Consider the following 55,028-nt stretch of genomic DNA (forward strand, 5'->3'; position numbering starts at 1 on the left):
GCGACTGTTTTCTCGGCGTGCGCCGTTTCGACGATTTCGAGGCGCGCCTGGGGATCACCCGCCACATCCTGTCCGACCGGCTGAAGAAGCTCCACGATGCGGGCGTCCTCGAGAAGCGGCCGTACCAGGAGCGGCCGCGGCGCGAGGAATACCGGCTCACCGCCAAGGGACGGGATCTCTACCCGGTCATTCTTTCCCTGGTGCACTGGGGTGACCGGCACATGGTGGATGAGAACGGCCCGCCGGTCCGCCACCGGCACCGCAACTGCGGCTGCTATACCCGCGCGGTTCTCACCTGCAGCGAGTGCGGCCAGGAGCTCCGCCCCCAGGACGTGGAGGTCGAGGAGTCACCGGCCTGGGCCGGCCGGGTCATGCCGCGAAAGCGGACCCGGGCCCCGGAGTGAGCTGTTCGGTACAAATGGCACAGGCTTGGCGTAGGGTGGACCTTCAGGTCCACCACAATCACTGATCAACATAAGCCGGAGAACCCCATGACCCGCATTCTCGTCTTCTCGGGCAGTGCCCGCGCCGACTCCTTCAACAAGCGCCTGGCAAGGATGGCCGCCGCGAGCGTGCAGCAACAGGGAGGCGAGGCCACGTTCGTGGACCTTCGTGACTACCCCATGCCGCTTTACGACGGCGATCTGGAGCAGGCGTCGGGAGTGCCCGAGCACGCCCGGCGCATGAAGGCCCTTCTCGCCGAGCACCAGGGGCTGATCGTGGCTTCGCCCGAGTACAACGGGTTCATCACGCCGCTGCTGAAGAACACCCTCGACTGGCTTTCCCGGCCCGATGGCGAGGAGAGCGGTCTGGCGCTGTTTCAGGGGCGTGTGGCCTGTGTGGTGTCGGCGTCCCCCGGCGGCTTCGGCGGGATGCGCAGCCTTGCCCTGGCGCGGCAGCTGCTGGTGAATCTCGGCGTGACGGTGCTGCCGGACCAGCTCGCCGTGCCGCGGGCCAGCCAGGCGTTCGACGAAACCGGGGGCTTTGTCGAGGACGGCAACCGGCAGCGGCTGGATCAGCTCTGCGCCCGACTGGTCGAGACGGTGGATCGGCTCCACCGGGGATAGCGTCCGTTCCACGACCGTACGGTCGTGGGCAATATTGAGCAAAACGGGGTAATAACGGGTTGATATTACTCGTTTTTACCCCTGCGCACGCACCATCCCATGGCACCCCAGCGCTTGCTGCAAGCCACTCTCCCGGCTCTGGCACCGTTTATGCAAACTCCCTCCGTAAAGCGGATCAAGGGAGCTCCGGGATGGGCGAACCGATCATACAGGCCTCGAACCTGGTCAAGAACTTCAAAGGGTTTCACGCCGTCAACGGGGTGTCCCTGAACGTCGAACCGGGCACCATCCATGCGCTGATCGGTGCGAACGGGGCCGGCAAGACCACCTGTTTCAACCTCCTGTCGAAGTTTCTCGCCCCCACCAGCGGTGCAATCCGCTTCAAGGGGCGCGACATTACCCGCTACAAGCCCGACCGCGTCGCCCGCGAAGGGCTTGTACGCTCCTTTCAGATCTCCGCGGTGTTCGCCTCCCTGACGGCGCTGGAGAACGTGGGCATGGCCCTGCAGCGCCGTCGCGGCGAGTCCTTCGACTTCTGGAACTCGCCAAAGAAGCTCGCCGCCGACCGTACCCGTGCCGAAGAGCTGCTCGATCAGGTCGGGCTGAACGGCGATTACCACACGCCGGCAGCGGAACTGCCCTACGGCCGCAAACGGGCGCTGGAGATCGCCACCACCCTGGGCATGGACCCGGAAGTGATGCTCCTGGACGAGCCCACCGCCGGCATGGCGACGGAGGACGTCAGTCGCATCACCCGGCTCATCCAGACCGTCGCTGCCGGTCGCACGGTGCTGATGGTGGAGCACAACCTGGGCGTGGTCTCGGAGCTGTGCGACCGCGTCACGGTTCTCGCCCGCGGCGAGATTCTCGTGGAAGGCGACTACGACACCGTCGCCCGCGACGAGCGGGTGATCGAGTCCTACATCGGAGGAGGTGGTCATGGCTGATGCCGCACGCGCCCTGGACCCGCAAGCCGCGGAGCCGATGCTGACCATCGCCGACCTGCAGGCGTGGTACGGCGAGAGCCACGTGCTGCACGGGGTCAACGTGGACGTCTACCCGGGTGAGGTGGTGACCCTGCTGGGCCGCAACGGCGCGGGCAAGTCCACGACGCTGAAGTCGGTCATGGGGATTGTCCCGCGCCGGCAGGGGTCGATCCGGATCGAGGGCGAGGAGACCATCCACAAGCGGCCCTACCGCATCGCCCGCTGCGGCGTGGCCTTCTGCCCCGAGGACCGCGGCATCTACGCCACCCTCAGCGTCGCCGAGAATCTGGAGCTGCCGCCGCAGGTGCGCGAGGGCGGTCTGACCACCGACGAGGTCCTGACCCTGTTCCCGAACCTGCGCGGCCGGCTGCGCAGCGCCGGCACGAACCTGTCGGGCGGCGAGCAGCAGATGCTTGCCATCGGCCGGATCCTGCGTACCGGCGCCCGGTTGCTGTTGCTCGACGAGCCCACGGAGGGCCTGGCCCCGAGCATCGTCAGCCAGATCGGCGACACCATCCGCAGCCTCAAGGAGCAGGGCTACACCATCCTGCTGGTGGAACAGAACGTCCGCTTCGCCATGACCGTGGCCGACCGGCACTTCGTGCTGGATCAGGGGCAGGTGGTGGAGACCCACGACAAGACGTCCTTTGCCGACAACTTCGACGCGCTCATGGCGCGCCTGGGTGTCTAGTGGCGGCGTGCCACGCAGGTCGGCGGGAGCAACCCGGGACCGGGAGGCGGTAATACCGATTACATAGCGATAACACAGAAAAGCACGATAAGACGGAGGAGGAGACCCCCATGCAACGCAAGAGTGCTTTGATCACGGCAGCGCTGGCCTCGGCCGGCATCGGCCTCGGTAGTGTGTCCACCGCACTGGCGGATGGCGATTTCTCGGATGACGTGGTGCGCATCGGCGTGCTCACCGACATGTCCGGCATCTATACCGATCTCTCCGGCGAAGCGGCGGTGGAAGCCGTGCGTATGGCGGCGGAGGACTTCGGTGGCGAGGTGAACGGCACGCCCATCGAGGTGATCTACGCCGATCACCGCAACGACCCGTCCGTCGGCGCCAGCCGTGCCCGGGAGTGGTACGACAACGACGGTGTGGACATGATCAACGATCTGTCCAACTCGGGCGTTGCCAACGCGGTGGCCGCCATCGCCAAGGAGCGTCAGCGCCACGCCATCGTCAACTCGTCGTCCACGGTGGATATCACCAACGAGCACTGCTCGCCCTACGCCACCCATTACACCTACGACGCCCACTCCCTCGCTCATGGCACGGGGAAATCCATCGTCGACGAGGGCGGTGAGACCTGGTTTTTCCTGACCGTCGATTTCGCCTTCGGGCACGGGCTGGAAGAGCAGGTGACCGAGGTGGTCCGCGAGGCAGGGGGTGAGGTGGTCGGTGCCGCGCGCCACCCGATGGACACCACCGACTTCTCGTCCTACGCCCTGCAGGCGCAGGCATCCCAGGCCGAGATCATCGGCATCGCATCCACGGGCGCCGACGCCATCAACGCCATCAACTCGCTGTCCGAGTTCGGCGTGACCCCGGATCAACAGCCGGCGGCGCTGCTGCTGTGGTTCGATGATGTCCACACCCTGGGCCTGGATGCGGCGGAGGGGCTGCTGCTCACCAACGCCTTCTACTGGGATCGTACCGAGGAGACCCGGGAGTTCTCCGAGCGCTTCTACGACCGCACCGGGCGCATGCCGAACATGGCCCACGCCGGCAACTACTCCTCCACCATGCACTACCTCAACGCGGTGGAAGCGGCCGGCACCGACGACCCGGATGCGGTCTCGGAGAAGATGCGTGAGCTGGAGATCAACGACTTCTTCGCCCAGGGCGGCTACATCCGCGAGAACGGCCGCATGGTGCACGACCAGTACATGTGGGAGGTGAAGGCTCCGGGGGACTCGGAGTACGACTACGACTACATGGAACTGGTTGCCACCATCTCCGGCGAGGACGCGTTCCAGCCGCTGGAGAACAGCACCTGCGAGCTCCTCGACAACTAAGCCACCGGTGCCGGGGCCGGGCCGGTGACGGTCCGGCCCCGGCAGTGATCACACCCAATTCCGGATCGGCCCTATGGATATCTTCGGTGTTCCCCTGCAGGCGATGTTCGGCCAGCTGATGCTGGGTATCGTCAACGGTTCGTTCTACGCGCTGCTGAGTCTTGGTCTGGCGATCATCTTTGGCGTCCTCAAGATCGTCAACTTCGCGCATGGCGCCTTTTTCATGCTGGGCGCGTTTGTCGCCTTCATGGCCGGCAACTACCTGGACATGGATTACTGGGTGGCGCTGTTTCTCGCGCCGCTGGTGGTCGCCTGCATCGGCATGCTGTTCGAGTACCTGTTCCTGCGCCGGGTCTACGGGCTGGATCCCATCTACGGCCTGCTGCTCACGTTCAGCCTGGTGCTGGTGCTCGAAGGCGGCTTCCGGGTCGCGTTCGGCTCGTCCGGACAGGCCTATCCGACGCCGGAGGCGCTGCGCGGCGTGATCGACCTCGGCTTCATGATGCTGCCGGAGTACCGCGCCTTCGTGGTGGGCGCCTCGCTCACGGTCTGCCTGGTCACCTGGTACGTGATCGAGCGCACCCGGCTCGGCGCCAACCTGCGCGCCGCCACCGAGCGTTCCGAGCTCACCCAGGCGTTCGGCATCAATGTGCCGTTGCTGGTGACACTCACGTACGGGGCCGGTGTGGGGCTTGCCGCGTTCGCCGGCGTGCTGGCCGCGCCGATCTTCCATGTAAATCCGTCCATGGGGTCGACGCTGGTCATCATCATCTTCGCCGTGGTGGTCATCGGCGGGCTGGGATCCATTGTCGGCGCCATCGTTACCGGACTGGCGCTGGGCGTGGTCGAGGGGTTCACCCGGGTGTTCTACTCGGAATTCTCGTCGACCATCGTCTTTCTGGTGATGGTGGCGGTGCTGTTGCTGCGGCCCGCCGGGCTGTTCGGGCGAGCGGAGGGATAACGCCATGCGGACGCTGTTCATGATTCTCGCCGTCGTGGGGCTGGTGGCGCTGCTGGCCGTGCCGTTCGTGCCGCACATCGTCTACCCGGTGTTCGTGATGAAGACCCTGTGCTTCGTCCTGTTCGCCTGCGCCTTCAACCTGCTGCTGGGTCACACCGGCATCCTGTCGTTCGGCCACGCGGCGTTCTTCGGCAGCGGTGCCTACGTCACCGGCTACTGCGCCAAGTTTCTGCTGCTGCCCGCGGAGCTCAGTATCCTCGCCGGCATCGCCGTGGGCGCCGGGCTGGGGGCCGTGTTCGGTGTTCTGGCGATACGCCGCAGCGGCATCTATCTCGCCATGATCACGCTGGCGCTGTCGCAGCTGGTCTATTTCTTCTACCTGCAGGCGCCCTTCACCGGAGCGGAGGACGGGCTCCAGCAGATCCCGCGCGGGACGCTGTTCGGCGTGTTCAACCTGCGCAACGACGTGGTGCTCTACTTCGTGGTGGTGGCGGTGATCGCCGCCGGCCTCTGGGTGGTGTGGCGGACCGTGAACTCGCCCTTCGGCGCCGTGCTGCGGGCGATCCGCGAGCATGAGCCGCGGGCGATCTCGCTGGGCTACCCGGTGGCGCGCTACAAGGTGATGGTGTTCACCATCTCGGCCGCCCTCTCCGGCCTGGCCGGTTCCATGCAGGCGCTGGTACTCCAGCTTGCCGCCCTGAACGACGTGCACTGGCACATGTCCGGCGACGTCATCCTCATGACCCTGCTCGGCGGCATGAACACCGTGTTCGGGCCGGCCGCGGGCGCGGTGTTGATCTCGCTGCTCACGCGCTACCTGGATCCGTTCGGCGCCTGGGTCACCGTGATCGTCGGCGTGGTCTTCATGGCCTGCGTGCTGCTGTTCCGGGAGGGCATCGTGGGCAAGCTGGACCAGGCGCTGCGGCCGCGCACCATCGATGACACCGTCGCCTCCCGTCCGGAGCGGCGGGCGGAGACGGGCTGAGATCCACAACGACATCAACGGGAAGGAGGAGACACCATGGTCAAGGTCTACGTGAGTGCCGTGCTGGATGCGACCATCGATCAGGCCTGGGGCGTGCTGCGCGACTTCAACGGGCTGCCCGATTACCACCCGTTTTTCGCAACCAGCACCATCGAGGGGGGCAAGCCGGCGGACCAGGTCGGCTGTGTGCGCAACTTCAAGGACCACGACGGTGGCGTCATCCGTGAAGAGCTGCTGTCGCTCTCGGACCGCGAGTACCTGTGCTGCTACCGCATTCTCGAGGCGGGCCTGCCGGTCACGGACTACGTCGCCCAGATGCGCCTGTTCCCGGTGACCGAGAGCAACCAGACCTTCGGCGAGTGGTGGGCCGAGTTCGGTGTGGCCCCGGCCGACGAGGAGGAGACGGTGGCCCGCGTGCACGACACGTTCCGACTGGCGTTCGAGAGTGTGTCCCGGCGCTTCGGCGGGTGAGTTTCCCTAATCATCCGGCAGGGCGAAACCGAAGTCTTCCAGAATATTCCGGGCGGGCTCCTCCTGCAGGTAGGCGTAGAACATGCGGGCGGTCTCGCCCGCACCGTCCACCAGCGCCATCCGCTGCCGGAGCGGCGTGTGCGCCTCCTCGGGGATCAGCGCATGGTCGCTGCGTGCCGCAATGCCCGGGGCGCGGGCGAGGGAGTAGGCAACGATGCCGCCCTGGGCCTCGCCCGACAAGGCCAGGCGGGCGGCCTGGGACACGTTCTCGCCCTGGATCAGACGCGGGCGGACCGTCTGCCACAGCCCCTTCGACTGCAGCGCCTCCATGGCGGCGACCCCGTAGGGTGCGTGGTCGGGGTTGGCAATGGCGAATCGCGTGATGTCACCCGCCTCGAGCCGCTCTGCGAGCTTGTCCAGTGACCCGTCGACGATATCGGCCGGGTCGCCGGCGGGGGCGATCACCACGATGCGGCCGATGGCGTAGAGCGTGCCCTCGTCCTCGGTATGCCCGTCACGCTCGAGCGCGAAGACGTACTCTTCGTCGGCCGACAGGTAGAGCTCGAAGGGGGCGCCCTGGGCGATCTGGCGCCGGAAGTTGCCGCTGGAGCCGAAATTGAGGCGCACCGAGCGCCCGGTCTCGTCGTGAAAGCGCTCCGCCACCTCCTCCAGCGCGAACTGGAGGTCGGACGCGGCGGCGATGATGGGCCGATCCGCCTGACTGGCCGCGGGGGCGAAGCCCGCCAGGGCGACGGCGAGGCAGACGAGCAGGGTGACAGCGGGGCGGTGCATGGCCATGGGCTTGTACGTCCGGTGGATGGGGTCGGCTGGTGCAAGACTCAGATGCCGCGGGCCGGGGCGTCAAGGCTCCGGCGGCGTGGCGTCATTCGGGAAGAACAGCTGTTGCCCGCGCACCCTGAAGCTGGCGATCGCCTCCTGTCCCTCGTCGGAGAGCAGCCACTCGTGCCATCGGCGGGCCTTGTCGTGCTTCACGTGGGGGTGGCGGTCGGCATCGAGCAGCAGGCTGCCGTACGGGTTGAACATCACGTCGTCGCCGTCGAAGAGCAGGGTCAGATTCTGGCGATTGCCGAAGGCGGTCCAGGTGGCGCGGTCGGCATAGGTGTAGGCGTCCATTGCCGCGGCGGTATTGAGTGTCCCGCCCATGCCGCTGCCCAGCTCCCGGTACCAGCGGCCGCGCGGCTGGATGCCGGCATCCTGCCAGAGGTTGCGTTCGGCGCGGTGGGTGCCGCTGTCGTCGCCCCGGGACGTGAACGGATGCGCCCCGTCGGCGATGCGGCGGAAGGCGTCCAGGGCGCTGTCGGCGCTGGCGACGTCCGCCGGGTCATCGGCCGGGCCGACGAGCACGAAGTCGTTGGACATGACATGGCGCCGCTCCGCGGCGTAGCCGTCGCCGACGAAGGCCTCCTCGGCGGCCGTGTCGTGGACCAGCAGAACGTCCGCATCGCCGCGGCGACCGATCTCGAATGCCTGGCCGGTGCCCACCGCAACCACCCGGACATGGATTCCCGTCGCCTCACGGAATTTCGGCACGAGGTGGTCGAACAGACCCGAGGCCTCGGTAGAGGTGGTAGAGGCGAGGGTGATGGACCCGCCACCGGCCTGCACCCCGCCGGTGACGGCGAGGGCGATCGCCGCAAAAAGCGCCCGTGGTCCCGGTTTCCTCACTGCCAGCCTCCCGTCACCAGACCAGATCGCCCCGCACGAATGCCGCCGCCTGCGCCGAGCGCGGGGCCTCGAAGAACTGCTGTACCGGCGAGCGCTCCACCAGTGTTCCATTCACCAGAAACACCACGTCATCCGCCAGCCGCCGGGCCTGACCAAGGTCGTGGGTGCTCATGACGATGCAGGTACCGTTGTGGTGGAAGGCGTCCACCGCCTCTTCCACCGCCCGGATCGCCGCCGGATCCAGCGCGGCGGTGGGCTCATCCATGAACAGGATCTCCGGGCGCAGCGCCCAGGCCCGGGCCAGGGCCAGGCGTTGCTGCTCGCCGCCGGAGAGCACACGCGCGGGCCGGTGGGCGATCGCCTGCAGACCGAACTGCTCCATGGCCTCGTCGGCGCGCCGGGCGCGCTCCCGCCGCGGTACGCCCTGGGCGCCCAGGGCGTGGCGCACGTTCGCAAGCGCCGAACGGCGCAGCAGCACCGGCCGCTGGAACACCATGGCCTGCCGGCGGCGGATGGTGTCCGGTGTGGCGCCGCCGCCGCGCCAGCGCACGGTGCCTGCCGTCGGCGACAACAGGCCGTGACAGATGCGCATCAACAGGCTCTTGCCGGCACCGTTCGGACCCATGATCAACGTTTTGCCGTTACGCTCCAGGCGCAGGTCCAGGGGGTGCAGCAGCGTCTGTCCGCGATGGCGGAACGCGACCCCTTCCAGTTCCAGCGGCAGCAGCGACAACGGCTCGGCCCGGCTCATCCCAGCCGCCTCCTGGCCGACTCACCGACCATGTACGCCACCCCATTCACCGTGGCCACCAACAGCAGCAGAATGATGCCAAGCCCGAGGGCCAGTGGCAGGTTGCCACGGTTGGTCTCCAGGGCGATGGAGGTGGTCATGACGCGGGTCACGCCGGCGATGTTGCCGCCGACGATGAGCACGGCGCCCACCTCGGCGCTGGCCCGCCCGAACCCGGCCAGAACGACGGTGGTCAGGCTGAAGCGGGCGTCCCACAGCAGCGTGGGAATGGCGCGCAGCCTGGAGACGCCAAGGGACTGGAGCTGTTCCCGGTACTCGCCCCAGAGCTCCTCGATCACCTGGCGGGACAGGGCGGCAACGATGGGGAGTATGAGCACGACCTGGGCAATCACCATGGCCGTGGGCGTGAACAGCAACCCCAGCTCGCCGAGCGGGCCGGCCCGCGAGAGCAGCAGGTAGACCATCAGCCCCGCAACCACCGGCGGCAGCCCCATGAAGGCATTGAGGATGACGATCAGCAGTCCGCGGCCGGGGAACTGCCACAGGGCGATGGCGGCGCCCAGCGGCAGGGCAATGGCACTGGCAATGAGCGCCGCGGTCAGGGAGACCTGCAGCGACAGCGTGACGATTTCCACCAGCACCGGATCCCGTTCGGCGATCAACCGGAAGGCGGCCTGAAAGGCGTTGTCCATGGTGTTCCGCGCGTCGTTATCTTTCCGGCATTGTCTGCACGGCGTACACTCGATGCACCTGTTTCCGGAAAATATGCAGTCAAATGACAAGAAACGGCGAGCACGCCCCGGAGCGTTATCTCACCACGGCGGAGGTGGCGGCCTACCTGCGGCTCAAGGAGCGCAAGGTCTACGATCTCGTGAAGCAGGGGGTGATCCCCTGTTCGCGCGCCACCGGCAAGCTGCTGTTCCCCCGGGAGAGCGTCGACCTGTGGGTCATGAGTCACCTGGAAGGCGACCAGGCGCCGTCGCGGGACATCCCGGCGGTGCTGGCCGGCAGCCAGGATCCGCTGCTGGAATGGGCCGTGCGCGAGGCCGGGTCGGATCTCGCCCTGCTCTGCCACGGCAGCGGCGACGGTGCCCGGCGCCTGCTGCGTGACGAGGCCCTGGTCGCCGGGCTGCACGTGATCGATCACGGCACGGGGCGGTACAACGATCCGGTGACCCTCGGCCTGGGCGGCATGCGCGATCTGGTGATCATTCACTGGGGGCGGCGTCGGCAGGGGCTGCTGGTTCAGCCGGGCAACCCGCGCGGCATCCGGACGCTCGCCGATCTGGCGGAGCAGTCCGTCCGGGTCGCGCACCGGCAGCGGGAAGCGGGGGCCGATGCCCTGTTTCGCTCGCTGCTGGAGCGGTCGGCCATCGACGCGTCGCAGCTGGACTTCACGCCCCACGCATCCCTGAGCGAGGACGATCTTGCCCTCGCGGTGCGGGAGGGTGAAGCGGAGACCGGCCTGGCGGTGGAGGCAGCGGCGCGGCGTCACGGCCTGGATTTCATCCCCCTGCATGAAGAGGCCTTCGACCTGGCCATGCGCCGTCGCAGCTACTTCCAGCCACCGATACAGCGTCTGATGGCGTTCGCGCGCAGCGAGCGGCTGGGCCGGCGGGCGGCCGCAATGGGTGGTTACGACATCACCGGGCTCGGCGCGGTCCGGTACAACGCCTGAGCACCGCCGACACGCTGTCGGAACCGGAGCGTCCTTGCACGTGTCATCAGGATGTTCCCTGCGGGCGCCGTGGCGTTCCGTCGCCGGCTGCGTCATCATGGCGCCCATCCGACACCCACCGCCGAACGGACGAGGTACGCCGCATGTTCATCGCCATGAACCGCTTCCGCATCCACAAGGGGTATGAAGCCGAGTTCGAACGCATCTGGGCCGAGCGCGATTCCCACCTGAAATCCGTGCCGGGTTTCATCGCCTTCAACCTGTTACGCGGGCCGGCGCACGATGACCACACGCTCTACGCGTCCCACAGTACCTGGGAGTCCCGTGACGCCTTTGACGCGTGGACGCGCTCCGAAGCGTTCAAGGAAGCCCACCGCAACGCCGGCGACCACCGCCACATCTACATGGAAGCCCCGGCCCTGGAGTGCTTCGAGGTGATCCAGGAGGAATAGGCCCTGCACCGGTTTTCCGAACCGCGCCGCCGGGCTTGGACGCCACGATGACGGTTGTTCTCTGGATTGTCGCTGCGGCGCTGATCGCTGTCGGCGTGGCAGGGCTCGTTCTCCCGGTGCTGCCGGGCCCGCTGCTGCTGTTCGCGGGGCTGTGGATGGCGGCGTGGCTGGAAGGGTTCGCCCATGTGGGCGCGGCGCCGCTGGTGTTCATCGGTGTGCTCGCGGCGGTGGCGTCGCTGACCGATTTTCTCGCCGGGGCGCTGTTCGCCCGGCGTAGCGGCGCCTCGCCCAGCTCGGTGGCCGGTGCCACGTTGGGTGCCGTGGTGGGTGTCTTCTTTGGGCCGATCGGCCTGCTGCTGGGCCCGTTCATTGGTGCCGTGCTGGGTGAGCTGTGGGCCCGGCGCGGTCTTCCGGCGGCTGGTCGTGCCGGCTGGAGCGCAACTCTGGGCCTGTTGCTCGGCATGGCGACCAAGGTGGCTCTGGGTGTGGCGATGGTGGCGATCTTTCTGGTGGTGAGGTTCTAGGATGCGTGCGCGGTTGCGTCCGCTCGCGCTGGCCGGTCTCGTGGTGGCGGTGATCGCGGCCCCGTCGGCAGCCGCGGCCGACGGCCTGCAGCGGCTCTGGGCGCGCACCTGCGAGGCGCCCGTCACCGTCCACCTGGACGCCGTGGACGACCGCTTCGAACTGGATCGTGCCGAGGTGCGTGCCGCCCTGCGCGATGCCATGGCCATGTGGCAGGACGCCAGCGAGGATACCCTGTTCCGCAAGCGTGATGGCGAGGGCGTGGCCGTGAGCCTGGTCTATGACGAGCGCCAGGCCGGCGCCCAGGCCCGTCAGCGGCGGCGTGACGATCTGGTTCGGGTGGAGCGGCAGCTGCGGGAGGACCGGCAGCAGCTGGAGCAGCGGCACGAGGCGCTGACCGCGGAGAGCCGCGACTTCGAGTCACGGCAGCGCCGGCTCAATGAGCGGGTGGAGGCCCATGAGCGCGAGGTGACCGCGTGGAACGCCGGTGACATGGAGCGCACCCCCGAGAAGCGCGAGCGGCTGCAGGACGCCTCGCAGGCGCTCTCGGAGGCCCAGGACGCCCTGAATGACGAGCGCCGCGAGCTGGAGCGCCGCGGCGAGGCGCTGAACCGGGAGCAGCAGGTGCTGGTGCGCGAGATGGAGGCGTTCAATCACCAGGTGGACGTGCACAACCGTGAGGCCCACGCGGCCACCGGCTTCGAGATGGGGCAGTACGAGCGGCGTGGCAGCCAGCGCTGGATTCGCGTGTTCAAGGCGGACGACCAGGACGAGCTGCGGCTGGTGCTCGCCCATGAGCTGGGCCACGCCCTGGGCATCGGCCACGTCCCCGATGCCGACGCTGTCATGGCGCCCTATCTCGGCGGTGACAACACGGGACGCACGGCGGTGTCCGCCGCGGACCGCGAGGCGTTGTCCCAGGCCTGCCGGGTCACCCTGACAACCGACGAACAGGGCTTGCCGCCGTCGCATCATGGGCCGATCATTCACCGTTGAATCCATCACCGGGCCGGTGTCGCGGTGGTGGCCGTCCCTGAACCGGCGGGAGACAGCATGCGGCTGTTCGTGAATCCCTTCTTCATCGGCGCCGTCATCGGTTTCTTCTGGGGGCACCAGAGCATCGGCAGCGCCTTCATGGGCGCCTTTCTGTTCGGTATTCCGCTGTGGATGATCGGTGGGCCGGCGCTGGAGTACCTGGTGCGCCGCCGCCGCGAGCGGCAGGAGCGGCAATAGCGCCGCCCCTGCTCAGGCTGTTGCCGGTACTGCGTCGCCGAGGAACGCGAGCAGGTGCGCATTCACGGCGTCCGGCGCCTCCTGCTGCACCCAGTGCCCCGCTCCGGGGACGAGATGGCAGCCGCGCATGTCGGTGCAGCCCCGGGAATGCATGCGCTCGAACCGACCCGGTGCCTGGTAGACGCCCCAGTCACGATCCCCCGCAATGAAGCAGGCCGGCTGCGTCACCGCCCGGCCCGAGAAGGTGTACAGCTCCGCCTGGTACGCGGGCAGTGCGAAGGCCCGGTACCACTGCAGTCCACCCTGGAAACCGGTGTGCTCGAACGCATCGCTGTACACCGCCAGGGCAGCATCCGGCAGCCACTGGCAGCGGGCGATGGCGTCCACTGACGGCATGGCCGGCGCCACGGTCTGCGGCATGGTGTGATCGCGCGCCATGATGTAATAGCCGGGCATGCGGGCGAGCTCTGCCGCGGCCATGGACGCCAGCGGCCGCGGCGCATTGCCGTCCCAGTCGCCGCTTTTCATGTGGAAGTACGCCAGCAGAAAGGCGTGGATCCCCTGGGGGCAGCGGCGCATGTCGGTGTCGGCGGCGCGGCCCCGGAAGTAGTGCTGATAGTGCCGACGCGGTGGGTCCAGGGCGGCCAGCCTGGCGTCCAGGTCCGGCGCCGACGCGTCTGCGGGCCGGGGCGGCGTGTCGGCGGTGTTGAACGGGAAGGCGGGCGCGCCGGCGAACGGCGCGCTCATGAACACGGCGGAGCGGAACACGTCCGGCCGTGCAATGGCGCACCAGCCAGCCACGGTCGAGCCCATGTCGTGGCCCACCACCGCCGCCACGGAGCGGTAGCCCAGTGCCGCGGTCAGGCCCAGCACGTCGCGTACCAGGTTCAGAGGCCGGTAGCTGGCCAGGTCGCCGTCGTAGTCGCCGTCCCAGCCGGTCGTGTGGCCGTAGCCGCGCTGATCCGGCGCCACTGCGTGGTAACCGGCGGCCGCCAGTGACGGCAGCACGTGGCGCCAGGTGTAGGTGAGTTCCGGGAAGCCGTGCAGCAGCACGATCAGGGGCTGCCCGGCGCGGCCCGCCTCCAGCACGTGCATGGTCAGGCCATTGCCATTGGCGATGCGACGGGAGCGGACCCCGTCGGGCAGGGCCGGAACCGGCGGCGGACTGTCGGCGTGCATGGTGGCGGTCTCCGTGGCTGCGGCCCGCAGTGTACCCGCACCGGTGCCGTGGCCGAAGCGGTGGGAGTCGCCCGGGCCGTGGCACCAGTGCGCACTGGGTACGGTTTCCTTTAGACTGCCCCGCGGAGGCGTTGCAACCCGTTGGAGACAGAGGATGATTACATCCCGGCGACAGCGACTGGCCCACTGGGGCGAAACGCGGCAGAAGGGCCGGCGGCGGTTTCTGCTGATCAACGGTGCCCTGGGCTGGGGGGTGTCCACGGCGGTGGTCTGGACGCTGGTCATGTGGCTGATCGCGCCGGAGTTTGAACCACTGCCCAACCTGCTGCTGGCGTTGGCCATGTTCCCCGTGGGCGGGGTGGTCTGGGCGTGGATCATCTGGGAGTCCACGGAGAAGGAGTTCATCCGCCGCACCGGCGGCGGTGCATAACCGGTGATGTCGGGCGTCATTCCCCGGGTACGCGGGCCGTGGCGTCGCGCTGATTCCCCTTTGAGTGAACCTGTCGACATTGTTGGCGTCGGCGTTGCGTCTATGATGGGCACCCATCGCTGGATGATGCCGCCACGCCACCACGGTCAGGGCAGCCGAGCGACTTAGAAAGGACCCGATCACGCATGGCACCCATCACCCCCCAACGCTTTCTCAGGTTTGCGGCGGAGCAGTATCCCCTGCTCAGGGAGCTTCTGGACACCGGGGCCGTGACCGAAGCCGAACTCATGGCCGTGATCGGGCGACACCGGCGCCCGGCCGATCCGGAGCCGTCCACTATCCGCGAGAATCTGCTCGCCATGGGGTTTCTGGAACGGCGGCCGGAAACCGACGCGCTGGAGTTTCCGCAGCCGCTGGAGCGCTTTCTGCGCTACCTGCACCGGGAGCATCACCTCACCTCCGCCTCCCAGCTTGAGAGCTACGTCGCCGACATCACCCGCCTGGAAGCCGAGCTCAATACGGCCGTGGCCGCGCCGCAATCCACCGATCTGCCGTTCGTGCTCGAGGAGCTCACCGCACGCATCGAGGAGATCCGCCACGACATCGCGGGCAACAAGGACGCGATCACCGACGCCGTGATCCGTTTTCAGGCCAACCCCGACGCCCTTTCGTTGCAGGCGCGTTACGCGCGGGTGATCTGGCTCTGGGAACGCTACCTGGTCCCGGTGCAGGAGCTGATCGACACCGAGCAGGTCATGGAGCAGCACCTCAACAGCCTGGATCGCAGCATGCTGGATGCCGAAGGCGTCCTGGCTGCCGGGCGCCCGGATCTGGCCGGCGGTGTGCGCGAGAACCGCCTGCGCCTGTACCGCATGCGCCGGCAGATCGTTGACGACTTCCGCGAGTCCATGCTCGAACTGCAGCCGCTGTACCAGCGGGCCATGCGTGAAAGCGAGACGGCGCGGGATGTCAGCCGCGTGCTGGATCACATTCGCCGGAACGGTGCCGGCAGCCTGGAGCTGGAGGCCCGCGTCGGCGCGCCGGTGAGCCGGCACGAGGGCCTGTTCGGTGACCTGGCGGCCAAGGCCTATCTCTACCGCCTGGCGGATTACCAGCCCCGGGGCCGGGTGGAGCTGGATGCGGCGCTGGAGGATGGCGGCGAGCCCATCAACCGGGTGGATCTCACCAGCCTGTTCGGTGAGCTGGAGACGGCGCAGCCCGATGACGCGCTGGCGTGGCTGGTGGACTCCCTGGCCGACCGCGGCGGCTCCGTGCGCGATCTGCTGACGGTCTTCGGGCGGGCCGTGCGTCGCCTGGAGACGCAGCCCGGCAGCGAGCCCCGCGACTATCAGTTTGGTGACTACACGCTGCGCTCCTACCCGCGCAGCCTGACCAACGAGACCATGGAAACCGATCATGAGCGCGACTGAAGGCGAGGGCCGTTTCGATCTGCCCGGACTTGCCGAGATCTTCGGTGAGCTCTCCCGCGGCCGCCACCTCTGCGCCGAGGATGGCCGGCTGTACCACGAACTGCAGGAACACGAAGCGGCCTTCGAGGAGCTGTTCGACCGGCTCGGCTACCGGCTGCAGGCCGACGAGCGGGGGTTCTATTACTTCCAGGCGCAGGAGACGCAGTCCGTGAGCGGGCAGACCCGGCGCTCCGCCGTGTTCTTTCTCATTCTCGTGGAGGCGCTGTGGGCGGACGAGGGCGGCGCAGAGCCGCTGGAGGATCTGGTCATGGAGCGCAGCTGGAGCATTGCCGACCTGCCGCACCTGGGGCGCGAACGCTACGTGGAGATCATGGAACAGCTCGACCGCACACCCGACGAAGACCTGCTGCGCGACGAAGTGAAACGGCTGGTGCGTTTCGGTTTTGCCGCCTGGAACGACGATGAACGGTTCCGCTTCCGTGCCCCGGCGCTGCGGTTTCTGGATATCGCCCGGGAGGTCGCCGAGGGGCTGCATGCCGAGGCCGCCGACGAGGTTCCGGTCCGGGAGGTGCAGGCATGAAGCGGCTCGGACCGACCCGCCTGGTGCTGATCAACTCCGGGCCCTACGACTACGGCGAAGTGGCGCTGGATCGCAGCGGCCATCTGGTGGGCGAGAACAACGTCGGCAAGACCAGCCTGATCGCGGTGCTGCAGTTTCTCTACGTCTCCGAGCAGAAGGACATGCACTTCGCCGAGGATCAGGAAACCACCCGGCAGTTCTACTTCGGCAGCGACCGCAGTTTCATCGTCTTCGAGGCGAATACGCCGGAGGGCGTGAAGTGCGTGCTCATCCAGGGACTGGGGCCGGCGCAGATGCACGGCTACCAGCGCTGGATCTACGACGGCCCGTTCCGGCGCGAGCACTATGTCGACGGCACCACCGTGCGACCGGCAGCGGAGGTCATCGCTACGCTGGAGTCCGAGGGCGGCGCCCGCCGGGTGCAGCCGGGCGAGCTGCGCCAGGCCCTGACCGGGCAGGGGCGGCGCACGGGCGTGCCGCTTCTGGGTATCGTGCCGGTCCGCCAGCCGGAGAACTACAGCCGTTTCCTGCGCGTGTTCCGCAATCTGATTCACCTGGATCGCGTGCGCCAGCATGACCTGAAGAACCTCTTCATCGAGATCGCCCGGGATCACATTCCCGCCACCGAGATCAACCTGGCGGAGCGCTACGGCTCCATGTTCGACGCCGTTCGTCGCGATACCAACACGCAGAAGGCGTTCGAGCACGTGCGCGTGAGCATCGAGGAAGCCATCGCCGCGGACGGCGAGCGCTCCCGTCAGCGTGGCCAGCTTCTGCCCGCCTGGCAGCGGTACAAGGCGTTGTTCGAAGCGGAGTCCGAGTCACTGGATGACCAGCAGGCGCGTGTTCGCAACCGACAGGCGGCGCTGGAGCAGCGCCAGACGGAGACGGCGGAGCGGATCAGCGCCCTGGGCGAGGAGAAGCAGGCCGTGGACCGGCGGCTCGGCGAGGTGATGTCCCGGTTCAAGACCCTGGAGCAGCGCGCCAGCGAGTTCAGCGGTTTCGATGAAGCCTTCGAGCGCCAGGCCCTGTCCACCCAGCAGGCCAGTCTCGAGGCGTGCCGGCGGCGTCTGTATGCCGCCGAGTCCGCCGATGCCGCGGAGACGGTGCAGCGGCGGCTGGAGCACAATCGTGCCGCCCGCAGGGATCTGGCCCACCGCCTGGAGAATGCCCGCCAGCTGCTTGCCGCCGATCTGCGGCAGGTGTACAGCGACGCGCAGCTGGAGCTGCTGTTCCGGCTGGTCAACCCGGCGCTGCTGGGGCAGGTTCTGGGAGACGGAGGGGTCACGGTTCACGACCGGGAGGCCCTGCATCAGCGCCTGGACGATCTGCTCGCGAAGATCGATGCCCAGGGCGTGTTCCAGGGAGACGCCGTGACCGTTCACCTGTATGCGCTGCCGGAGGCGGATCTGGCCGGTCTCAGCGACCCGGAGGCGATCCAGGCGCGGTTGAGTGACCTCGATGCGGCCATCTCCCGGGACGAGGCCGCGCTGCAGGCCGCGGAGTCCCGCCAGGCGCTCGAAGCCGAGCGGCAGGAGCTGGAGGCGGCCTGCCGGCAGGCGGAAAAGCGTCTGGACGCCCATGCCGAGCTGACCGCCATGCGCGAGCAGGCCGCCGACTGGCGCGTGCAGCAGCGGGAGCTGGAGGCGCAGGCCGAGTCGCTCCGCCAGCAGCAGGAGACCCTGCGCGAGGAGTCGGATCAGCTGCGCCAGGATCTCGAGCAGAGCGTGCAGCAGCTCAAGCAGCTGGGTGCCGAGAAGGGCGAGTTGCGCACGGCCCACGAGGCGCTGTTCGAGCGCATGAACCAGGCCCCGGAGCGCTTTGACTGGAACGCGGACACCCTGGCGTGGGAGCTGGAGTCCGCGCGCGAGGGGCGCGAGGCCGTGGAGCAGATCCTCCAGGACGAGGAGGCGCTCAGCCGCCGCGTCACCGAGGCGCTGCAGCGGATCGCCAGTCAGCCCCACCACGTTCGTTTCATGGGCGATGGCCCGGAGGCGCACCGTCTGCGCGAGCTGCGCGAGCGTCTGGACAATTTCGACCAGGAGCGCGAAGCCCTGCGCCAGCGCTGGCAGGGGCTGCTCAAGGGGCTGGGGCAGGAGGCGGCGCAGCTCCTGCAGGGGCTGGACGTGCTGGAGCGTGAGTGCGACCAGCTCAATGCCCGCATTGGCGAACTGAGCATCTCCAACCTGCAGGGGCTGGAGGTCCGGGTGGAACGCAACCGCGACCTGGTCGCCCAGCTCAGCGCCCTGCGCCGGCAGGGGCAGGATCAGGGCAGTTTCACCTTCGGTGCCGACGACGCGCTGGATCTGGACGATGCCCTGGAGCGCGTCGACCACGCCCTGCGCGAGCGGCCACAGATCCGCCTGGCCGATGCCTACGAGCTGGCCTTCGACGTCACCCTGCCGAACGGGCAGTCGCGCTCCTATGCGCAGCTGAGTCAGATCCAGTCCAATGGCACCACGGTGACCATCAAGGTGGTGATCAACCTGCTGCTGCTGCGGGGGTTGCTGAAAGCGCGCCAGCCCGTGACCGTGCCGTTCTACCTGGACGAGGTCGCGGCGCTGTCGCCGAATAACGTCCGCTCCATTCTCGACCTGGCTGCCTCGCAGGATTTCGTGCCGATCCTGGCCAGCCCCAGCGAGCTGGAGGCGGCCGAGATCATCTATCTGCTGCGGCCCACGGCCAAGGGGCGCCTGGTGCTCACCGACGCCCACCGGGTCGAGGTGAGGCGGCAGCCCGATGCGGCCACTGCATGAGCGGCCGAGTTGCTGAACTGTGAAGTGCGTCGCAGTCCGGTTGCGGTTCCGGCAGCCAAGCTGAGCCGAGACTTGGGGATTTCCGCAACGCATGTGCACCCGATCCGGGTGCCCCCGCTGTGCATTGTGGGAATCGTGTGCCGACATCCTTGATTCGGACCGGGCCATGGACGCCATCAACTACGCGACGCTGCACCTGAGCGACAACGACTGCGCCGTTCTCCGCTCGCTGATCAACCTGCTTCAGGCCGATGGCCGGATGAGCTGGCAGGAAGTGCCTGCCGAGGATGCGCAGCTGGTGTTTCTGGATGTGGACGCCGCGCCGGAAGGGACGTGGGAGTCCGCGCCGGCGGAGACGCTGGTCTGGTGCAGCAGAACGCCGTCCGAGCAGGCCGAATACACGCTCCAGCTACCGGTGAAGCTGAAGACGCTGCGCCCCGTTTTCGCCCGTCTTGATGCCGAGCTGACGGGGCAGGAGACCAGCCGCCAGGCCGGTTCTGCAGGGGACGCTTCCGGGGACGATGGCGAGTCCCGGGACATCTTCAGCAGCGTGCGCGGCCTGTGAACCGCTCAGCCTGACAGCGACGGGTCGAAGGCAGCGCTGTCGCGGCGCAACCGCCGCTTCTCCGCCAGGCTGAGCAACACCAGCGGGCCGACAATCAGCACCGAACCCGCCACGAACCACACATCCGGAACCTCGTGAAACCAGAGCCAGCCGAAGGCGATGGCCCAGATCAGGCCGGTGTACTCGGCGCTGGTGACCTGGTTCGCCGCAACGCTGCGATAGGCGAGGATCACGGAACCGTTGTAGCCGAGGATGAACAGCGCCGAGCCCATGGCCGCCGGCAGCAGTGACCAGTCCCACGGCGCTCCCTCCCACACCGCCAGCGCGAAGGCGGCCGGTACTGCATAGACGTGGGTGAGAATCAGCGTGTGCGCCATGGACTGCCCGGGGGGCAGTTTGCGCACCAGCAGCGCGTTCAGGCCCAGTGCCGCCGCGGCACCGAGCGCGCTCAGGCCCTGCCAGGAGAACTCCATGGGCCGGAGGATCACGAGAATGCCGATGAAGCCGCTGATCACGGCGACGATGCTGAGCCCCGTGGCACGCTCGCGGAACACCACCACGGCCAGCACCATCACGATCAGGGGCGCGGCGTAGAACAGCGCATTGGCCGTTGCCAGCGGCAGGTTCACCAGCGCGACCACCATGCAGAACACCCCGACGAGACTGATGTGCGCGCGCACCACGTGGATCCGGGTGCCCCGGAACAGCGCGCCGCGATCGACCATGGCGAGAAACGGTAGCAACAACAGCAGCGTGCAGAGCACGCGCAGGAACACGAACTGCAGGGCGGGGATGTCACCCCCCTGGGCCTTGATGATGATGTCCGAGAAGATGGCCAGCAGGTTGCCGATCACCAACAGGACAATGGCGCTGTGAACGGTCTTCCCCGACATGAATGCAGCGTCTCCGCCAGGTGGCTCCGGTTTCGGTGGTGTGGATCTCAGGTGGCCGGATCATAGGCGGGAAACAGCATCTTGTATAATGATCTAAATTGTCATGGTATTAGATTATTGAATAATGAAGCTGCCACCGCTCAAGGCATTGCCCGTATTTGAAGCCGTAGCCCGGCTGAACAGCTTTTCCCGCGCGGCTGAGGAGTTGCGCGTCAGCCAGAGTGCGGTCAGTCACCGGATCCGGCAGCTGGAGGATTATCTCGGGGAAGCCCTGTTCCTGCGCGGCGGGCGCCGGCTCTCTCTCACGGACGAGGGGCGCGCCTACCTGGAGACGGTGAGCGCTGCACTCGGTCAGATCGAACGGGCCAGCGAGCAGCTGCAGGGGCGGGGCGGCACGCGTCTGCGGCTGGCGGCGCACAGCTCTTTCGCCGTTCGCTGGCTGATTCCGCGGATGCAGGATCTGCAGCGCCGGCACCCGGAAGTGGAACTGATGCTGGAGATGATGGATGACGCGCCGGCGTTGTCCGAACGGGTCGCCGACGCCTTCATCACGCTGCACGCCAGGCAGCGCGGGTTCACCACCGAAGCGCTCTACCGCGAGCGGCTGTTCCCCATCTGCAGCCGCGGGTTCTGGCAGCGGGTGTGCGCGGACCTGCGGCAGGATGGCCTGATCGATGATGACGTGCCGCAACGCCTTGATCCGGCGTGGCTGACCCGTTATCCCCTGCTGTCGGCGTCCAGCATCATGGGACAGCCCGGCGAGGACTGGCAGACCTGGCTCGCCGCCGGTGGCGTCCGTCTGCCCGACACCGCGCGCATGCAGCACTTCAGCCACATGCTCATGGCGCACGCCGCGACCCGCCACCACCAGGGGATTGCGCTCACCAACGACTACATGATCGACACGGCCGACGATCCGGACCTGGTGCGGCTGCCCTGCTACACCGTGTATACCGGAGACACCTTCCGTTTCGCCTACAAGAGCAGCCGCCGCAACGAGCCCGGTCTGCGCCTGCTCCGCGACTGGCTCCTGCAGCAGGCGCGTCAGTCGGGGTTGTTGCCGGGCTAGGGAAGCACTGGACACCTCCCGTGGGGCGCCTGGGAGCAGGCACGGCTGAAGACCGGAGCCCCGTGGCGCGGGCTTCCCCTTCCCGGGAGCTGTGACAAGGCGGCGTGGCTGTCGTAGACTGCCTGCTCTCGCCTCACGCCACGCGAACCACGAATCAACACCTTATGAGTGACAATCCGAATCCGCAGGGCAAGGGACAGGTGCCGGTGCTGGCTGCGTTGACGGAAAACCGGCACGCCACGGCCGCGGTGCCACCCAAGCACATCGAGCAGGTGTCGGTGGAGTTGTTCACCTCCCTGTTCGTGCTGGAGAGCGATTTCAACTTCAAGCCGGTGCCCGGCAATACCTACTGGCTGTACCAGAAAGAGGGCCGCTTCTGGCTGTCGCCGGTGCCGCCGCAGGAGTGGTCGCCGACAGTCTACGGCCGCTACATCGGTGAGTGCCGGTTGCAGACGGACATGAGCTGGACGCTGATGCTGGCCGACGAGGTTGCCGAGGACCAGGCGTTCCTGGCCTACCTGGAGGACAGGCGGGCGCGCTTCGAGGAGACGCTGGAGTCAGCGGAGACCCTGGACGACGCGCTGCCGGTGCACGAATCGCGGCTGCCGTTCTACCAGCGTGCGTTCGCCTATGCGTTGGCCCACTCCCTGGGTACGTCCATGGAGCGCTCGGGTATCCGGGCGCTGTCGTACAACGAGGCGCGCGGTCTGCTGGCCCATCAGCCGGATCCTGGCGACGCGTGAGCCGCTGGCAGCGCCGACGTGCGTGCGCGCCCCGAGCGTTTGGCGTGGCGTAGCGCGGCGTCGGCGCGGTGGAACACGGCGTCGACCGCCGCGTCACCGGGTGCCAGTTCGGCCACACCCAGGCTGACGGTGCACAGGGCGCGACCGCTCACCGCCTCGCGGATGCGCTCCGCCGTGGCGTGGGCGCGGGCGAGATCGGCTTCCGGCAGAAGAATCATGAATTCGTCCCCGCCGACGCGGCCCAGCCGGTCGCTGCTGCGCAGCTCGTACTGGGCCGTGCGCACCAGGTCCACCAGGACCATATCGCCGTAATGATGCCCGCGCTCGTCGTTGAACGCCTTGAACTGGTCCACGTCCAGCATGATGGCCGACAGGTTGGTGCCGTAGCGCCGTGCCCGCTGGTACTCGCCGGCGGCCGTCTCGTACAGGTAGCGGCGGTTGAAAGCGTGCGTCAGGCCGTCGCGATTGGCCTGCTCTTCCAGCTGCCGGTTCAGCGCTTCCAGTTCGCGGGTCCGCTCGATCACGCGCTGCTCAAGGCGTTCGTTCTGCTGTTCCAGTGCCACACGCGCCCGGTGGATGTCGGTGACGTTCTGGGAGATGCCGAACAGGTGGCGGATCACGCCGTCGTGGGCGCGGATGGGCATGAGCAGGGTGATCCAGTAGCCGTCCTGCGGCGTGCCGTCCATGCCGTCGTAGACGCCCCGCTCCTCGTAGCGCATGGGCTCGCCGCGCTCCACGCAGCGGCGGTACCGGGCGATGATGTCCCGGCATCCCGGTTCCGGCATGAGTTCGTCGATGCGTTTGCCGATGCACGCCCCGGGTGGCAGGTTCAGCATGGCCTCCTGGACGGGGTTGACCGCCTCGACCAGGAAGTCGCCGTTGTCGGCCACCCGGATGACGAACATGTTTTCCGGGAAGTGGTTCCAGAGGTCCCGGATGAACTGCCAGGCGTCATCGATGCCGATGGCGGCAAGCGGATGACTACTGTCACGCAGATGATCGTGAGTCATGAATGAGCCCGCCAACCCCTCATGGCATGTCTTGATCGTTAATTCTGTACTGACCGATCCTCCAGTATTTCTGCGTCTGCCGCAAGCTGGCGACAGGTCCTTTGGGCCTGTATCAGCGGTTATACTGATCTGTCCATTTCATGTGCGACTGACAAGGAGCGGACAGCATGCGTTGTTACTTTGCCGGGGCCCTGTTCAATCTGGCCGAGAAGCGGTTCAACCGGGAGCTCACGGACGCGGTGCGTGCCCGGTACCCGGGCGTGGAATTCATCCTCCCCCAGGAGCGGGCGGCGCAGTTCCTGCACCTTGAGGACTGGTCGGCGCGCATGTTCGCGGACTGCATTGCCATGATCGACGCCAGCGACGTGGTGGTGACCATTCTCGACGGTCCGGACGCGGATTCCGGCACCAGCCTGGAGCTTGGCTACGCCTACGCCCGGGGTATGCCCATCATCGGCATTCGGACAGATTTCCGCGGTTCCGAGGACCGTGGCCTCAACCTGATGCTGGCCAATGTCTGCACCACGCTGCTGCTGGAGCCCCTGGACGACCTCGGCGCCCTGGCGGACCAAGTGGCCGACGCGCTTCGGGCGCTGCCGGCGGAGGGGTGACGCACGCGGATGTGACAAGGCCTCTTGCCTCCGGAGGGTGTTCGCCGCCAGAGTACGGCTGACAAGCGCATCAACAACAACGGGGGAGAGGCATGCAATACGATGCCGACGTAGTGGTCGTGGGCGCCGGGCTGGCCGGCCTGGTTGCGGCGGCGGAGCTGGCCGATGCCGGGCGGCGCGTGATCATCGTCGACCAGGAGCCGGAGCAGAGCCTGGGCGGCCAGGCGTTCTGGTCGTTCGGCGGGTTGTTCTTCGTCGACTCCCCTGAGCAGCGCCGCATGGGCATTCGCGACTCCCGCGAGCTGGCCTGGCAGGACTGGCTGGGCACCGCGGGGTTCGACCGGGACGAGGATGCCTGGCCCCGCCGCTGGGCGGAGGCCTACGTGGATTTCGCCGCCGGTGACAAGCGCGCCTGGCTGCGGCAGATGGGGCACCGCAGCTTCCCCGTGCTCGGCTGGGCCGAGCGCGGCGGTTACGATGCCACCGGGCACGGCAACTCCGTGCCCCGGTTTCACATCACCTGGGGCACCGGCCCCGGCCTGGTCGAGCCCTTCGAACGGCGGGTGCGCGCCGCCGCGGACAAGGGGCTCATCCGGCTGTGTTTCCGCCACCGTGTGGATGAACTGCTTGCCACCAACGGCACCATCCACGGCGTGCGCGGCGCCGTGCTGGCCGCCGACAGCGCCGCCCGCGGCGAGCCCACCTCCCGCGAGGAGAATGAGCCATTCAGCTTCAATGCCCAGGCCGTGATCGTGGCCGCCGGCGGTATCGGTGGCAATCACGAGCTGGTGCGTGCGAACTGGCCCGACCGCCTCGGGACACCGCCTGAGCACATGGTCTCCGGTGTGCCCGCCCATGTGGACGGGCGCATGCTCGGCATCACCGAGTCCGCCGGTGGCCGGGTGATCAACCGCGACCGCATGTGGCACTACGTGGAAGGTCTGCAGAACTGGAGCCCGATCTGGCCCCGGCACGGTATCCGCGTGCTGCCCGGGCCGTCGTCGCTGTGGTTCGACGCCCGGGGGCGGCGGTTCCCCGCGCCGTTGTATCCGGGCTCGGACACCCTGGGCCAGCTCGCCCACATCCAGTCCACCGGGTATGACTACAGCTGGTTCGTGCTCAACCAGAGCATCATCCGCAAGGAGTTTGCCCTGTCCGGCTCCGAGCAGAACCCGGATCTCACCGGGCGTAGCTGGCGCATGACCGCGAAGCGTGCCGTGGGCAGCAAGGCCACGGGGCCGGTGGAGGCGTTCAAGGCGCACGGCGCCGATTTCGTGGTGCGGGATTCCATCGAATCCCTGGTGGCGGGCATGAACGAGCTCAGTGGCGACGGCCTCCTGGACGCCGCCGACATGCGCGACCAGATCGCCGCCCGGGACCGGGAGCTGGCCAACCCGTTCACCAAGGATTTCCAGATCATGGCCATGCACAACGCCCGGCGCTTCCTGGGCGACAAGCTGATCCGCACGGCGCGGCCCCACCGGATGCTCGACCCGAAGCACGGGCCGCTGATTGCGGTGCGGCTCAATATCCTCACCCGCAAGACCCTGGGCGGGCTGGAGACGGACCTGGAGGCGCGCGTCCTCGGCGCTGACGGCGCGCCCGTCCCCGGCCTCTACGCCGTGGGTGAGGCGGCCGGCTTTGGTGGCGGCGGCATGCACGGTTACCGCTCACTCGAGGGCACCTTTCTCGGCGGGTGCCTGTTCTCGGGGCGTTCCGCCGGGCGCGCCTGTGCCGCCGCCGTGGCCTGAGCCGGGGCGACGAAGCGCGCACCGCCGCGTAAACTGTAGGGAGAGCCCGCCACCGACGACGAGACCGCGACTGCATGGACCCCAGAGACGTTGTTGATGCCTACCTGCAAGCCATTCTGGATCGGGACCCCGGCGAGGCGCGGCGTTGGTTGGCGGACACGGGGTTCCACTACCGCAGCCCCATCGAGACGCTGGAGTGTGCCGAAGCGCTGGTGAATCAGTCGTTCATGTCGAGCGGCATCGTGCATCACGTGCGCGTGCGCAAGGTGTTCGCGGACGGGGCGGACGTCTGCCATGTCATGGAATTCACCATCCAGATCTCCGACAAGTTCAAGGTCGACCTGGTGCACTGGGCGACGGTGGAGAACGACCGCATCACGCGGATCGAGACGATCTTCGATGCATCGCGTTACCGGGAGCTGTTTCCAGTTGAATGAACGGGAGCGGCTTGCGGGCGCCATGCCCCGCGCGGCGTTTCTACTGCTGATCGTGCTCTTTCTGGCCGCCTGCGCCGGCTCGGTCGAGCGTCCGGTCGGGCCTGGCCCGGAGACGCCGCAGCTCAACGACGACACCATCACCGCTGCCGACGGCTACCGGCTGCCGCTGCACCGGTGGCTGCCCGACACGGCGCCCCGGGCGGTGGTGCTCGCGCTGCACGGTTTCAACGATCACGGCGGCGCCTTCGGGGTGCTGGCCGATGGCCTGAACGAGCAGGGCATGGCGCTTTACGCCTACGATCAGCGCGGCTTCGGCGGCTCGGAACCACGCGGGATCTGGCCCGGCCGCGACCTGCTGGTGAACGACGCCATTACTGCCACCGAGCTGCTCGCACAGCGTTACCCCGGCAAGCCGCTCTTTCTCATGGGCAAGAGCATGGGCGGCGCCGTGGTCATGCTCACCCTGACAGACGACCATGCGCCGGTGGTTGCCGGCAGCGTGCTGATTGCCCCGGCGGTCTGGGGGGAAGAGACCATGCCCTGGTACCAGCAGTTCGGCCTCTGGCTGGGCGAGACCCTGACGCCGGGGATTCGCCTGTCCGTGGACCTGGCCCAGGCGCTGGGCAACGAGCCCACCGATGACGATGCGGTGCTGGAAGCGCTGAAGGCCGATCCCATGGTGCAGCGGGAGGCGCGGATCGACACCATCGAAAGCCTCTCCGAGCTGATGGACGAGGCCCTGGTGGCCAGTGCCGATCTGCCCGGCCCGGCGCTGATCCTGTATGGCGACGAGGATCAGATCATTCCCGCCGATCCGGTGTGCCTGATGCTGGGCAAGCTGCCGGATCCGGATTTCCGACCCTGGCGCATGGTGCTCTACCCCGGTGGGTACCACATGCTCACCCGGTATACGGGGGCCGACCAGGTGCACGCCGACATCAACGCCTGGCTGCGCGACATCGGCGGCGCGCTGCCCTCCGGCCACGAGGTGGGCCGGCCGGAGGCGCAGCGGCTGCTGTGTTCGTGACTCAGTCCGGCAGTTCCGAGGCGCGCCAGAGGTACCAGCTCGCCACCGACCGCCAGGGTGCCCAGCGTGCGCCGTGCGCCTTCAGCGCGGCCGGTTTCGGCAACGCATCCAGCCCGTAGGTCACCGCAAATCCCTTGCGGATGCCCAGGTCGTTGACCGGCAGCACGTCGGCGCGCCCGAGGTTGAAGATCAGCAGCATCTCCACGGTCCACTGGCCAATGCCGCGAATGCGGGTCAGGCGCTCGATGAGCGTGTCGTTGTCGAGGTCATCCATGGCGTCACCGGGAGGCACTGTGCCGTCCAGGGTCTTTGCGGCCAGGTCCCGCGCCGCCGCGGTTTTCGCCGCCGACAGCCCGGCGCCGCGCAGTGCGGTCTCCGGCAGCGCCAGCAGCGCCTCCGGCGCGGGGTGGTGGTCCGGGAACAGGGCCTTCAGCCGCTCATGGATGGTCCCGGCCGCGCGGCCGCTGAGCTGCTGGTAGACGATGGCGCGCAACAGCCCCCGGAACGGATCACTGGTGTCGCGCAGTACCAGCCGGTAGGCGCCCACCCGTTCAATGATGGTGCCAAGCGGCGGATCCTCCCGGGCCAGCTCGACCCGCGCCGCGTCCACATCGTAAGGCGGTGGGTTGTTGTCGCTCATGGGCGCCCCGCTGGCCGCTGACAGTTGCATTGACGCCGAATCAAAGCACACTGGAGGCTTCACTGGGAAGCGGGGTTGTCCAGGGAGGGCACAGATGCCAACGGCGTTTTTCGAGCGTCAGAAGCAGGCGCGGTGGCGAACCGCCTACCTGTTGCTGTTGTTCACCGGTGTGGTGCTGGGGTTGCTGGTGGTGCTGAACGGCGCCCTGCTGTTCGCGCTGGAACCGGCCCTGCTCATGGGCGGTGCCCGGGGTGTGAGCATGGGCGAGGCCGTGTCCGGGCACGCCACGGTCCTGTCGGTCGCCACCGGTGTCGCCCTGCTGGGGCTTGGCTTCTTCACCGCCCGCATGGCGCTGCGGCTGCGGGCCGGTGGCCGCGTGATTGCCGTCGACATGGGTGCGGACGCGGTGCAGGCCGCAACCACCGACCCGGCGGAGCGCCGCCTGCGCAACGTGGTCGGGGAAATGGCGCTGGCTGCCGGCGTAATCGCCCCCGGGGTCTACGTCATGCAGCGGGAGCCGGGCATCAACGCCTTTGCTGCCGGCTTTGCGCCGAGCGACGCCGTGGTCGTGGTGACCCGCGGCGCACTCGACCGTCTCGAGCGTGACGAGCTGCAGGGCGTGGTCGCCCATGAGTTCAGCCATATCGTCAACGGCGACACCCGCCTGAACACGCTGCTCATCGCCATCGTTCACGGGCTGGAGGCCCTGGCCATCAGCAGTGGCGATCACGTTGGCGCTCGCCATGGAGGCCATCGCCCGCCGGCGACGCTGGTGCTGGGCTGGGCGGCCTATGTTGCCGGGTTGCTGGGGGTGCTCTGCAGCCGCCTGGTCAAGGCCGCGATCGTCCGTCAGAGGGAGTGGCTGGCCGATGCGGCGGCGGTGCAGTACACCCGTTACCCGGAAGGCCTCGCCGGCGCGCTCAAGAAGATCGCGGCCGGACGCCGGCTGGGGTCGGCCCTGCTGGCCCCGCGTCGCCGGGAGGTGAGCCACATGCTGTTCGCGCCCGGGCTCGGTTTCGCCGACGAATGGCCGCCGTTGCTGGCCTCCCATCCGCCCGTCGCGCGGCGGATCGAGGCGCTGGACCCGCGGTTCGACGCCGGTGACCTGGACGCGATCCGTGACGCCATGCTGGACGCCATGCGCCGCCGCGCGCAGGAGGCCGGGGAAGAGGCGGACGATCGCGCGACGCCCGCCGCGGAATCGGTACTCGCACCGGGCGCCGATACGGTGACGCATACGGCGCTGATTGCGGCCGCAACCGGCGCACTGGTGGCGGGCAGTGATCAGGCAAGAGCGCTGCATGCCGGTGTGCCGGGCCGCCTGAGCGCGGCCGCCCGGTCGAGGGACGAGGTGGCGGCGCTGGTGCTCTGTCTGCTGCTTGCCGATGACGCGGTCATCCGCCGGCAGCAGCTTGACGCCGTGGAGTCGTGTCTGGGCGGTGGTGTCCGCGCTACCGTTGCGGCGCTGCTCGCCGAGTACGGGCGCCCGGTCCAGCCCCGGGATCGCCTGCCGCTGCTGGAGCTGGCGCTCCCGACGCTGGCGGATGTCCCGGAGGATGACGCCCGCCGCCTCATCGCCGCGGCCGCCCGGATTGCCCGACTCGACCGGATTGACGGGCGCATTCGCGTACACGCGTATGCACTGCTGCGACTGCTGCAGATCCGGCTGCAGGCGCATGCTCACGGACACGCCCGCGCGGATGCCTCGCCGTTGTACCGGGTGCTGGACAGCGCGGCCGTGGTGATGGCTCTCTTCGCCTGGCACGCCCACGCCGGCGATCACACGCTGGCAGAGCAGGCGTATGCCCGTGGCATGGATGCCATGCTGGTGCCGCGCGCGCCCGCATTCCACGTACCCGATGACTGGGTAGTCGCGCTGACGGGCTCCCTGAGGTCGCTGGAGGGTCTGGACGCAGACGGCAAGCGCTGCCTGGTCACGGGGCTGCTGGCGGTCGTGGTCGGGGAGGATGGCGTGGGTGCCAACGTGGCGGAACTGCTGCGGGTGGTGACGGTATCGCTGCAGTTCCCGCTGCCGCTGGTGCTCCCCGGTGACGCGCTGGTGGCGGACGCTACGTAATGATCACCCGGTTGCGGCCGGCGTTCTTCGCCTTGTACAGGGCGGAGTCGGCGGCCATGGTCAGGGTCTCCGGGGTTGCGTAGTCGGGGAACGCCGCCACGCCCGCACTGAACGTGACCGTGAACTGCTCGCCGCCGGCCTCCTGGCGAATGCTGGCGAAACTGCGCCGGATGCCGTCCAGTGTGCGCGTGGCCTGTTCCGCGGTCGCGTCCGGCATGATGATGGCGAACTCCTCGCCTCCGTAGCGGCCGATGGAGTCGGTGCGGCGCAGACGTTGCTGGAGGACCCGCGCGAGGCTGCGGATCACGGTATCGCCCGCCGGATGGCCGTGGGTATCGTTGACGCTCTTGAAGTGGTCGATGTCGAGCATCACGAAGGCGAGTTTGCCCTCGCGGCGGCTGGTGCGGCCCACCTCGTTTTCCAGCTCCTCCTTGATCCGCGTGTGATTGAGCAGCCCGGTGAGATTGTCCGTGACCATCAGCGAACGCAGCTGCCGGGCGCGCTCGGCGCGGATCGCCACCGAGCGAATCAGGTGGGCCGGCTCGATGGGTTTGGTGAGGAAGTCGTCGCCGCCGCGGCTCATGGCGTCGAGCTGGCGGTCGACCTGGGTCTCCGACGACAGAAAGACGATGGGAATGCTCGCGTACCGGGGTACCTGCCGGATGACCTTGGCCAGCTCGTTGCCATCGCACTGGGGCATGTACATGTCCATGAGAATCAGGTCCGTGGCCTGCTCCTCCAGGGCGTCGAGCACGTTCATGGGGTCACTGACGATGTTGACCCGCATGCCGGCCTGCTCGAGCAGGCCGCCGAAGTAGGTGGCCTGGGTACGGCTGTCCTCCACCAGCATGATGTTCAGTGGCTCCGGGATGCGTGCCGGCGCGAACTTGTCGAGCTGGTCGATCAGGTCATGGGCGCTGACCGGCTTCACGAGATAGGCCTGAACCCCCACCCGTGCGGCGCGGAGCCGGTTGCCCATGTCGCCTCTGGAGCTGATGACCAGCGTCTGCGGTTTCTCGCTGGTGGCGGCCCGGAGCTCGCCGATAAGGCTGTCGAGGGAAAACCCGTCCGGGAGGTTGTCCTGGTCCAGGATCACCGATTCCGGCGCGTGGCGGGCCACCTCCTCGCGCAGCGCCCGGTGACTGGACAGGGTCGTGGTCTGGTAGCCGAAGTGGATCAGCTGCCGGCGCAGCTCCTGCATGCCCGGCTCGCTCAGGTCCGCAAGCAGGTAGACGTCGCCGTGGGACGGCGTGTCCGCGACCACTTCGGTGCCCTGTTCCTCCTGCACCCGGTCCAGTGCCGACAGGTAGTTGCCGACGATGTTGCGGAACTCGTCCGTGACCGGCTCCTCGCCGTTTTCGATGGGCGCACACATGATTTCCACCATGAGCGCCAGCTCGGCGGTCTTGCGCTGGCCGTCGCGCCGGGCGGTCTCTGCCAGCCGGCCGGCCTTCTCGCGAAATGCGGTGATGCCCGCGGCGTCCCGGCCCACCTGGCGCCAGGCGCGATGCAGGCCGACGATGCCCAGCGCACTTCCTGGCGTTGCGGCACGGCGGGGTTCGGGGGTGTCGTCGCTCATCAGGTTCCGTCCCTTGTCTGATGGGGAGCAGCATAATTCACCCCCGCCCTCCAACCTGTGACACAGTCGCGGATTATGGCCTGATGACCAGGAGGTGGCATGAACCCGGATGTGCGTGCTCGTCTGCGCCGCTCGGCCGGGCTGGCCCGGTCGCTGGTGGTCTACTGGCGTCCCTGGCGGCAGCCGCGGTTGCGGCGCCTGTATGCCGGGTTCGTCGCGCCCGGCGACCTGGTTTTCGACATTGGCGCCCACCTGGGCGATCGCAGTACCGCATTCGCCGATCTGGGCGCCCGTGTCATTGCCCTGGAGCCGCAGCCGCACGTGCGCCGCTGGCTGATGCGTATCGCCGCGCGGCGGCCGGGTATCACGGTCTGCGGGGAGGCGGTGGGTGCCGTGCCCGGGGAGGCGTGGCTGTCGGTCAGCGCCGCCAACCCCACCGTCTCATCCCTGAGCCCCCCATGGCAGCAGGCGGTGCGTTCGGGCAACGCCGGTTTCCGCCGGGTGGCCTGGGAGGATGGCGTCCAGGTGTCCGTGACCACCCTGGATGTGCTGATTGCGCGCCATGGCGAGCCGGCGTTCTGCAAGATCGATGTGGAGGGGTTCGAGGCGGCGGTACTGGAGGGCCTCAGCCGGCCACTGGCCGCGCTCTCCTTCGAGTTCGTCGCCGGTGCCCTGGGCGAGGCCGAGCGCTGCCTGGGCCGGCTGAGCGGACTGGGGGCGTACCTCTACAACGTCATCCCCGGGGAGGGGCGCGTGTTCCGGTTCCCGGAGTGGTGCGGGCCGGAGGCCATGGCCGATTGGCTCCGGCGCGGCGCCGACGGGATCGCCTCCGGTGACATCTACGCAGTGCATGACGACCACAGGAGGCAGTCGTGAATCACACCGTGCGTTACTGGCAGTCGCTGACCACCCCGGAGATCCGTGATGCGGTTGCGGCGGACCCCGTGGCCATTCTGCCCCTCGCCGCCGTGGAGCAGCACGGGCCGCACCTGCCGCTGGAGACCGACCGGATCATTGGCGACGGCTTGATCGGTGAGGCGTTCCGGCAACTCCCCGGGACGTTTCCCGCCTGGGTGTTGCCGGCGATCACCGTGGGTGCCAGCAGCGAGCACGGGGCGTTTCCCGGCACGCTCAGCCTGGATGCGGAGACGCTGATCCAGGTCATCTGCGCCCATGGCCGGGCGGTGGCCGCCAGCGGCGTGCGGCGGCTGGTGCTGAGCAACAGCCACGGCGGCAACCGCGCCGCCATGGACGTGGCGGCTCTGCGGCTGCGGCAGGAGTGCGGGCTGCTGGTGGTCAAGGCGAGCTACTTCCGCTTCCCGCAGCCGGAGCCCTCCGCGCTGGATGCCCACGAGCTCCGCCATGGACTCCATGGCGGGACGCTGGAGACGGCCATGATGCTGCATCTGGCGCCCGACGCCGTCAGGCGGGAGCACCTGTTCCACGCGGTGTCCCTGGGAGAGGCGCTGGAGCGGGATTGCCGCTACCTGGGGCCGGAGGGGGCGGGGGCGTTTGCCTGGCTGGCCGAGGATCTCAACCTCGCCGGCGTGACCGGCGACGCCAGCCGCGCCGATGCCGACACCGGTGCCCGGCTGGTGGCGCACTTCGGTGGCGTGCTGGCGACACTGATCCAGGAGACCCGCGGTTTCCCGCTGGACGCCCTGGGCGGCGAGACGCTCCGGTAACGGGCGCTACTTCCCGGGCAACGCCCGGGAGAGCAGCTCGTCGAGCCAGTGGCCGGCACGCTCCGCCTTGGTATTGAGGTAGCGCACGTTGTGCGGGTTCAGGGACCCGTGCAGCGGTCGCCGCTCCACCACGGTAATGCCGCCATCCTCCAGTGCCTCGATCTTCAGCGGATTGTTGGTGAGCAGGCAGACGCGGCTGACCTTCAGGTGCCGGAGCATTTCCACCGCGGCCTCGTAGCGCCGTTCATCGGAGCCGAAGCCCAGGGAGCAGTCCGCCTCCACCGTATCCATGCCGGAGTCCTGCAGCGTGTAGGCGCGCAGTTTGTTCGCCAGCCCGATGCCGCGCCCCTCCTGCGCCAGATACAGCAGAATGCCGCCCCCGGCCTGGTCGATGGTGCGCACGCTGTTGCGGAGCTGCTCGCCGCAGTCGCAGCGCAGGCTGCCGAACAGATCCCCGGTGAGGCAGGACGAGTGCATGCGGATCGGCAGCGGGTCGGGCCACTGCGCCTGGTCCCCGATCAGCACGGCGATGTGCTCCAGCAGCCCGTTCGCTTCACGGAAGAGGATGAACCGGGTGGCGTCGGCATCCTCCAGGGGCACGCTGGCGTCGCTCACGTGCGCAACCTCCAGCCGTGGCGAGGCGGCCACGGCGAGAGCCGGCGTCGCGTCGACGCCGAGAATCGTGCCGTCGGCCTGCAGCCGGTCGACCGTGTCGCTTTCCGTTGCGGGGACGGGAATGGCCACCACCGCCGGCAGCAGTTTGCCGGCGCGTGCCAGGTGCAGGGCCGCGTACTCGGCTTCGTCGGCGGGTTCCAGGTCGGCGCTTGCCCGGTGGTGATCGTGTTCACAGACCACGGTGGCCAGGCTGCGGACGTCGGCCACGGCCACGTCGTCCCGCAGCGGCAGGCGGATGGCGGGGGCGTTGCCCGGCTCCATACCCAGCGCGCGGGCGCGGTTGGGGGTGATGATCAACGCCGGGTGTCCGCCGGGTGCGAGCGTGCGCAGGTAATCCAGGGTGGCCGGTGTCAGGGTCTCCACGGCCGTGGCCACGGCGTCGGGACTGTCCCCGTCGCTGGTGACGCGGATGGGTTGGCCCCGGCGCAGGTCGAAAATGGCGCGCTCTGCTTGTTGCATATGTGCTGTCCAATGCTTGTAGCGATATACTGCAGTGTAATCCGATGCGCTACCGGAGATGGTCACCGTGACAGACGAGCCCGGCGTCACCGCCGATACCGACCCGCTCGGGGTGGATCCGGCCTGGGCGCTGCTGCAGCGCTACCGGGCCGAGGCGGAACGGCCTCCGGACGGCGTCATGGCGCTGGACGGACGTGCCGTACTCCGGATGCACGACGATGGTTCATGGGCACCAATGGTGCCCATGGATGACGCCGCGCGCCACCTGTTTGACCTTTACCTGCCCCTGGTGGTGCGACCGCGGCTGACCATCGCCCAGCTCGGGCAGAGCCTGGACGGCCGTATCGCCACGGCGTCGGGGCATTCCCGCTACGTCACCGGCGCCGACGACATCCGCCATCTGCATCGGCTGCGTGCACTGGTGGACGCCGTGGTGGTGGGCCCCGGAACGGTCGCCGCCGACGATCCCCGGCTGACGGTACGGGAGGTTTCCGGCCGGCACCCGGTGCGCGTGGTGCTCGACCCGCGCAACCGTCTGAGCGGGGATTATCGCCTGTTTCGGGACCGGGATGCACCGACCCTGTTGTTCCGCAGTGACGATACGGCCCCGCCAGCGGGCGTCGAAGTGCTGCAGGAGCCGGCTGCCGACGGCGATTTCGAGCCCCGCGCGGTTCTCCGGCGGCTGGCGGCGCGCGGGCTGCGGCGTGTGCTGGTGGAAGGTGGCGGACAGACCGTCTCGCGCTTCCTGGCCGCGGGCACGCTCGATCGGCTGCACGTCACCGTGGCGCCGCTGGTGATTGGCTCCGGCCGGCCCGGCCTGGTGCTGCCTGCCATCGACACCATGGACGAGGCGCTGCGTCCCGAGTGCCGGCAGTTTCCAATGGGTCACGACGTGCTGTTCGACTTCAGGCTGTCGCCGGACGTGCCCTCCTGATCGGGCGCTCTCCCGCGGTCGCGCCGTGCACCGGGAGTCCGCTCCATGAACAGCGCCCCGGGGAGGGCCGCCACCAGGACCAGTGCCCCGTATGTCAGGGCGATGGCGGCGCCCTGGGCCGGGTCGAGCCCGGCAATGGCCCAGACCCCGGCCGCCGCACCTTCCCGTAGCCCCCACCCGGCGATGGTCACCGGGATCAGCATGGCCAGGAGCACCGGTGGCACCAGTGGCAGCAGCTGGGCGGCGGGCAGCTCCGCGCCGATCGCCCGCGCCGCCGCCAGAAAGACCAGCAGATAGGTTGCCACGACCGCGGCGGAACTCAGCAGCTGCAGCGGCAACGCCGCCGGCGTGAGCAGCGCGCGGCGTGTGTCCGTGACCAGGCCGGATGGCGCCTGGGCGGCGGGCGCGCGCAGTTGCGTGGAAGCCGCGAGAATCACCACCGTCACCCCCGCGGCAGCCCCCCACGATACGGACGCGGAGGCCAGCCCCGAGAGGCTCAGCAGCGCGGGCACGGCGATCAGCGCCATGGTCAGTTGCCCGGAGCCGCGCTCCAGGACCACGGCGCGTACTGCCCGACCCGTGGCGCCGCTGGCGTCGGCGTGGCGCCAGGCCCGGGAGACGTCGCCGAGGACGCCGCCGGGGAGGACCTGGTTGAGAAAGCCGGCCAGCAGGTACTCCCGCAGGGCCAGACCGAGTGGCAGCGGCAGCCCCAGCTGAGCGGCGGTAAAGCGCCACCGCCAGGCTGACAGCAGGATCTGGATGCCGGACAGAACCAGGGCAGCGGCGACCCAGCGCGGGTCGATGCCGGCCAGGTGTGCGGTCACCGCGCGAATGTCGGTCCACCACGCCACGGCCATCAGCAGGGTAACGCTGGCGGTCAGCCGCAGCAGCCAGCGGCGGGCCGGTGTCACGCCGGCTCCGGTGGCAGGGCGAGCAGGTCCAGGTGGCCCACCGTAAGCACTCCCTCGCCGGCATCCAGATAGCGGCGGCGTCGGGCCGCCCAGCGCGCCAGCCGCTCATGGCAGGTGTCGGTCTGCTCGTTCGCGGCGGTGAGCCAGCCGTCCAGCAGGGCCGATTGCAGGGGGGCTTCGGCACCCCCGAGCCGCCAGGGGCTGGGGCTGAGCCAGGTGCGGAAGCCGCTCTGGCGGAACACCGACGCCGCCGTATCCGCGGCGTCCGGGCCCAGCGCCGGCCCGAACCCCTTGTCCCGGCGCTGGTGGCTGTTCACCAGCCGGTTGAGCAGCGCGTCGTCGGGGTCGTCCGGTTGCCAGCGGATGCGGCCATCGTAGGTCAGCGCCACCAGCACGGCACACCCCGCCGCCCGGCATTCTGCGGCGAACTGCTCCAGCCATGGACGGGAGACCAGGTCGAGCAGCGCCGAGGCGGTGACCAGATGCGGTGCCTGTTCCGGCAGCACCGGCCCCTGGCGCAGGTCGCTGGCGTGCCGGTGGACACGGACCGTCCCGTCGGGGGCGGTGGCGGTGGTCATGAGTGCCCGGTCCTGATCCACCAGGTGCCAGGACTGGGAACGGGGCAGCAGCGGCGAGAGGTAGCGGAGGTTGGAGCCGCTGCCCGCGCCCAGGTCCACCACCTGCACATGCCGGTCGGGCAGCCACCCGGTCAGTGGCGGCAGCAGCGCCACGGCCCGCGCCCGATGGTCGGCCCGCTCGCGCAGATGGAGCCAGTGAGCGCTGAACTGCGTACTCACGACAGATCCTCCACGGCCCTGGCAAACACGGTGGCGGTTTCCGTCCAGTTTGGCAGAGAGCCGGCACAATGCCTGGCTGCCCGCGCCGCCCGGGCTCTGGCGCCGTGGTCGTGCAGCAGCGTGGTGATCGCCCCGGCCAGCGCCGTGGTGTCGCCGGGCGGGACCAGCCGGCCCGCCGTCTCCGGCACGGTGTCCGGGATGGCGCCGCCGGTGGTGCTGACCACGGGAAGCCCCCGGGCCAGGGCCTCCGCCAGCACCATGCCGTAGCCCTCGTAATGGGAGGGCAGGACGAACAGCGTGCTGCGGTCGTAGGCGCGATCGAGCCGCGCCGGGCCGCATTCCCCCGCCAGCGTGATGCGCCCGGTGAGCCCGGCATCATCAATACGGTTGTGGAGGGCCGCGGCAAAGGGCGGGTCTGCCGCGGTGCTGCCGGCAATCAGGCATTGCCAGGGGGTGTCGCGAAGCCGTTCAAGGGCTGCCACGAGCACGTCCTGACCCTTGCGTGGGATGACGCTGCCCACGCACAGCAGCATGGGCGGCTCGCCCGGGTCCGGGCCCCGGGCAGGTGGCGCCGGGTCGGTGCCGGGCACCACCACGCGGATGCATGTATCGGGCACGCCCAGTTCCGCAACCCGGCGCCGGGTATGGCGGCTGGTGACGATGACGCCCGCGCACCCGGCCAGCGCGCGGGCTTCACGGACCAGGAAACGCTCCCGCAGGGCGGGGTCGAGCCCGGTTTCGTCACCCAGGGGGTGGTGGACCAGCGCGAGCAGGCGCAGGCGCGCCACGTGGGCTGCGACGATGTCGGGGCTGTCGCCCAGGGCGAGCCCGTCGATGATCGCCCGGCTGCCGTCCGGCAGCGCCGCGAGAGTGGCGTGGAGTGCGTCCCGGGCCTTGGCATCCGTTGCCGGGAAGGCGCCGGGGAGCTCATGCACCGTGACCGTCCAGTGCATGGCGCGCAGCTCCTCCGCCACTCTCGCGTCGTAGCGGCTGCCGCCGGTGGGCCGGTTGATGGGGCCCGGCACCAGCAGGTGCAGCGCGGCCTTCACCCGACCGCGCCGCTGTCGGCAATCAGGCGGCCCTCGTAGCTCGCCCAGGCGACGTGGGATTCGTGCAGTACCACCGCCATGTGACTGAGTCCGTGGGCCTGGGGGCCGAGCCGCCCCGCCTGCACGGCTTCGGCCATGCGTCGGAAAATCAGCCCGGCCAGGAATTCGGTAGTGGTGTTCTGCCCGGCCAGGGCCGGATCGTCGTCCAGGTTGCTGTAGTTCAGCGGCGCCAGGACCGCCCGGAGCTGTTCGCTGGCCAGGCCGATGTCCACGACCAGGTTGTCGTCATCCAGCTGTGGCCGGCGGAAGGTGACGTCCACCAGGTAGGTGGCGCCGTGGAGCTGCTGCGCCGGCCCGAAGGTCTCGCCCCGGAAACTGTGGGCGATCATGATGTGCTCGCGAACGGTCAGGCTGTACATGGAAGGCTCCGTGACAGGGGTGAGTCAGGCGTACGTGATGCGGTGACAGAGCGTGTTGCCGGGGCTGGTGCACAGCTCGGGGAGGAGCGTCGGCATGGCGTCGAACGGTGTCTCCCCGGTAATCAACGCGTCCAGTCGCGGATCGTCGAGCAGGTCCAGGGCAAGGCGCATGCGTCGCTGGTGATCCCAGCGCGGAATCCTGTCCGGCGGCAATCGGCCCACCTGACTGCTGCGAATCCTCAGGCGGCGGGAATGAAAGCCTTCGCCCAGGGGCAGGGTGACCGGGGTGTCGCCGTACCAGCTCAGGTCGATGACCGTGGCTTCCGTGCCGGCAGTGGCCAGCGCGGTTGCCAGGCCGTCCGGCTGACCGCTGGCGTGGAAGACCACGTCGGCGCCGGCCTCGGCGGCGGACGCAAACGACAGGCCCAGCGCCCGGGCCGTGCCCGCCCGTTCCGGGTTGGTGTCCACCAGTGTCACGGCCGTGCCGGGGATGGCCTGGCAGAGCCACGCCACGAGCATGCCGATCACGCCGCCGCCGACGACGTTGATGCGGTCGCCCGGGCCGGGGCCGCCGTCCCATACGGCGTTGACCGCCGTCTCCATGTTGGCGGCGAGAATGGCCCGACCAGCGGGCACGGTCTCGGGCACGGGCGTGACCGCCGACGCCGGCACGACGAAATAGTCCTGGTGGGGGTGCAGGCAGAACACGGGGCGGTTCCGGAGGCTGTCCGGGCCTTCGATCACATCCCCCACCGCCATGTATCCGTAGGCCACCGGGCCGGGGAATCGGCCCTGCTGAAACGGGGCGCGCATGGCGTCGTACTGGCTCGGCGGTACACGCCCCTGGAACACCAGGCACTCGGTGCCACGGCTGACGCCCGAGTAGCGCATGCGAACGAGCACGTCCGACGGCGCCCGCCCGGCCAGCGGCACATCCTGGATGATACCGCTGCCGGGGGCTTGCACACGGAACTGTCTTGCCATGGTGGCGTCGCTCATGGATCCCTTTTCGCTACCGGCATTCACCCACATTCTTTGCTAGGCTTTCACGATATACAAGACATGTCGATTAAGTGGACCTAACATGTACGGCTTCCATGCCGCATCACCCGGCGGATCGGTTGCCGGCCTCCCCCGGCTGCTCGCGCTGGAGGTCGGGGTCGCCCTGGCGCTGGGCCTGGGTGTTCTGGTGACAGTGTACGCGGCCGGTGCCATTACGCCCCAGGCACTGCTGGCCGCTGGCGGCATTGCCGTGGGCGGCGCGGCGCTGCTGCTGGAGCGTGCAGTGCGCCGGGGGATGGCCACGGGGCTCGGGCCGGCGAACCGCGTCACCCTGGTCCGTGCAGTCCTTTGCCTGCCGGCGCTGGGGCTGGTGTTCCACCCCCAGGGCGTGGACGAGGTGGCGCGCTGGTGGGTTGTCGGCCTGGCGGCGGTGGTGCTGGTGCTGGACGGGGTCGACGGCTGGGTTGCCCGTCGTACCGGCTCGAGCAGCGCCTTCGGCGCGCGCTTTGACATGGAGCTGGACGCGGTGCTGCTGCTGGCGCTGTCTGTCCTCGTCTGGTACAGCGGCCAGGTTGGCGCCTGGGTGCTGTTGATTGGCCTGATGCGCTACGGGTTCGTGGCTGCCGGCTGGCTTGTGCCGGCGCTGAACCGGCCCCTGCCGGAGGCGTTTCGCCGCAAGGCGGCGTGCGTTGTGCAGGGGGTGGTGCTGGTGGGCTGCCTGGTGCCATTGGTGCCAGGCACCGTGGCGACCACGGCAGCGGCGATGGCCCTGGCGCTGCTGCTGTGGTCGTTCGCCGCCGACGTTTGCTGGCTGCTGTCCCGGCGGCCCTGCTGGAGGAGAGACACCCCATGACCACCGCCATACCCCGCCGGCGCATGCTGCTGGGTGCGCTGCTTGCTGCCGCCCTGGCCGGCGCCGACCAGGCCCATGCAGATGCCGATCACTGGGTGATCGACGAGGCGCACCTGTCCGTGAACTTTCTCGTGGACCACATCGGCTTCTCCAGCGTCCTCGGCATGTTCCTGGATGCCGAAGGGGAGTTTGTCTACGACCCGGATGCCATGGAACTGGAAAGCGGCCGGGTGGTGATCCGGACCGACAGTGTCTTCACCAATCACGAGGAGCGGGATGAGCACCTGCGGGACGACGATTTCCTGGATACCGGCGAATACACGGAGATGATCTTCACTGCCACGTCGTTCGAGCCCGACAGCGATGATGGCGGCCAGCTCACCGGCGACCTGGAACTGCTGGGCGTCACGCGCCCGGTCACCCTGGACGTGACCATCAACCGCATCGACGAATACCCGATCCGCGATGGCTTTTTCGGCGGCTACCCGTTCGTCCTCGGCGCTTCCCTGCGCGGCACGCTGAACCGCAGCGACTGGGGCATGCACTACGGCATCGAGGAGGGCCTGGTCGGCGACGAGGTGGAGCTGATCCTGGAGCTGGAGGCACGCCGGCAATAGGTGTCGCGAGTGCGGGGCGCTTGGCGCGGAGCCCCGGCCCTGTGACAATTGCGGTCCGCATTCACGGATTCGGAGCAATTGCGCCCATGAACGACCGCAACAGTGTGTCGGCCCAGGCCGGTGACAGCGCCAGCCGGCAGATGCCCATGGTGATCTACGTGCTCTATCTCGTCGGTTTCCTGACCAGCGGAATCACCACGCTGATCGGGGTCATCCTGGCGTACGTCAACCGGCGCGATGCACCGGCTTGGGTGCAGACCCATTACACCTTCCAGATCCGCACCTTCTGGATCGCGCTGCTGACCGCTTTCGTGGGCGGGGTGCTGTCGCTGGTGTTCATTGGTGTACTGATCCTGCTGGCACTGATGATCTGGACCATCACCCGCTGCGCCGTCGGCCTGTCCCGCCTGGGGGACTACAAGCCGATTCCGCGGCCGGAAAGCTGGCTGACAGGGCGCTAGCATGCGCGGGGAACAGGGCGCGACAGGGCTGAACTGGGCGGTTGACTCGGTTACGCTTTATCAGGGACAGACCACACAGACTTTGGAGGGGGTTTCATGAGCAAGGATTTCCAGGAACAGGCGCTGCGCTATCATCGCGATCCTCGCCCAGGCAAGCTGGAAATCGCCCCCACCAAGCCGCTCGCCAACCAGCGCGATCTCTCGCTGGCCTACTCCCCCGGTGTGGGTGCGGCCTGCCAGGCGATTCTTGCCGATGCCGAGGAGGCTGCGCGCCTGACCGCCCGCGCCAACCTGGTTGCCGTGGTCACCAACGGCACCGCGGTGCTCGGTTTCGGCAACATCGGGCCGTTGGCGTCCAAGCCCGTGATGGAAGGCAAGGCGGTGCTTTTCAAGAAGTTCGCCAATATCGACGTCTTCGACCTGGAGGTGGAAGAGGGGGACGCGGAGGCGTTCATCAGCACCGTCGCGCGGCTGGAGCCCACCTTCGGCGGCATCAATCTCGAGGACATCAAGGCGCCCGAGTGTTTCGTCATCGAGGAAGCGCTGCGGGAGCGCATGAACATCCCCGTGTTCCACGATGACCAGCACGGCACCGCGATCATCGTCGCCGCGGCCGTCACCAATGCGCTGCGGGTGACCGGCAAGGCGATCGAGGATGTACGACTGGTGTGTTCCGGCGCCGGGGCCGCGGCGCTTGCCTGCCTGGATCTGCTGGTCAAGCTCGGCCTGCCCCGGGAGCACATCACCGTCACCGACATCGACGGCGTGGTGTACGCCGGGCGCGACAAGGGCATGGACCGCTGGAAGGCGGCCTACGCCCGGGAGACGGATGCGCGCACCCTGGACGACGTCATCGACGGCGCGGACCTCTTTCTGGGCCTGTCGGCGCCGAACGTGCTCAAGCCGGACATGGTGCGGCGCATGGCGGACGGCCCGGTGATCATGGCGCTCGCCAACCCCACGCCGGAGATCCTGCCGGAGGTGGCGCGGGAGGTGCGCTCGGACGCCATTATCGCCACCGGCCGATCGGATTACCCGAACCAGGTGAACAACGTCATCTGCTTCCCCTACATCTTCCGCGGTGCCCTGGATGTGGGTGCCTCGGACATCAACGATGCCATGAAGCTGGCAGCCGTCGAGGCGATTGCGAATCTGGCCATGGACGAGCCCTCGGAGCTGGTGACCAAGGCCTATGGCGGCACGGAGTCCCGTTTCGGTGCCGACTATCTCATTCCCAGCCCCTTCGATCCGCGCCTGCTGGTGCGCATTGCCCCGGCGGTGGCGCGGGCGGCCATGAACAGTGGCATTGCCGCGCGCCCCATCAACGATTTCGAGGCCTACCGCCAGCAGTTGATCCAGTTCGTGTACAAGTCCGGCCTGTTGATGAAGCCGCTGTTCGAGCGGGCGCGCCAGTCGCCACGCCGGCTTGCGTTCGCGGAAGGGGAGGATCGCCGCGTGCTGCAGGCGGCGCAGGAGCTCGTGGACGAGGGGCTGGCGATGCCGGTGCTGGTCGGCCGGCCGTCGGTGATCGAGTCGCGCATGGGCGAGCTCGGCCTGCGCATGCGCAGCGGGCAGGACGTCACCATCGTGGACGTGGACAACGACCCCCGGTTCCGTGAGTACCACAGCGCCTACCAGGCGATCATGGGGCGCCGCGGGGTGTCCCCGGACGAGGCGAAGGCGGCCGTGCGCACCAACGGCACGGTGATCGCGTCGCTGATGGTGCGCAAGGGAGACGCGGATTGCATGATCTGCGGCTCCGTGGGCAAGTTCCGGCGCCATCTGCAGGACGTGAACCACGTCATCGGTGTCGCGCCGGGCGTGCATTCGCTGGCGACGATCACCGCACTGATCCTGCCGGCCGGGACCTTCTTCATCTGCGACTCCCACGCCTCCATCGAGCCCACCGCCGAAGAGCTGGTGGAGATGACCACCATGGCTGCGGACCAGGTGGCCGCCTTTGGCATGACGCCGAAGATCGCCCTGGTGTCACGGTCCAATTTCGGCACCATGGACACGGAGCCGGCGCAGCGCATGCGTGAGGCGGTCAAGCGCCTGCATGCCGAGCGGCCGGACCTGGAAGTGGATGGCGAGATGCACGCCGATGCGGCGCTGTCCCAGGAGATCCGCGACGCCGCCTACCCGGATTCAAGGCTGCAGGGTGCGGCGAACCTGTTCATCATGCCGAGCGTGGACGCCGGGCATATCGCCTACAGTCTGCTCAAGGTGCTGGGCGGTGGCGTCTCCGTCGGGCCGATTCTCATCGGCGCCGACAAACCCGCGCATGTTGTCACCCAGTCCATCACCGTTCGCGGGCTGGTGAACATGAGCGCACTCACCGTGGCACAGACGGCGGCCACGGCCGAGGCGGAGTAGCCGCGGCGACATTGCCGGCCTGCGGGCCGGCCCATCCATGTGGTTGGGGGGAACCCGAATGCTGTTGAACCCGTTCCGTGGGGGCCTGTACGGCCTGTTGACTGCCGTGCTGGCACTGGCGTTGATCGCCGGGCCGGCGCTGGCCGGTGCGTCCGATGATGGGGGCGGACAGAGTGAAGCCCAGCGGCTCGCCGATATCCTCGAGGATGACGAGGCCAGGGAGCGGCTGATCAGCGAGCTGCGGGGTGCGGCGGGAGACGCCGGTGAAGCGCCGGAGCCGGCCGATGACGGGGAGGCCGCCTCCCTGCCGCGGCAGGTCGCCGACTTCACCCAGGGCATCGCCGAGGGGTTCGTCTCCGAATTCCGCGAGGCGGGGGCCGTACTCGGCGGCATCCGGTTCGACGAGACGGGCGCCGGACTGGCGGCCCTGGGGCCGGTGGCGCTGGAGCTGGGGCTGGTGATCGTTGCGGCCATTGCCGCATTCCTGGTGTTGCGCCGGTTGGCCAGGCCGCTGTTCGCCCGTGCCAGCGCCTGGGCGCAATCCGGCGCGCAGACCGGCGGCATGGGGCTGCTGCGCCGGGCGGTGGCCGTGATCGGGGCGGCCATCGTCGACCTCATCGTCATTGTTCTGGCCTATCTCGTGGGCTATGCCCTGGCGCTGTTCGTGCTGGGCGAGCCCGGCGCCATGGATATGCGCCAGGCACTGTTCCTGAACGCATTCCTGCTCATCGAGGTGTTCAAGGCCTTGATCCGCATCATCTTCGCCTCCCGGGATGATGGCCTGCGGCTGCTGCCCATGCAGGCGGAGGAGGCGGCGTACTGGAATCTCTGGCTGGCCCGCCTCGCCGGCTTCATCGGCTACGGCCTCATGGTGGTGGTGCCGATCATCAACGCCGACCTGGCCGTGGAGCTGGGCCGCGTTGTGGCGGTGCTGATCATGGCGGCGGCGTTCCTGTACGCCCTGTCCATCATCATGCAGAACCGCCAGCGGGTGAGAGAGCGTCTGGAAGAGCGGGCCTCCGCGGCCGAGATGGCGTTCACGCGCACGCTTCTGCAGATGCTGGGGCGCTCCTGGCACCTGTTCGCCATCGCCTACTTTGCCGCGCTGGCGCTGGCGACGCTGGTGCGCCCGGAAGACGCGCTGCCGTTCATGGTCCAGGCCACGGTACAGACCCTGGTCGCGGCTGGTGGCGGGCTGTTCCTGTCGGTGCTGCTGACGCAGGTGATCGGCCGTCGCATCCACGTGCCCGCCGAGACCCGGGTGCGGTTCCCGTCCCTGGAGGAGCGGCTCAATGCCTTCGTTCCCACCACGCTGAAGATTGTTCGCGGGGTGATTCTGGTGACGGTGCTCGCCCTGGTGCTGGACGCCTGGGCCATCTTCGACCTGGGCGCGTGGCTGGCCTCCGAGGCGGGCGCGGGTACGCTCGCCACCGCGGTGACCGTGGCACTGATCCTGGCGTTTGCCGTGGCGGTGTGGATTGGCGTGGCGAGCTGGATCGAGCAGCGCCTCAACCCGGACGCCCGCGGCACCGAGCCGGGCGCGCGGGAGAAGACGCTGCTGGCGATCTTCCGCAACGCCTTTGCCATCATCCTGATCACCATGACGGCGATGATCGTGCTCTCCGAGATCGGCATCAATATCGGGCCGCTGATCGCCGGCGCCGGTGTGCTCGGCCTGGCGGTCGGGTTCGGTGCCCAGAAGCTGGTGCAGGACGTGATTACCGGCGTGTTCATTCAGCTGGAGAACGCCATCAACACGGGTGACTTCGTCACCGCTGGCGGCATGTCCGGTACCGTGGAGAAGCTCACCATCCGCTCGATGGGGCTGCGTGACCTGGCGGGGACGTACCACATGGTGCCGTTCTCGAGCGTCGATGCCGTGTCCAACTTCATGCGCGACTACGGGTACCACCTGGGTGACTACGAGGTGGCGTACCGCGAGGACACGGATCAGGTGATCGAACACCTGCAGAACGCGTTCGATGAGCTCATGCAGGACGAGGAGCAGAGCAAGGTCATCCTCGGTGACCTGGAGGTGTTCGGGGTGACCGCGTTCAACGACAGCTCCGTCGGCGTACGGGTACGCATCAAGACGGTCCCGGGGATGCAGTGGGCCGTGGGGCGTGCCTACAACCGGCTCGTGAAGCGCCACCTGGATGCTGCGGACATCGAGATCCCGTACCCGCACATGACGCTGTACTTCGGCCAGGAGAAGGATGGTTCGGCGCCCCCGGCGCAGGTGCGGATGCTGGACGGCAGCCGGCGGGAGAAGCCGGTGCAGGATGCCGGCTCCGGTGCCACCGGGAAGCCCGCCGGCGACAGGCAGCCCGGCGCCAAGCCCACGGACGACGGCGAGAACGAATAGCCGGTGGACGAAAAAAAGGGGCGCAGCATGGCTGCGCCCCTTTTGTTCAACCACTGGCGCGCATGCCGCCGCCAGAGGGGCCGCCCGAGGGTGGCGGAGGCGTCCAGACGTTGCGAAACGCCTGGTGGCTGCGTGCCGGGATGTCCCGTGAGAACTGCAGGCGCACCGACGCGCCGTCGCGCACGCCGGTGATTCGGCCGCGGGTGATGCCGTGCCGGCGGGCCACATCGCTGCAGCCGTCCACAAAGCCGGCTGCAGCGCGCCCGCGGCGCAGGAGCGCGCCGTCGTCGGTGATATCCACAACGAAGACGATGCGCAGGCGCCACAACGCGAGGCCGGCGCCCACGGCGAACAGGGCGGCGATGGCGAGGGTTGCGGCCACTGGATCGATGCTCGCGCTCATGGGCGGTCACGCTACAGCTGTAGCGCCGCACGCGCCACCGCCCATGTCACGACGTCGCTTGCGCCGGCGCGCTTCAGCGCCTGCGCCGCTTCCGTCGAGGTGCTGCCGGTGGTGACCACGTCGTCCACCAGGGCGAGCCGGCACCCGGCCACGGCCGGGTGTGCGGTGAACGCGCCCAGCAGGTTGCGTTCCCGGTGTGTCCGGCCCAGTCCTGTTTGCGGTCGCGTATGTCGCCGGCGGAGGAGCCAGTGGTGGCGTACCGGGATACCGGTTGCGGCACTGATTGCCCGCGCGATCTCCGCGGCCTGGTTGAAGCCGCGTTCCCGCAGGCGACGCGGGTGTGCCGGCATGGGGATGATGGCATCCACTGTCGGGGGGTGCCGTTGTACCAGCTCACGGGCGAGCAGTGCGCCGAGCAACTGACCTGCCGGCAGCTGGCCGTGAAACTTTAGCGCCTGAATGAGGCCGTCGATGGGGGCTTCGTAGCGCCACGGTGCGATCACCGCATTGCAGTGGTCGGCGTGCGTCTGGCAATGCCCGCACAGGTGAACGCCGGCCGCGACCGGAGCGGCGCAGCCGTGACAGGCGTGGCGGTTCCGGGGCAGGTCCCGGTAGCAGCCCGCGCACAGGTCGAGCCCGGCGGCGCCCGGCCTGCCGCAGCACAGGCAGGTGGGTGGCAGCAGCGCCGCGGCAATCCATTGTGTGATCCTGTAAACCGAATCCATGGTTGTTGGTTGACAGTCCCGTGTCGCCCGCTACCATCCGGACGATATGTCAACGACAAGAGAGAGCCAAGCCATGTCCGAAGCCGCCGGGGGCGTTCGCCACGACTGGAGCCTCGAAGAGATCCAGGCCCTGTTCGATCTGCCGTTCAACGATCTGCTGTTCAAGGCGCAGACCGTCCATCGCCAGCACCATGACCCCAACGCCGTGCAGGTGAGCACGCTGCTGTCCATCAAGACCGGCGCCTGTCCCGAAGACTGCAAATACTGCCCGCAGAGCGCGCGTTACACCACCGGTCTGGAGCGCGAGCCGCTGATGGACAAGGACGCCGTGGTGGACGCCGCCCGCACCGCGCGGGATGCGGGGGCGACCCGGTTCTGCATGGGTGCGGCCTGGCGCAGCCCGAAGGGCAAGGATCTGGAGCGTGTCGCGGAGATGATCAGCGAGGTCAAGGCGCTGGGCATGGAGACCTGCGCCACCCTGGGCATGCTGGACGAAGGCCAGAGCGAGCGTCTCAAGGAGGCCGGTCTGGACTACTACAACCACAACGTGGATACCTCGCCGGAGTTCTACGGCGACATCATTACCACGCGCACCTACCAGGATCGCCTGGATACCCTGGAGCGGGTCCGTGATGCGGGTATCAACGTCTGCTGTGGCGGCATCCTCGGCATGGGGGAGTCGGACACCGATCGCGCCTCCATGCTGCGCACCCTGGCCAACCTGCCGGCGCATCCGGAGAGTGTGCCCATCAACCAGCTCATCCGGGTCCCCGGAACGCCGCTGGCGGATGTCGAGGAGCTCGATCCGCTGGACTTCGTGCGCACCATCGCCGTGGCCCGCATCGTCATGCCGCACTCTCACGTCCGCCTGTCCGCGGGCCGCGAGGAGATGAGCGACGAGACCCAGGCCCTGTGCTTCCTGGCCGGCGCCAACAGCATCTTCTACGGCGAGAAACTGCTGACCACCGGCAATCCGGACGTGGAGCACGACCAGCGTCTGTTCCGGCGCCTCGGCATCCACGCCGAGGGCGCCAAGTGCGCCACTGACGCCGTGCAGCCCGACGTTGCCGCCAGCGCCTGAGCGCCGCCGGTGGCATGTGGGATCTCGACGGTGAGTTGAGCGAACTGCGGGCGGCCGGACTGGAGCGGCGCAGCCGCGCCCTGGAGCCGCTGGACGCGGTGACCCTGCGCACGCCGGACGGCAACGCGTTGCTTGCGTTCTGCAGTAACGACTACCTGGGGTTGTCCCACGCTCCGGAGGTGGTCGCGGCGTTCCGCGCCGGCGTGGACCGGAGTGGCGTTGGCAGCGGTGCGGCGCATCTGGTCACGGGGCACCGCCCCGAGCACGAAGCGCTGGAGGCAGAGCTGGCCGATTGGCTGGGCTGCGACCGGGCGCTGCTGTTCTCCACCGGCTACATGGCCAATCTGGGGGTGATCGCCGCCTTGCTCGGGCGGGGTGACCTGGTGCTCCAGGACCGGCTCAATCACGCCTCGCTGCTGGACGCGGGCCTGCTCTCCGGTGCCCGTATGCAGCGTTACCGGCACGCGGATGCCGCGCACCTGGCCGACTGCATGCAGCGTGCGGCGCGCCGCCGCCTGGTGGTGACCGATGGCGTGTTCAGCATGGACGGCGACGTGGCGCCCCTGGTGGATCTGCTGGAAACGGCCCGCGGCAATGAAGGCGTCCTCATGGTGGACGATGCGCACGGCCTCGGCGTGCTTGGTGATCAGGGGCGTGGATCGCTGGCGGAAGCCGGGCTGGGCCAGTGCGATGTTCCCTTGCTGGTCGGCACCCTGGGCAAGGCGTTCGGTACCGCCGGGGCCTTCGTGGCGGGGCCGGACCAGTGGATCGAGCTGGTGCTGCAGAAGGCGCGCACGGCCATCTACACCACGGCGTCGCCGCCGGCCGTTGCCGCCGCGACCCGGGCCGCCCTGGCGCTGATCCGTGACGACGACGGGCGACGGCAGCACCTGCACGCGCTCATTCGCCGGTTCCGGGATGGTGCGGATGCCCTCGGTCTCCGGCTGATGCCGTCCCGTACCGCGATTCAGCCGGTGGTGGTGGGCGATGCGGGGGCGGCGGTGGCCGCCAGCCGGGCGCTGGAGCGCCGGGGGCTTCTGGTCACGGCGATACGCCCGCCCACCGTGCCCAGGGGGTCGGCGCGCCTGCGGATCACCCTGTCGGCCGCCCATGGCGAGGCGCAGGTGGACCGGCTGCTCGACGGGCTTGCCGCCATTCGCCCGATGCTGGAGGCGGAGTGACGGCGATGCCCGCGGTCGCCCTGGTGCCCGGCTGGGGAATGCCGGCGTCGCTGCTGGCCCCGCTGGGGCGAACCCTGGCCGGCTCCGGTGCGATGACGGTGCCGCTGCCCGGGCACGACGGTGCCCCGATGCCGGGCGCATTCGCCGTGGCGCCGGTGGTGACCGCGTTGCTGGAACGGCTGCCCCCCTCTGGCGTCTGGGTGGGCTGGTCCCTGGGTGGGCAGCTTCTCCTGGAGGCCGCGTTGCGGCGGCCTCCGCGTGCGCTGGTGTTGCTGGCCACGTCCCCCCGGTTCACCGCCGCCACCGACTGGCCCCACGGGGTCGAGCCGGAGGCGCTGGGCGTGCTGCGCCAGACGTGTGAGGCGAGTCCGGAGGCGGCCCGGCGGCGTTTTCTCGGCCTGCTTGCAGGCGCGGGTGACGGCGCCAGAGCGGTCGCGCGGACCATCCGGGCGGCTCAGCAGGAGGCGGGCGGTGTGGAGTCCGAGGCCCTGACCGGTGGGTTGGACGTGCTGGCCGCCCTTGACCTGCGTGAGAGGCTGGATCAGGTATCCTGTCCCGTTCTCTGGGTCATGGGCGGGGCCGACCCGCTCATGGACGTTGCTGGCGCCCGCTGGGCGGCCGCGCGCATGCCGGGGGCGACCGTGGCCGCCATCAGCGGCGCGGGACATGCTCCTTTCCTGAGTCACACGGACGCCTGCGTGACCGCCATTACGGCGTTCCTGGCGCAGCATGGGTGTGTCGGGACGGAGTACCATGGAACGATGTAATCCAGTGGAGTGACACCCATGAGCACAGAGTCCGGCAAGCGGGACAAGGCGGCGATTCGCCGGGCCTTCGATGCCGCGGCGGAGACGTACGACGCGGCGGCGGTTCTCCAGCACGAGGTGGGGCGGCGCATGCTCGATCGGCTGGATTTCATCCGTCTGCAGCCGCAACGGATCCTGGACATCGGAGCGGGCACCGGCCACGCCACGGCGGCGCTGCGCAAGCGGTACCGCAAGGCGAACGTGGTGGCGTTCGACCTCTCCACCGCGATGCTGGCGCACAGCCGCCGCCATGGCAGCTGGCTGCGGCCCGTTCCCGCGGTCTGTGGTGATGCGGAAGCGCTGCCATTCGCCGACCGCAGCGTGGATCTCATCTTCTCCAGTGCCACGTTTCAGTGGTGTGCCGATCTCGATCGGCTGTTCGAGGAATGCCAGCGCGTCCTGCGCCCCGATGGCCTGCTGATGTTCTCCACCTTCGGGCCCGATACGCTCAAGGAGCTGCGGGAGAGCTGGAGCGATGCCGACGGCTACCGGCACGTGAACCGGTTCGTGGACATGCACGATATCGGCGACGCGCTGGTGTCGGCGCGGTTCGCCGACCCGGTCATGGACATGGAGTACTTCAACATGACCTACGCCAGTGCCGGCGATCTCATGCGCGACCTCAAGGCGATCGGCGCACAGACCGTCACGGGCGGCCGCGTCCCGGGGCTCACCGGCCGCGCCCGCCTGCAGCGGATGGTGGACGCGTACGACCGGTACCGCGACAGCGACGGCCGGCTTCCGGCCACCTGGGAGATCGTCTACGGTCACGCCTGGGCCACGGACCGCATGCCCCAGCGCCGCGACGAGCAGACCGGCGCGGTGACCGTGTCCCTGGACGCCTTCCGCAGCAGCCTCAAGGGAGGGGACTGAGTGGCGGGCCTGTTTGTCACCGGTACGGATACCGAGGTGGGCAAGACGGTCGTCGGCTGCAGCCTGCTGGCGGGATTGAATGCCCTCGGGGTGAGCACGGCGGCCATGAAGCCGGTCGCCTCGGGGTGTGAGCGCACCGCCAATGGGCTGCGCAACGAGGACGCGCTCGCGCTCATGGAGGTGGCGTCGGTCCGGCACGGCTACGACCGGGTCAATCCCGTGGCCCTGGAGCCCGCCATCGCGCCCCATCTGGCGGCAATCGAAGCGGGCATCACTGTGGATGTCCCCGGTCTCGCTGCCGCGGCCCGCGCGCTTGCGGCGGAGGCCGACCTGCTGCTCGTGGAGGGCGCCGGGGGGTGGCGGGTGCCGCTCACCGGGAGTGTCGGGTTCGCCGATCTGGCGGCTGCGCTCGGCTACCCCGTGGTGCTGGTGGTGGCGGTGCGCCTGGGCTGCATCAATCACGCGCTGCTGACGGCGGAAGCCGTGCAACGCGACGGCCTGCACCTGGCCGGCTGGGTGGCCAACATCATGAACCCGCAGGAGCCCCGGCTCGAACAACAGCTCGAGACGTTGCGCACGCGCCTGCCGGCCCCCTGTCTCGGTACCCTGCCCTGGGCGCCGGAGGCGAGCGCCGCGGACCGGGCACGCCATCTGGATTGCACGTTCATCGCCCCGGGGCGGTGTCGGTAAATCAGGGACTTGCCTGCCCCGGGAGTGACGCAGTCCACAATCCGGCCGCATACGGGGCTGTGCCGCGCTTTTCTCCGGGGGGCAACTCCTCTAGAATGCCACTGTGATCCGGAGTGATGGTCGTCACCGGTCCGGCCTCCCGGGTCGCCTCCATGAGGCCCGGGGGATGTATAGCCACCATGGCTGTGACCCGAAGCGAATCGGCCGAGCAGACGCGTTTATTTGAGCTGCGTCCCAATGCCGGCATCTATTGGCGGCAAACCCTGGTGATCTTCCTGATGCTCTCCACGGTTTGCCTGCTCGTCGGTGTCGCGTTCGCGCTAGCGGGCTTCTGGCCCATCTTGCCTCTGGCCGGGCTGGAGGTGATCGCTCTGGGGGCGGCGCTGTACTACTCTGCGCGCCGGGGGGATTACCGCGAAGTCATTCGCGTCAGTCCCGGTCGGGTGCGGATCGAAAAAGGGCGGCGTCAGCCCGAGCAGACCTGGGAGTTCGATCGCGCCTGGTCTGCCGCGGAACTGCAGCGCTCGCCGCTGCGTTGGTACCCCGCCCGCCTGGTCATCAGGTCGGGCGGTGATCAGGTCGAGTGCGGCGCGTTTCTTACCGACGAGGAACGCGAAAGCCTCGCAAGAGAACTTCTGGACTGTATCGGTCCCATGGCCGCCCGCGGGGCACACCCGTCTTCCGGGACGGGGCCGGGGGCAACTCAATAACGAAACGGATAAAGCCGCCAATTCCATCTGGGAGAGCGCGTGGAATGACTTCGAAGATGCTGGTGAGAGCCCTCACCGCCGTGGGGCTGCTTGGACTACTGCCGGTTGCAGCGGCGATGCCCGGCGAATCCGAATGGCGCAAGCCCTGGGGGCTTAACCTTCCCGAAGGGGTCACGTCCCTTAGTCGGGAAGCCTACGACCTGCACATGCTGGTGTTCTACATTGTCTGCGTCATCGGCGCATTCGTGTTCATCGGCGTGTTCTACTCCGTCTGGAAGTTCCGCCGCTCCAAGGGCGCCAAGCCTGCCAACTTCCACCACAACACCACGGTGGAAGTGGTCTGGACGGTCGTGCCCTTCCTGATCCTGCTGGGGATCGCCGTTCCGGCGACCCAGACCATGATCAAGATGGAAGACACCAGTGGCTACGACATGACCGTCAAGGTCACCGGGTACCAGTGGATGTGGGAATACGAGTACATGGATGAAGACATCAGCTTCTTCAGCCGGCTCGACCGCGACAGCCAGCGGGCCCGTCAGCGCGACCCCGAAATTCTGCCGCAGGACGTGGAGCACTACCTGCTCGACGTGGATAACCCGCTCGTGGTGCCCATCGACAAGAAGATCCGCTTCCTGCTGACCGCCAATGACGTGATCCACTCCTGGTGGGTGCCGGAGCTGGGCTGGAAGAAGGACACCATCCCCGGCTTCATCAACGAGGCGTGGGCGCGTATCGAAGAGCCGGGCGTCTACCGGGGTCAGTGTGCCGAGCTGTGCGGGCGTGACCACGGCTTCATGCCGATCGTTGTCATCGCCCTGGAGCAGGACGAGTACGACGACTGGGTGGCGGAGCAGAACGGCGACGTTGCCGCCGCCACCGATGAGCCCGCCGACGTGGATGTCGACGCCGATGCCGGCGCTGATGAGGTTGCCGACGAGCAGCTGGAGGACATGTCCGAAGACGACCTCATGAGCCTGGGCGGAGACATCTACGGCAGTCAGTGCATTGCCTGCCACGGCGCCGAAGGCGGCGGCATGGGCGCAGCCTTTCCGGCCCTGGCCGGCAATGACAACGTCACTGGCGACGTCGGGACGGTCAAGGACGTCATCATCAACGGTGTCTCCGGTACGGCCATGAACGCTTTCGGCGGCCGCCTGGACGATCGCGAGATTGCGGGGCTTGTGACGTACATCCGCAATTCCTGGGGCAATGACGCCGGTGATCTGGTGCAGCCGTCCGAGATTCGCGACGCGCGCTAGCCGGGTTCGGGAACAAGACTGATAAGAGGTAGACACACATGTCGTCCACAACCGATACCGCGCATCACGGGCACGACGACCATCATCACGGTCCCGCGCCGGGTATTACGCGCTGGTTGTTCACCACCAACCACAAGGACCTGGGCGTCCTCTACATGGGGTTCGGCCTGCTGATGTTCTTCATCGGCGGCGCCATGGCCATGGTCATCCGGGCCGAGCTGTTCCAGCCCGGGCTCAACGTGGTGGATCCGTACTTCTTCAACCAGATGACCACCATGCACGCCCTGGTGATGATCTTCGGCGCCGTCATGCCGGCACTCACCGGGCTGGCCAACTGGTTGATTCCCGTCCAGATCGGGGCGCCGGACATGGCGCTCCCGCGTGTCAACAACTGGGCGTTCTGGCTGCTGCCGGCCGGCTTCGTGCTGCTGCTGGCCACGCTGTTCATGCCCGGTGGCGGTCCGGCCGGTGGCTGGACCATGTACCCGCCGCTGGTGCTGCAGCTTGGTGACGCATTCCCGTTCCTGATCTTTGCGGTGCACATTCTCGGCATCTCCTCGATCATGGGCTCGATCAACATCGTTGCCACCATTCTGAACATGCGTGCACCGGGCATGACGCTCATGAAGATGCCGCTGTTCGTGTGGACCTGGCTGATCACCGCGTTCCTCATGATTGCCGTGATGCCGGTGCTGGCGGGTGCGGTGACCATGCTTCTCACTGACCAGTACTTCGGTACCAGCTTCTTCGATGCGGCCGGCGGCGGTGACCCGGTGATGTTCCAGCACATCTTCTGGTTCTTCGGGCACCCCGAGGTGTACATCCTGATCCTGCCAGCGTTCGGTATCGTCTCCGCGATTCTGCCGACGTTCTCGCGCAAGCCGCTGTTCGGCTACAGCTCCATGGTGTACGCCACCGCGGCCATCGCATTCCTGTCGTTCATCGTGTGGGCCCACCACATGTTCACGGTGGGGCTGCCACTGGCTGCCCAGCTGTTCTTCATGTTCGCGACCATGCTCGTGGCCGTGCCGACGGGGGTGAAGATCTTCAACTGGATGGCCACCATGTGGCGGGGCAGCCTGACGTTCGAAACGCCGATG

General features: G+C 68.4%; 58 protein-coding genes (2 of these 58 only partly in view). 41 read left to right on the forward strand and 17 right to left on the reverse strand.

Translation table 11 applies throughout. From position 1 onward, the window contains the following. The 8 genes from BMZ02_RS10910 to BMZ02_RS10945 form a co-directional block, all read left to right on the forward strand. Positions 1–404: the 3' portion of a winged helix-turn-helix transcriptional regulator gene (locus BMZ02_RS10910; RefSeq protein ID WP_091643516.1), read on the forward strand. 88 nt of this gene lie to the left of the window's left edge; only the last 404 of its 492 coding nucleotides appear in the window; its start codon lies off the left edge, out of view; the stop codon is at positions 402–404. Positions 405–491: 87 nt separating this feature from the next. Beyond that, on the forward strand, positions 492–1,067 hold the full coding sequence (locus BMZ02_RS10915; RefSeq protein WP_091643517.1) for an NADPH-dependent FMN reductase: 576 nt from the start codon (positions 492–494) through the stop codon (positions 1,065–1,067). A 191-nt stretch (positions 1,068–1,258) separates the two neighbouring features. After that, on the forward strand, positions 1,259–2,014 hold the full coding sequence (locus BMZ02_RS10920) for an ABC transporter ATP-binding protein (protein ID WP_091643520.1): 756 nt from the start codon (positions 1,259–1,261) through the stop codon (positions 2,012–2,014). Continuing rightward, on the forward strand, positions 2,007–2,744 hold the full coding sequence (locus BMZ02_RS10925; RefSeq protein ID WP_091643523.1) for an ABC transporter ATP-binding protein: 738 nt from the start codon (positions 2,007–2,009) through the stop codon (positions 2,742–2,744). Before BMZ02_RS10920 ends, BMZ02_RS10925 begins: the two co-directional genes overlap by 8 nt. Before the next feature lie 110 nt (positions 2,745–2,854). Then, positions 2,855–4,081, forward strand: a complete 1,227-nt coding sequence (locus tag BMZ02_RS10930; protein WP_091643526.1) for an ABC transporter substrate-binding protein — start codon at positions 2,855–2,857, stop codon at positions 4,079–4,081. Positions 4,082–4,154: 73 nt separating this feature from the next. Continuing rightward, a complete protein-coding gene (locus BMZ02_RS10935) occupies positions 4,155–5,042 on the forward strand; it encodes a branched-chain amino acid ABC transporter permease (protein ID WP_091643529.1) in 888 nt (295 codons plus the stop codon). A gap of 4 nt (positions 5,043–5,046) precedes the next feature. Beyond that, positions 5,047–6,027, forward strand: a complete 981-nt coding sequence (locus BMZ02_RS10940) for a branched-chain amino acid ABC transporter permease (protein ID WP_216110813.1) — start codon at positions 5,047–5,049, stop codon at positions 6,025–6,027. 36 nt (positions 6,028–6,063) lie between these two features. Continuing rightward, entirely contained in the window at positions 6,064–6,498 is a 435-nt protein-coding gene (locus tag BMZ02_RS10945) for an SRPBCC family protein (RefSeq protein ID WP_091643532.1), read from the forward strand. 6 nt (positions 6,499–6,504) lie between these two features. Here the strand turns inward: BMZ02_RS10945 and modA are convergent, their stop codons facing one another. The 4 genes from modA to BMZ02_RS10965 form a co-directional block, all read right to left on the reverse strand. Beyond that, positions 6,505–7,296 (reverse strand): molybdate ABC transporter substrate-binding protein, encoded by a 792-nt coding sequence (gene modA, locus BMZ02_RS10950; RefSeq protein ID WP_091643535.1) that lies wholly within the window; start codon positions 7,294–7,296, stop codon positions 6,505–6,507. Positions 7,297–7,359: 63 nt separating this feature from the next. Beyond that, positions 7,360–8,184 (reverse strand): ABC transporter substrate-binding protein, encoded by an 825-nt coding sequence (locus BMZ02_RS10955; protein WP_245754012.1) that lies wholly within the window; start codon positions 8,182–8,184, stop codon positions 7,360–7,362. A 13-nt stretch (positions 8,185–8,197) separates the two neighbouring features. Further along, positions 8,198–8,935, reverse strand: coding sequence for an ATP-binding cassette domain-containing protein (locus BMZ02_RS10960; protein ID WP_091643541.1), 738 nt, complete (start codon positions 8,933–8,935; stop codon positions 8,198–8,200). Further along, entirely contained in the window at positions 8,932–9,627 is a 696-nt protein-coding gene (locus tag BMZ02_RS10965) for an ABC transporter permease (protein WP_091643543.1), read from the reverse strand. Before BMZ02_RS10965 ends, BMZ02_RS10960 begins: the two co-directional genes overlap by 4 nt. Before the next feature lie 83 nt (positions 9,628–9,710). Here BMZ02_RS10965 and BMZ02_RS10970 point away from each other — a divergent pair, with 83 nt between their 5' ends. From BMZ02_RS10970 to BMZ02_RS10990, 5 genes are all read left to right on the forward strand, one after another. Beyond that, positions 9,711–10,613: a helix-turn-helix transcriptional regulator gene (locus BMZ02_RS10970; RefSeq protein ID WP_091643545.1), complete on the forward strand. Its 903-nt coding sequence runs from the start codon at positions 9,711–9,713 to the stop codon at positions 10,611–10,613. A gap of 143 nt (positions 10,614–10,756) precedes the next feature. Beyond that, the gene (gene hmuQ / locus BMZ02_RS10975; protein ID WP_091643548.1) at positions 10,757–11,065 is read left to right on the forward strand and encodes a heme-degrading protein HmuQ; all 309 of its coding nucleotides are present in this window, start codon (positions 10,757–10,759) and stop codon (positions 11,063–11,065) included. 47 nt (positions 11,066–11,112) lie between these two features. Then, positions 11,113–11,589: a DUF456 domain-containing protein gene (locus BMZ02_RS10980; RefSeq protein ID WP_091643550.1), complete on the forward strand. Its 477-nt coding sequence runs from the start codon at positions 11,113–11,115 to the stop codon at positions 11,587–11,589. Position 11,590: 1 nt separating this feature from the next. Beyond that, positions 11,591–12,583, forward strand: a complete 993-nt coding sequence (locus BMZ02_RS10985; protein ID WP_091643553.1) for a matrixin family metalloprotease — start codon at positions 11,591–11,593, stop codon at positions 12,581–12,583. A 57-nt stretch (positions 12,584–12,640) separates the two neighbouring features. Further along, complete coding sequence (locus BMZ02_RS10990; protein ID WP_091643555.1) at positions 12,641–12,820, forward strand: hypothetical protein; 180 nt, start codon at positions 12,641–12,643, stop codon at positions 12,818–12,820. 12 nt (positions 12,821–12,832) lie between these two features. Here the strand turns inward: BMZ02_RS10990 and BMZ02_RS10995 are convergent, their stop codons facing one another. Further along, positions 12,833–13,999 (reverse strand): alpha/beta fold hydrolase, encoded by a 1,167-nt coding sequence (locus BMZ02_RS10995; RefSeq protein ID WP_216110814.1) that lies wholly within the window; start codon positions 13,997–13,999, stop codon positions 12,833–12,835. Positions 14,000–14,153: 154 nt separating this feature from the next. Between BMZ02_RS10995 and BMZ02_RS11000 the strand changes: the two genes are divergently transcribed. The 5 genes from BMZ02_RS11000 (at position 14,154) to BMZ02_RS11020 (ending at position 19,760) form a co-directional block, all read left to right on the forward strand. After that, complete coding sequence (locus BMZ02_RS11000) at positions 14,154–14,429, forward strand: hypothetical protein (RefSeq protein WP_091643557.1); 276 nt, start codon at positions 14,154–14,156, stop codon at positions 14,427–14,429. 185 nt (positions 14,430–14,614) lie between these two features. Further along, entirely contained in the window at positions 14,615–15,859 is a 1,245-nt protein-coding gene (locus tag BMZ02_RS11005) for a hypothetical protein (RefSeq protein ID WP_091643559.1), read from the forward strand. Then, on the forward strand, positions 15,846–16,439 hold the full coding sequence (locus BMZ02_RS11010; RefSeq protein WP_091643562.1) for a condensin complex protein MksE: 594 nt from the start codon (positions 15,846–15,848) through the stop codon (positions 16,437–16,439). Before BMZ02_RS11005 ends, BMZ02_RS11010 begins: the two co-directional genes overlap by 14 nt. Continuing rightward, positions 16,436–19,195: a coiled-coil domain-containing protein gene (locus BMZ02_RS11015; protein ID WP_091643565.1), complete on the forward strand. Its 2,760-nt coding sequence runs from the start codon at positions 16,436–16,438 to the stop codon at positions 19,193–19,195. Before BMZ02_RS11010 ends, BMZ02_RS11015 begins: the two co-directional genes overlap by 4 nt. Before the next feature lie 166 nt (positions 19,196–19,361). Then, positions 19,362–19,760: a hypothetical protein gene (locus tag BMZ02_RS11020; protein ID WP_139209202.1), complete on the forward strand. Its 399-nt coding sequence runs from the start codon at positions 19,362–19,364 to the stop codon at positions 19,758–19,760. Between the two features lie 5 nt (positions 19,761–19,765). Here BMZ02_RS11020 and BMZ02_RS11025 read toward each other — a convergent pair whose 3' ends face one another. Continuing rightward, positions 19,766–20,653 carry a DMT family transporter gene (locus BMZ02_RS11025; protein ID WP_091643571.1) on the reverse strand — a complete coding sequence of 296 codons (888 nt, stop codon included), beginning with the start codon at positions 20,651–20,653 and terminating at the stop codon, positions 19,766–19,768. 124 nt (positions 20,654–20,777) lie between these two features. Between BMZ02_RS11025 and BMZ02_RS11030 the strand changes: the two genes are divergently transcribed. Then, positions 20,778–21,722 carry a LysR family transcriptional regulator gene (locus BMZ02_RS11030; protein WP_091643573.1) on the forward strand — a complete coding sequence of 315 codons (945 nt, stop codon included), beginning with the start codon at positions 20,778–20,780 and terminating at the stop codon, positions 21,720–21,722. A gap of 164 nt (positions 21,723–21,886) precedes the next feature. After that, a complete protein-coding gene (locus BMZ02_RS11035) occupies positions 21,887–22,465 on the forward strand; it encodes a DUF2452 domain-containing protein (protein ID WP_091643575.1) in 579 nt (192 codons plus the stop codon). Here the strand turns inward: BMZ02_RS11035 and BMZ02_RS11040 are convergent. Beyond that, a complete protein-coding gene (locus BMZ02_RS11040) occupies positions 22,441–23,475 on the reverse strand; it encodes a sensor domain-containing diguanylate cyclase (protein WP_091643577.1) in 1,035 nt (344 codons plus the stop codon). The genes BMZ02_RS11035 and BMZ02_RS11040 overlap by 25 nt on opposite strands. Positions 23,476–23,642: 167 nt before the next feature. On the opposite strand from BMZ02_RS11040, the gene BMZ02_RS11045 reads away from it, so the two are divergent. The 4 genes from BMZ02_RS11045 (at position 23,643) to BMZ02_RS11060 (ending at position 27,301) form a co-directional block, all read left to right on the forward strand. Next, on the forward strand, positions 23,643–24,086 hold the full coding sequence (locus BMZ02_RS11045; protein ID WP_091643580.1) for a nucleoside 2-deoxyribosyltransferase: 444 nt from the start codon (positions 23,643–23,645) through the stop codon (positions 24,084–24,086). Positions 24,087–24,178: 92 nt separating this feature from the next. Further along, a complete protein-coding gene (locus tag BMZ02_RS11050) occupies positions 24,179–25,837 on the forward strand; it encodes an FAD-binding dehydrogenase (RefSeq protein WP_091643582.1) in 1,659 nt (552 codons plus the stop codon). A 74-nt stretch (positions 25,838–25,911) separates the two neighbouring features. Further along, a complete protein-coding gene (locus BMZ02_RS11055) occupies positions 25,912–26,274 on the forward strand; it encodes a nuclear transport factor 2-like protein (protein ID WP_091643585.1) in 363 nt (120 codons plus the stop codon). A gap of 22 nt (positions 26,275–26,296) precedes the next feature. Next, positions 26,297–27,301 (forward strand): alpha/beta hydrolase, encoded by a 1,005-nt coding sequence (locus BMZ02_RS11060; protein WP_091644071.1) that lies wholly within the window; start codon positions 26,297–26,299, stop codon positions 27,299–27,301. 1 nt (position 27,302) lies between these two features. Here BMZ02_RS11060 and BMZ02_RS11065 read toward each other — a convergent pair whose 3' ends face one another. Further along, complete coding sequence (locus BMZ02_RS11065; RefSeq protein WP_091643587.1) at positions 27,303–27,941, reverse strand: DNA-3-methyladenine glycosylase family protein; 639 nt, start codon at positions 27,939–27,941, stop codon at positions 27,303–27,305. Positions 27,942–28,035: 94 nt separating this feature from the next. Here BMZ02_RS11065 and BMZ02_RS11070 point away from each other — a divergent pair, with 94 nt between their 5' ends. After that, positions 28,036–30,018 carry a M48 family metalloprotease gene (locus BMZ02_RS11070; RefSeq protein WP_171909898.1) on the forward strand — a complete coding sequence of 661 codons (1,983 nt, stop codon included), beginning with the start codon at positions 28,036–28,038 and terminating at the stop codon, positions 30,016–30,018. On the opposite strand, the gene BMZ02_RS11075 is transcribed toward BMZ02_RS11070, so the two are convergent. Continuing rightward, the gene (locus tag BMZ02_RS11075) at positions 30,011–31,597 is read right to left on the reverse strand and encodes a sensor domain-containing diguanylate cyclase (protein WP_091643593.1); all 1,587 of its coding nucleotides are present in this window, start codon (positions 31,595–31,597) and stop codon (positions 30,011–30,013) included. The genes BMZ02_RS11070 and BMZ02_RS11075 overlap by 8 nt on opposite strands. Positions 31,598–31,696: 99 nt before the next feature. Here BMZ02_RS11075 and BMZ02_RS11080 point away from each other — a divergent pair, with 99 nt between their 5' ends. After that, positions 31,697–32,473, forward strand: coding sequence for an FkbM family methyltransferase (locus tag BMZ02_RS11080; RefSeq protein WP_091643595.1), 777 nt, complete (start codon positions 31,697–31,699; stop codon positions 32,471–32,473). Next, positions 32,470–33,282, forward strand: a complete 813-nt coding sequence (locus BMZ02_RS11085; RefSeq protein ID WP_091643598.1) for a creatininase family protein — start codon at positions 32,470–32,472, stop codon at positions 33,280–33,282. Before BMZ02_RS11080 ends, BMZ02_RS11085 begins: the two co-directional genes overlap by 4 nt. A 6-nt stretch (positions 33,283–33,288) precedes the next feature. Here the strand turns inward: BMZ02_RS11085 and ribA are convergent, their stop codons facing one another. Further along, positions 33,289–34,416, reverse strand: coding sequence for a GTP cyclohydrolase II RibA (ribA, locus tag BMZ02_RS11090; RefSeq protein ID WP_091643600.1), 1,128 nt, complete (start codon positions 34,414–34,416; stop codon positions 33,289–33,291). Between the two features lie 208 nt (positions 34,417–34,624). On the opposite strand from ribA, the gene BMZ02_RS11095 reads away from it, so the two are divergent. After that, positions 34,625–35,350, forward strand: a complete 726-nt coding sequence (locus BMZ02_RS11095; protein ID WP_245754025.1) for a RibD family protein — start codon at positions 34,625–34,627, stop codon at positions 35,348–35,350. Here BMZ02_RS11095 and BMZ02_RS11100 read toward each other — a convergent pair. From BMZ02_RS11100 to BMZ02_RS11120, 5 genes are read right to left on the reverse strand one after another with little or no spacing between them, the layout of a single operon-like run. Then, positions 35,302–36,261: a lysylphosphatidylglycerol synthase transmembrane domain-containing protein gene (locus BMZ02_RS11100; protein WP_216110815.1), complete on the reverse strand. Its 960-nt coding sequence runs from the start codon at positions 36,259–36,261 to the stop codon at positions 35,302–35,304. The two genes, BMZ02_RS11095 and BMZ02_RS11100, sit on opposite strands and share 49 nt — an antisense overlap. Beyond that, complete coding sequence (locus BMZ02_RS11105) at positions 36,258–37,058, reverse strand: class I SAM-dependent methyltransferase (protein WP_091643603.1); 801 nt, start codon at positions 37,056–37,058, stop codon at positions 36,258–36,260. Before BMZ02_RS11105 ends, BMZ02_RS11100 begins: the two co-directional genes overlap by 4 nt. Then, positions 37,055–38,107, reverse strand: a complete 1,053-nt coding sequence (locus tag BMZ02_RS11110) for a glycosyltransferase family 4 protein (RefSeq protein WP_091643605.1) — start codon at positions 38,105–38,107, stop codon at positions 37,055–37,057. The genes BMZ02_RS11105 and BMZ02_RS11110 overlap by 4 nt, the downstream gene beginning before the upstream one ends. Then, positions 38,104–38,526 carry a 6-pyruvoyl trahydropterin synthase family protein gene (locus tag BMZ02_RS11115; RefSeq protein WP_091643608.1) on the reverse strand — a complete coding sequence of 141 codons (423 nt, stop codon included), beginning with the start codon at positions 38,524–38,526 and terminating at the stop codon, positions 38,104–38,106. Before BMZ02_RS11115 ends, BMZ02_RS11110 begins: the two co-directional genes overlap by 4 nt. A gap of 24 nt (positions 38,527–38,550) precedes the next feature. After that, positions 38,551–39,525, reverse strand: coding sequence for a zinc-dependent alcohol dehydrogenase (locus BMZ02_RS11120; RefSeq protein ID WP_171909899.1), 975 nt, complete (start codon positions 39,523–39,525; stop codon positions 38,551–38,553). Positions 39,526–39,610: 85 nt separating this feature from the next. Here BMZ02_RS11120 and BMZ02_RS19300 point away from each other — a divergent pair, with 85 nt between their 5' ends. The 5 genes from BMZ02_RS19300 to ybiO all read left to right on the forward strand — a co-directional run bounded on the left by BMZ02_RS19300 (position 39,611) and on the right by ybiO (position 46,200). Beyond that, positions 39,611–40,381: a CDP-alcohol phosphatidyltransferase family protein gene (locus tag BMZ02_RS19300; RefSeq protein ID WP_091643610.1), complete on the forward strand. Its 771-nt coding sequence runs from the start codon at positions 39,611–39,613 to the stop codon at positions 40,379–40,381. Then, on the forward strand, positions 40,378–40,998 hold the full coding sequence (locus BMZ02_RS11130; protein ID WP_091643613.1) for a YceI family protein: 621 nt from the start codon (positions 40,378–40,380) through the stop codon (positions 40,996–40,998). Before BMZ02_RS19300 ends, BMZ02_RS11130 begins: the two co-directional genes overlap by 4 nt. Before the next feature lie 86 nt (positions 40,999–41,084). Continuing rightward, a complete protein-coding gene (locus BMZ02_RS11135) occupies positions 41,085–41,459 on the forward strand; it encodes a DUF4870 family protein (protein WP_245754013.1) in 375 nt (124 codons plus the stop codon). Positions 41,460–41,555: 96 nt separating this feature from the next. Beyond that, positions 41,556–43,835 carry an NADP-dependent malic enzyme gene (locus BMZ02_RS11140; RefSeq protein WP_091643615.1) on the forward strand — a complete coding sequence of 760 codons (2,280 nt, stop codon included), beginning with the start codon at positions 41,556–41,558 and terminating at the stop codon, positions 43,833–43,835. A gap of 58 nt (positions 43,836–43,893) precedes the next feature. Then, entirely contained in the window at positions 43,894–46,200 is a 2,307-nt protein-coding gene (gene ybiO / locus BMZ02_RS11145) for a mechanosensitive channel protein (protein ID WP_091643618.1), read from the forward strand. A gap of 46 nt (positions 46,201–46,246) precedes the next feature. On the opposite strand, the gene BMZ02_RS11150 is transcribed toward ybiO, so the two are convergent. Both BMZ02_RS11150 and BMZ02_RS11155 read right to left on the reverse strand, forming a co-directional pair. Further along, a complete protein-coding gene (locus BMZ02_RS11150; protein ID WP_091643620.1) occupies positions 46,247–46,603 on the reverse strand; it encodes a DUF3634 family protein in 357 nt (118 codons plus the stop codon). An 11-nt stretch (positions 46,604–46,614) separates the two neighbouring features. Further along, a complete protein-coding gene (locus BMZ02_RS11155) occupies positions 46,615–47,328 on the reverse strand; it encodes a ComF family protein (RefSeq protein ID WP_091643622.1) in 714 nt (237 codons plus the stop codon). 73 nt (positions 47,329–47,401) lie between these two features. Between BMZ02_RS11155 and bioB the strand changes: the two genes are divergently transcribed. The 8 genes from bioB to ctaD all read left to right on the forward strand — a co-directional run. Then, positions 47,402–48,409, forward strand: coding sequence for a biotin synthase BioB (gene bioB / locus BMZ02_RS11160; protein ID WP_216110816.1), 1,008 nt, complete (start codon positions 47,402–47,404; stop codon positions 48,407–48,409). A gap of 14 nt (positions 48,410–48,423) precedes the next feature. Further along, complete coding sequence (gene bioF / locus BMZ02_RS11165) at positions 48,424–49,590, forward strand: 8-amino-7-oxononanoate synthase (protein WP_091643627.1); 1,167 nt, start codon at positions 48,424–48,426, stop codon at positions 49,588–49,590. Positions 49,591–49,595: 5 nt separating this feature from the next. Beyond that, entirely contained in the window at positions 49,596–50,357 is a 762-nt protein-coding gene (locus BMZ02_RS11170) for an alpha/beta fold hydrolase (RefSeq protein WP_091643630.1), read from the forward strand. A gap of 18 nt (positions 50,358–50,375) precedes the next feature. Then, positions 50,376–51,269: a malonyl-ACP O-methyltransferase BioC gene (gene bioC, locus BMZ02_RS11175; RefSeq protein ID WP_091643632.1), complete on the forward strand. Its 894-nt coding sequence runs from the start codon at positions 50,376–50,378 to the stop codon at positions 51,267–51,269. Continuing rightward, positions 51,270–51,959 (forward strand): dethiobiotin synthase, encoded by a 690-nt coding sequence (bioD, locus tag BMZ02_RS11180; RefSeq protein ID WP_091643635.1) that lies wholly within the window; start codon positions 51,270–51,272, stop codon positions 51,957–51,959. A 179-nt stretch (positions 51,960–52,138) separates the two neighbouring features. After that, a complete protein-coding gene (locus tag BMZ02_RS11185; protein ID WP_171909900.1) occupies positions 52,139–52,669 on the forward strand; it encodes a DUF2244 domain-containing protein in 531 nt (176 codons plus the stop codon). 44 nt (positions 52,670–52,713) lie between these two features. After that, positions 52,714–53,928, forward strand: coding sequence for a cytochrome c oxidase subunit II (coxB, locus tag BMZ02_RS11190; protein ID WP_245754014.1), 1,215 nt, complete (start codon positions 52,714–52,716; stop codon positions 53,926–53,928). A 38-nt stretch (positions 53,929–53,966) separates the two neighbouring features. Beyond that, positions 53,967–55,028 carry the 5' portion of a cytochrome c oxidase subunit I gene (gene ctaD, locus BMZ02_RS11195; RefSeq protein WP_091643643.1) on the forward strand. It continues 528 nt past the right edge of the window, so the window shows 1,062 of its 1,590 coding nt (coding positions 1–1,062); its start codon is at positions 53,967–53,969; its stop codon lies off the right edge, out of view.

The organism is Aquisalimonas asiatica, from assembly GCF_900110585.1.
Lineage (GTDB): Bacteria > Pseudomonadota > Gammaproteobacteria > Nitrococcales > Aquisalimonadaceae > Aquisalimonas > Aquisalimonas asiatica.

Coding starts and splice junctions, on each gene's coding strand:
- BMZ02_RS10915 (WP_091643517.1), top strand. CDS start 492: ATGACCCGCATTCTCGTCTTCTCGGGCAGTGCCCGCGCCGACTCCTTC.
- BMZ02_RS10920 (WP_091643520.1), top strand. CDS start 1,259: ATGGGCGAACCGATCATACAGGCCTCGAACCTGGTCAAGAACTTCAAA.
- BMZ02_RS10925 (WP_091643523.1), top strand. CDS start 2,007: ATGGCTGATGCCGCACGCGCCCTGGACCCGCAAGCCGCGGAGCCGATG.
- BMZ02_RS10930 (WP_091643526.1), top strand. CDS start 2,855: ATGCAACGCAAGAGTGCTTTGATCACGGCAGCGCTGGCCTCGGCCGGC.
- BMZ02_RS10935 (WP_091643529.1), top strand. CDS start 4,155: ATGGATATCTTCGGTGTTCCCCTGCAGGCGATGTTCGGCCAGCTGATG.
- BMZ02_RS10940 (WP_216110813.1), top strand. CDS start 5,047: ATGCGGACGCTGTTCATGATTCTCGCCGTCGTGGGGCTGGTGGCGCTG.
- BMZ02_RS10945 (WP_091643532.1), top strand. CDS start 6,064: ATGGTCAAGGTCTACGTGAGTGCCGTGCTGGATGCGACCATCGATCAG.
- modA (WP_091643535.1), bottom strand. CDS start 7,296: ATGGCCATGCACCGCCCCGCTGTCACCCTGCTCGTCTGCCTCGCCGTC.
- BMZ02_RS10960 (WP_091643541.1), bottom strand. CDS start 8,935: ATGAGCCGGGCCGAGCCGTTGTCGCTGCTGCCGCTGGAACTGGAAGGG.
- BMZ02_RS10965 (WP_091643543.1), bottom strand. CDS start 9,627: ATGGACAACGCCTTTCAGGCCGCCTTCCGGTTGATCGCCGAACGGGAT.
- BMZ02_RS10970 (WP_091643545.1), top strand. CDS start 9,711: ATGACAAGAAACGGCGAGCACGCCCCGGAGCGTTATCTCACCACGGCG.
- hmuQ (WP_091643548.1), top strand. CDS start 10,757: ATGTTCATCGCCATGAACCGCTTCCGCATCCACAAGGGGTATGAAGCC.
- BMZ02_RS10980 (WP_091643550.1), top strand. CDS start 11,113: ATGACGGTTGTTCTCTGGATTGTCGCTGCGGCGCTGATCGCTGTCGGC.
- BMZ02_RS10985 (WP_091643553.1), top strand. CDS start 11,591: ATGCGTGCGCGGTTGCGTCCGCTCGCGCTGGCCGGTCTCGTGGTGGCG.
- BMZ02_RS10990 (WP_091643555.1), top strand. CDS start 12,641: ATGCGGCTGTTCGTGAATCCCTTCTTCATCGGCGCCGTCATCGGTTTC.
- BMZ02_RS10995 (WP_216110814.1), bottom strand. CDS start 13,999: ATGCACGCCGACAGTCCGCCGCCGGTTCCGGCCCTGCCCGACGGGGTC.
- BMZ02_RS11000 (WP_091643557.1), top strand. CDS start 14,154: ATGATTACATCCCGGCGACAGCGACTGGCCCACTGGGGCGAAACGCGG.
- BMZ02_RS11005 (WP_091643559.1), top strand. CDS start 14,615: ATGGCACCCATCACCCCCCAACGCTTTCTCAGGTTTGCGGCGGAGCAG.
- BMZ02_RS11010 (WP_091643562.1), top strand. CDS start 15,846: ATGAGCGCGACTGAAGGCGAGGGCCGTTTCGATCTGCCCGGACTTGCC.
- BMZ02_RS11015 (WP_091643565.1), top strand. CDS start 16,436: ATGAAGCGGCTCGGACCGACCCGCCTGGTGCTGATCAACTCCGGGCCC.
- BMZ02_RS11020 (WP_139209202.1), top strand. CDS start 19,362: ATGGACGCCATCAACTACGCGACGCTGCACCTGAGCGACAACGACTGC.
- BMZ02_RS11025 (WP_091643571.1), bottom strand. CDS start 20,653: ATGTCGGGGAAGACCGTTCACAGCGCCATTGTCCTGTTGGTGATCGGC.
- BMZ02_RS11030 (WP_091643573.1), top strand. CDS start 20,778: ATGAAGCTGCCACCGCTCAAGGCATTGCCCGTATTTGAAGCCGTAGCC.
- BMZ02_RS11035 (WP_091643575.1), top strand. CDS start 21,887: ATGAGTGACAATCCGAATCCGCAGGGCAAGGGACAGGTGCCGGTGCTG.
- BMZ02_RS11040 (WP_091643577.1), bottom strand. CDS start 23,475: ATGACTCACGATCATCTGCGTGACAGTAGTCATCCGCTTGCCGCCATC.
- BMZ02_RS11045 (WP_091643580.1), top strand. CDS start 23,643: ATGCGTTGTTACTTTGCCGGGGCCCTGTTCAATCTGGCCGAGAAGCGG.
- BMZ02_RS11050 (WP_091643582.1), top strand. CDS start 24,179: ATGCAATACGATGCCGACGTAGTGGTCGTGGGCGCCGGGCTGGCCGGC.
- BMZ02_RS11055 (WP_091643585.1), top strand. CDS start 25,912: ATGGACCCCAGAGACGTTGTTGATGCCTACCTGCAAGCCATTCTGGAT.
- BMZ02_RS11060 (WP_091644071.1), top strand. CDS start 26,297: ATGCCCCGCGCGGCGTTTCTACTGCTGATCGTGCTCTTTCTGGCCGCC.
- BMZ02_RS11065 (WP_091643587.1), bottom strand. CDS start 27,941: ATGAGCGACAACAACCCACCGCCTTACGATGTGGACGCGGCGCGGGTC.
- BMZ02_RS11070 (WP_171909898.1), top strand. CDS start 28,036: ATGCCAACGGCGTTTTTCGAGCGTCAGAAGCAGGCGCGGTGGCGAACC.
- BMZ02_RS11075 (WP_091643593.1), bottom strand. CDS start 31,597: ATGAGCGACGACACCCCCGAACCCCGCCGTGCCGCAACGCCAGGAAGT.
- BMZ02_RS11080 (WP_091643595.1), top strand. CDS start 31,697: ATGAACCCGGATGTGCGTGCTCGTCTGCGCCGCTCGGCCGGGCTGGCC.
- ribA (WP_091643600.1), bottom strand. CDS start 34,416: ATGCAACAAGCAGAGCGCGCCATTTTCGACCTGCGCCGGGGCCAACCC.
- BMZ02_RS11095 (WP_245754025.1), top strand. CDS start 34,625: ATGCACGACGATGGTTCATGGGCACCAATGGTGCCCATGGATGACGCC.
- BMZ02_RS11115 (WP_091643608.1), bottom strand. CDS start 38,526: ATGTACAGCCTGACCGTTCGCGAGCACATCATGATCGCCCACAGTTTC.
- BMZ02_RS11120 (WP_171909899.1), bottom strand. CDS start 39,525: ATGAGCGACGCCACCATGGCAAGACAGTTCCGTGTGCAAGCCCCCGGC.
- BMZ02_RS19300 (WP_091643610.1), top strand. CDS start 39,611: ATGTACGGCTTCCATGCCGCATCACCCGGCGGATCGGTTGCCGGCCTC.
- BMZ02_RS11130 (WP_091643613.1), top strand. CDS start 40,378: ATGACCACCGCCATACCCCGCCGGCGCATGCTGCTGGGTGCGCTGCTT.
- BMZ02_RS11135 (WP_245754013.1), top strand. CDS start 41,085: ATGAACGACCGCAACAGTGTGTCGGCCCAGGCCGGTGACAGCGCCAGC.
- BMZ02_RS11140 (WP_091643615.1), top strand. CDS start 41,556: ATGAGCAAGGATTTCCAGGAACAGGCGCTGCGCTATCATCGCGATCCT.
- ybiO (WP_091643618.1), top strand. CDS start 43,894: ATGCTGTTGAACCCGTTCCGTGGGGGCCTGTACGGCCTGTTGACTGCC.
- BMZ02_RS11150 (WP_091643620.1), bottom strand. CDS start 46,603: ATGAGCGCGAGCATCGATCCAGTGGCCGCAACCCTCGCCATCGCCGCC.
- BMZ02_RS11155 (WP_091643622.1), bottom strand. CDS start 47,328: ATGGATTCGGTTTACAGGATCACACAATGGATTGCCGCGGCGCTGCTG.
- bioB (WP_216110816.1), top strand. CDS start 47,402: ATGTCCGAAGCCGCCGGGGGCGTTCGCCACGACTGGAGCCTCGAAGAG.
- bioF (WP_091643627.1), top strand. CDS start 48,424: ATGTGGGATCTCGACGGTGAGTTGAGCGAACTGCGGGCGGCCGGACTG.
- BMZ02_RS11170 (WP_091643630.1), top strand. CDS start 49,596: ATGCCCGCGGTCGCCCTGGTGCCCGGCTGGGGAATGCCGGCGTCGCTG.
- bioC (WP_091643632.1), top strand. CDS start 50,376: ATGAGCACAGAGTCCGGCAAGCGGGACAAGGCGGCGATTCGCCGGGCC.
- BMZ02_RS11185 (WP_171909900.1), top strand. CDS start 52,139: ATGGCTGTGACCCGAAGCGAATCGGCCGAGCAGACGCGTTTATTTGAG.
- coxB (WP_245754014.1), top strand. CDS start 52,714: ATGACTTCGAAGATGCTGGTGAGAGCCCTCACCGCCGTGGGGCTGCTT.